Here is a 56,542-nt window from a genome sequence, read left to right on the forward strand (position 1 = left end):
GCTCGTCCGCTCAGGGTTAGTCAGGACCTAAGCCGAGGCCGACAGGCGTAGGCGATGGACAACAGGTTGATATTCCTGTACCACCTCTTTATCGTTTGAGCAATGGAGGGACGCAGAAGGATAGAAGAAGCGTGCGATTGGTTGTGCACGTCCAAGCAGTTAGGCTGATAAGTAGGCAAATCCGCTTATCATAAAGGCTGAGCTGTGATGGGGAAGCTCCTTATGGAGCGAAGTCTTTGATTCCCCGCTGCCAAGAAAAGCTTCTAGCGAGATAAAAGGTGCCTGTACCGCAAACCGACACAGGTAGGCGAGGAGAGAATCCTAAGGTGTGCGAGAGAACTCTGGTTAAGGAACTCGGCAAAATGACCCCGTAACTTCGGGAGAAGGGGTGCTTTCTTAACGGAAAGCCGCAGTGAATAGGCCCAAGCGACTGTTTAGCAAAAACACAGCTCTCTGCGAAGCCGTAAGGCGAAGTATAGGGGGTGACACCTGCCCGGTGCTGGAAGGTTAAGGAGAGGGGTTAGCGTAAGCGAAGCTCTGAACTGAAGCCCCAGTAAACGGCGGCCGTAACTATAACGGTCCTAAGGTAGCGAAATTCCTTGTCGGGTAAGTTCCGACCCGCACGAAAGGTGTAACGATTTGGGCACTGTCTCAACCAGAGACTCGGTGAAATTATAGTACCTGTGAAGATGCAGGTTACCCGCGACAGGACGGAAAGACCCCGTGGAGCTTTACTGTAGCCTGATATTGAATTTTGGTACAGTTTGTACAGGATAGGCGGGAGCCATTGAAACCGGAGCGCTAGCTTCGGTGGAGGCGCTGGTGGGATACCGCCCTGACTGTATTGAAATTCTAACCTACGGGTCTTATCGACCCGGGAGACAGTGTCAGGTGGGCAGTTTGACTGGGGCGGTCGCCTCCTAAAGTGTAACGGAGGCGCCCAAAGGTTCCCTCAGAATGGTTGGAAATCATTCGTAGAGTGCAAAGGCATAAGGGAGCTTGACTGCGAGACCTACAAGTCGAGCAGGGACGAAAGTCGGGCTTAGTGATCCGGTGGTTCCGCATGGAAGGGCCATCGCTCAACGGATAAAAGCTACCCCGGGGATAACAGGCTTATCTCCCCCAAGAGTCCACATCGACGGGGAGGTTTGGCACCTCGATGTCGGCTCATCGCATCCTGGGGCTGTAGTCGGTCCCAAGGGTTGGGCTGTTCGCCCATTAAAGCGGTACGCGAGCTGGGTTCAGAACGTCGTGAGACAGTTCGGTCCCTATCCGTCGTGGGCGTAGGAAATTTGAGAGGAGCTGTCCTTAGTACGAGAGGACCGGGATGGACGCACCGCTGGTGTACCAGTTGTTCTGCCAAGGGCATAGCTGGGTAGCTATGTGCGGAAGGGATAAGTGCTGAAAGCATCTAAGCATGAAGCCCCCCTCAAGATGAGATTTCCCATAGCGTAAGCTAGTAAGATCCCTGAAAGATGATCAGGTTGATAGGTTCGAGGTGGAAGCATGGTGACATGTGGAGCTGACGAATACTAATAGATCGAGGACTTAACCATATAATATGAAGCAATGTTATCTAGTTTTGAAAGAATATAAAAAACTTGTTGACTTTAAAAGTTAAATGAGTTACAATGATTCTTGTCTTAAATGAATACAGTCTGGTAATGATGGCAGAGAGGCCACACCCGTTCCCATACCGAACACGGAAGTTAAGCTCTCTAGCGCCGATGGTAGTTGGGACCTTGTCCCTGTGAGAGTAGGACGTTGCCAGGCAATCCGGAGGATTAGCTCAGCTGGGAGAGCACCTGCCTTACAAGCAGGGGGTCGGCGGTTCGATCCCGTCATCCTCCACCATTTAGCCGACTTAGCTCAATTGGTAGAGCAACTGACTTGTAATCAGTAGGTTGGGGGTTCAAGTCCTCTAGTCGGCACCAGTTTTTATTGTAAGAGCCATTAGCTCAGTTGGTAGAGCATCTGACTTTTAATCAGAGGGTCGAAGGTTCGAGTCCTTCATGGCTCACCATTTTAATTAATATGCGGGTGTGGCGGAATTGGCAGACGCACTAGACTTAGGATCTAGCGCCTTTGGCGTGGGGGTTCGACTCCCTTCACCCGCACTTTTAATAAAATATCTCAAACATGTCTTGCGGAAGTAGTTCAGTGGTAGAATACAACCTTGCCAAGGTTGGGGTCGCGGGTTCGAATCCCGTCTTCCGCTCCAATTTTCAATATGACATGCCGGGGTGGCGGAACAGGCAGACGCACAGGACTTAAAATCCTGCGGTGGGTGACCACCGTGCGGGTTCGACCCCCGCCCTCGGCACCATATGCGCCCGTAGCTCAATTGGATAGAGCGTTTGACTACGGATCAAGAGGTTAGGGGTTCGACTCCTCTCGGGCGCGTTTTCTTTCGGGAAGTGGCTCAGCTTGGTAGAGCACCTGGTTTGGGACCAGGGGGTCGCAGGTTCAAATCCTGTCTTCCCGATACTTGTTTGGGGCCTTAGCTCAGCTGGGAGAGCGCCTGCCTTGCACGCAGGAGGTCAGCGGTTCGATCCCGCTAGGCTCCACCATTAGTTCTTTGAAAACTGAACGAAACAAACAACGTGAAACGTCAATTTTTATTTTAGATGCTAGACAAACTAACTTTATTGGAGAGTTTGATCCTGGCTCAGGATGAACGCTGGCGGCGTGCCTAATACATGCAAGTCGAGCGAATGGATTAAGAGCTTGCTCTTATGAAGTTAGCGGCGGACGGGTGAGTAACACGTGGGTAACCTGCCCATAAGACTGGGATAACTCCGGGAAACCGGGGCTAATACCGGATAACATTTTGAACTGCATGGTTCGAAATTGAAAGGCGGCTTCGGCTGTCACTTATGGATGGACCCGCGTCGCATTAGCTAGTTGGTGAGGTAACGGCTCACCAAGGCGACGATGCGTAGCCGACCTGAGAGGGTGATCGGCCACACTGGGACTGAGACACGGCCCAGACTCCTACGGGAGGCAGCAGTAGGGAATCTTCCGCAATGGACGAAAGTCTGACGGAGCAACGCCGCGTGAGTGATGAAGGCTTTCGGGTCGTAAAACTCTGTTGTTAGGGAAGAACAAGTGCTAGTTGAATAAGCTGGCACCTTGACGGTACCTAACCAGAAAGCCACGGCTAACTACGTGCCAGCAGCCGCGGTAATACGTAGGTGGCAAGCGTTATCCGGAATTATTGGGCGTAAAGCGCGCGCAGGTGGTTTCTTAAGTCTGATGTGAAAGCCCACGGCTCAACCGTGGAGGGTCATTGGAAACTGGGAGACTTGAGTGCAGAAGAGGAAAGTGGAATTCCATGTGTAGCGGTGAAATGCGTAGAGATATGGAGGAACACCAGTGGCGAAGGCGACTTTCTGGTCTGTAACTGACACTGAGGCGCGAAAGCGTGGGGAGCAAACAGGATTAGATACCCTGGTAGTCCACGCCGTAAACGATGAGTGCTAAGTGTTAGAGGGTTTCCGCCCTTTAGTGCTGAAGTTAACGCATTAAGCACTCCGCCTGGGGAGTACGGCCGCAAGGCTGAAACTCAAAGGAATTGACGGGGGCCCGCACAAGCGGTGGAGCATGTGGTTTAATTCGAAGCAACGCGAAGAACCTTACCAGGTCTTGACATCCTCTGAAAACCCTAGAGATAGGGCTTCTCCTTCGGGAGCAGAGTGACAGGTGGTGCATGGTTGTCGTCAGCTCGTGTCGTGAGATGTTGGGTTAAGTCCCGCAACGAGCGCAACCCTTGATCTTAGTTGCCATCATTAAGTTGGGCACTCTAAGGTGACTGCCGGTGACAAACCGGAGGAAGGTGGGGATGACGTCAAATCATCATGCCCCTTATGACCTGGGCTACACACGTGCTACAATGGACGGTACAAAGAGCTGCAAGACCGCGAGGTGGAGCTAATCTCATAAAACCGTTCTCAGTTCGGATTGTAGGCTGCAACTCGCCTACATGAAGCTGGAATCGCTAGTAATCGCGGATCAGCATGCCGCGGTGAATACGTTCCCGGGCCTTGTACACACCGCCCGTCACACCACGAGAGTTTGTAACACCCGAAGTCGGTGGGGTAACCTTTTTGGAGCCAGCCGCCTAAGGTGGGACAGATGATTGGGGTGAAGTCGTAACAAGGTAGCCGTATCGGAAGGTGCGGCTGGATCACCTCCTTTCTATGGAGAATTGATGAACGCTGTTCATCAATATAAGTTTCCGTGTTTCGTTTTGTTCAGTTTTGAGAGAACTATCTCTCATATATAAATGTATGTTCTTTGAAAACTAGATAACAGTGTAGCTCATATTTTTTAATTTTTAGTTTGGTTAAGTTAGAAAGGGCGCACGGTGGATGCCTTGACACTAGGAGTCGATGAAGGACGGGACTAACGCCGATATGCTTCGGGGAGCTGTAAGTAAGCTTTGATCCGAAGATTTCCGAATGGGGAAACCCACCATACGTAATGGTATGGTATCCTTATCTGAATACATAGGGTAAGGAAGACAGACCCAGGGAACTGAAACATCTAAGTACCTGGAGGAAGAGAAAGCAAATGCGATTTCCTGAGTAGCGGCGAGCGAAACGGAACATAGCCCAAACCAAGAGGCTTGCCTCTTGGGGTTGTAGGACATTCTATACGGAGTTACAAAGGAACGAGGTAGACGAAGCGACCTGGAAAGGTCCGTCGTAGAGGGTAACAACCCCGTAGTCGAAACTTCGTTCTCTCTTGAATGTATCCTGAGTACGGCGGAACACGTGAAATTCCGTCGGAATCTGGGAGGACCATCTCCCAAGGCTAAATACTCCCTAGTGATCGATAGTGAACCAGTACCGTGAGGGAAAGGTGAAAAGCACCCCGGAAGGGGAGTGAAAGAGATCCTGAAACCGTGTGCCTACAAATAGTCAGAGCCCGTTAACGGGTGATGGCGTGCCTTTTGTAGAATGAACCGGCGAGTTACGATCCCGTGCGAGGTTAAGCTGAAGAGGCGGAGCCGCAGCGAAAGCGAGTCTGAATAGGGCGTTTAGTACGTGGTCGTAGACCCGAAACCAGGTGATCTACCCATGTCCAGGGTGAAGTTCAGGTAACACTGAATGGAGGCCCGAACCCACGCACGTTGAAAAGTGCGGGGATGAGGTGTGGGTAGCGGAGAAATTCCAATCGAACCTGGAGATAGCTGGTTCTCCCCGAAATAGCTTTAGGGCTAGCCTTAAGTGTAAGAGTCTTGGAGGTAGAGCACTGATTGGACTAGGGGTCCTCATCGGATTACCGAATTCAGTCAAACTCCGAATGCCAATGACTTATCCTTAGGAGTCAGACTGCGAGTGATAAGATCCGTAGTCAAAAGGGAAACAGCCCAGACCGCCAGCTAAGGTCCCAAAGTGTGTATTAAGTGGAAAAGGATGTGGAGTTGCTTAGACAACTAGGATGTTGGCTTAGAAGCAGCCACCATTTAAAGAGTGCGTAATAGCTCACTAGTCGAGTGACTCTGCGCCGAAAATGTACCGGGGCTAAATACACCACCGAAGCTGCGGATTGATACCAATGGTATCAGTGGTAGGGGAGCGTTCTAAGGACAGTGAAGTCAGACCGTAAGGACTGGTGGAGTGCTTAGAAGTGAGAATGCCGGTATGAGTAGCGAAAGACGGGTGAGAATCCCGTCCACCGAATGCCTAAGGTTTCCTGAGGAAGGCTCGTCCGCTCAGGGTTAGTCAGGACCTAAGCCGAGGCCGACAGGCGTAGGCGATGGACAACAGGTTGATATTCCTGTACCACCTCTTTATCGTTTGAGCAATGGAGGGACGCAGAAGGATAGAAGAAGCGTGCGATTGGTTGTGCACGTCCAAGCAGTTAGGCTGATAAGTAGGCAAATCCGCTTATCATAAAGGCTGAGCTGTGATGGGGAAGCTCCTTATGGAGCGAAGTCTTTGATTCCCCGCTGCCAAGAAAAGCTTCTAGCGAGATAAAAGGTGCCTGTACCGCAAACCGACACAGGTAGGCGAGGAGAGAATCCTAAGGTGTGCGAGAGAACTCTGGTTAAGGAACTCGGCAAAATGACCCCGTAACTTCGGGAGAAGGGGTGCTTTCTTAACGGAAAGCCGCAGTGAATAGGCCCAAGCGACTGTTTAGCAAAAACACAGCTCTCTGCGAAGCCGTAAGGCGAAGTATAGGGGGTGACACCTGCCCGGTGCTGGAAGGTTAAGGAGAGGGGTTAGCGTAAGCGAAGCTCTGAACTGAAGCCCCAGTAAACGGCGGCCGTAACTATAACGGTCCTAAGGTAGCGAAATTCCTTGTCGGGTAAGTTCCGACCCGCACGAAAGGTGTAACGATTTGGGCACTGTCTCAACCAGAGACTCGGTGAAATTATAGTACCTGTGAAGATGCAGGTTACCCGCGACAGGACGGAAAGACCCCGTGGAGCTTTACTGTAGCCTGATATTGAATTTTGGTACAGTTTGTACAGGATAGGCGGGAGCCATTGAAACCGGAGCGCTAGCTTCGGTGGAGGCGCTGGTGGGATACCGCCCTGACTGTATTGAAATTCTAACCTACGGGTCTTATCGACCCGGGAGACAGTGTCAGGTGGGCAGTTTGACTGGGGCGGTCGCCTCCTAAAGTGTAACGGAGGCGCCCAAAGGTTCCCTCAGAATGGTTGGAAATCATTCGTAGAGTGCAAAGGCATAAGGGAGCTTGACTGCGAGACCTACAAGTCGAGCAGGGACGAAAGTCGGGCTTAGTGATCCGGTGGTTCCGCATGGAAGGGCCATCGCTCAACGGATAAAAGCTACCCCGGGGATAACAGGCTTATCTCCCCCAAGAGTCCACATCGACGGGGAGGTTTGGCACCTCGATGTCGGCTCATCGCATCCTGGGGCTGTAGTCGGTCCCAAGGGTTGGGCTGTTCGCCCATTAAAGCGGTACGCGAGCTGGGTTCAGAACGTCGTGAGACAGTTCGGTCCCTATCCGTCGTGGGCGTAGGAAATTTGAGAGGAGCTGTCCTTAGTACGAGAGGACCGGGATGGACGCACCGCTGGTGTACCAGTTGTTCTGCCAAGGGCATAGCTGGGTAGCTATGTGCGGAAGGGATAAGTGCTGAAAGCATCTAAGCATGAAGCCCCCCTCAAGATGAGATTTCCCATAGCGTAAGCTAGTAAGATCCCTGAAAGATGATCAGGTTGATAGGTTCGAGGTGGAAGCATGGTGACATGTGGAGCTGACGAATACTAATAGATCGAGGACTTAACCATATAATATGTAGCAAATGTTATCTAGTTTTGAAGGAATATGCCTTCATAGTTTGGTGATGATGGCAGAGAGGTCACACCCGTTCCCATACCGAACACGGAAGTTAAGCTCTCTAGCGCCGATGGTAGTTGGGACCTTGTCCCTGTGAGAGTAGGACGTCGCCAAGCAACTAAACACGAGTCAAATGACTCGTGTTTTTTCGTGTTTTCTTTTATAATCCATAGTAATTAAAAAAATGTCCTTAAATAATTACTATTTTGATTAAATGCAGGGGAATGTGGCTAGGATAGTGAATAAGCAAAAGAGTTGCAAATTTTATTAATACGTATATAATTAAAGTCAAAGATAGTCAAAGTCAATAAAGGTGGCGGATAAATGAGAAATATATCTGATATCATTGAGCAATATCTAAAGCAAGTTATTGACTTAAGTAATAATAATGTGATTGAAATCAAAAGAAATGAGATTGCGGATCGATTCGAGTGCGTACCATCTCAAATCAATTATGTAATCAATACCCGTTTTACATTAGAAAGAGGATTTGTAGTAGAAAGTAAACGTGGTGGAGGAGGTTACATTCGCATTATAAAAGTCAAACTGCATGATGATATAGACATTATTGATCAAATGCTTCATATGATTGATCATAGCGTTGCACAAGGGAATGCAGAGAGTATGATTATACGTTTATTAGAAGAAGGAATCATAACAGGCCGTGAAGCAAAACTAATGTTAAGTGTACTAGATCGTTCTGTATTATCAATGGATATTCCTTCTCGAGATGAACTTAGGGCTCGAATATTATGCGCAATGTTAAGAACACTGAAATATAAATAAATACAGCTTTTGTAAAAGAATGATAATTAAGATAGGGCAGTTAAATATTGTAGAAGTTTTGAAAAAGAGCATGTACTTTTATCTAAATGGATTAAGGAAAGAGGACAATCTAGTAATGTATGAAAAGTATCATGAGGTAGATCGTTCCTGTTGTAAAGGTGGGGATATTGATGACTTGTCAAAACTGTAATATAAGACCAGCAACTTTACATTATACAAAAGTAATCAACGAGAAGAAGGCGGAAGTTCATCTTTGTGAGCAATGTGCGGAGCAAAGTGGCTATACGTCTTTCTTTCAATCATCACAGTCTAACTTTTCATTTCATGATGTATTTGCTGGTTTATTACACGGTGAATCAACAATGTTTGGAGAAGGAAAAAACGGGTTTTCAAATACAAATACAGTAAGATGTCCAGGTTGTAAGATGACATATGAACATTTTACAAAGGTGGGACGCTTTGGTTGTGCTTCTTGTTACGATACATTTAAAGGACACTTAAACCCATTGTTAAAGCGACTTCATGGTGGACATACAGAACATTGTGGAAAAATTCCGGAACGAATGGAAGGAAATATCCACTTAAAGAAAGAATTAGATGAACTAAAACTTATTCTGAAACAATATGTACAGAATGAGGAGTTTGAGAAAGCTGCTGAGGTAAGAGATGAAATTCGAGGGCTTGAAACTCAGCTTAGTGAGCATAGAGAGGGGGAGTAGTTCTATGTCACTGGACAAAATTATGAATGAAGCGATTAGTCCATGGATGAAGGGGGATGGCCCTGATTCTGATATTGTTTTAAGTAGTCGAATTCGTTTGGCTCGTAATTTTAAGCAATATCAATTTTCTACTATGCAAAACGAAGAGGAAGCTCAAAAGGTTCAAGAATTATTTAAAAAGAAATTTATAAATAAAGCGGTAGAGCCCTTTGGGAAGTTTGGACTATTAAAAATGAATGAATTAACTCCTCTTCAAAGGAGAGTTTTAGTCGAAAAGCATTTAATTAGTCCAAATCTAGCAGGGACTGAATATGGAGCATGTCTGTTATCAGAAAGCGAACACATTAGTGTGATGCTTAATGAGGAAGACCACATTAGGATTCAGTGCCTATTTCCAGGACTACAGTTATCAAAGGCGCTTCAAAGCGCCAATCAAATAGATAATTGGATTGAAAAAGAGGTTGAATATGCTTTTGATGAATCACTTGGATATATTACGAGTTGTCCTACTAACGTTGGTACAGGATTAAGAGCTTCTGTAATGATTCATTTACCAGGGCTGGTTTTAACAAAAAGAATTAGCCGTATTATACAAGTAATTCAAAAATTAGGTTTAGTAGTAAGAGGAATATACGGTGAAGGTAGCGAAGCGTTAGGTAATATATTTCAAGTATCAAATCAAATGACGCTAGGGAAATCCGAAGAAGATATTATTGCAGATTTAAAGAGTGTCATGCAGCAAATTATACAACAAGAAAAATTGGCCAGAGAATTAATTGTACAAAATTCGAGTATTGAGCTTGAAGATAAGGTTTATCGTTCTTACGGTATACTAGCAAACAGTCGTTTAATTCAATCTGCAGAAGCGGCAACTTGCTTATCGGATGTACGACTTGGTATTGATCTAGGATATATAAAAGGTATATCGAGAAATATTTTGACTGAGCTAATGGTTCTTACGCAACCAGGTATTTTACAACAATACGCAGGAGGACCTTTAGGACCAGAAGAAAGAGATTATCGAAGAGCAACCTTAATCCGTGAGCGATTACGTATTGAAAAAAACTAAGCGCAAGTAGGAGGCGATTTCTATGATGTTTGGAAGATTTACAGAAAGAGCACAGAAAGTATTAGCTTTATCTCAAGAGGAAGCAATTCGCATTGGGCATAATAACATTGGAACAGAACATATTTTACTTGGGCTTGTACGCGAAGGTGAAGGAATTGCAGCAAAAGCGTTAATTGCTCTTGGATTGAGCCCGGAGAAAGTGCAAAAAGAGGTAGAAGCGTTAATTGGACGTGGAACAGAAGCTTCTCAAACTGTACATTATACACCTCGTGCTAAAAAAGTTATTGAATTGTCTATGGATGAAGCGCGTAAGCTAGGACATTCTTACGTTGGAACAGAACATATTTTACTTGGCTTAATCCGTGAAGGTGAAGGTGTAGCGGCACGTGTTTTAAATAATTTAGGCGTAAGCCTCAACAAAGCAAGACAACAAGTGTTACAACTTCTTGGAAGTAACGAAGCAAGTTCAGGTCACCAAGGTGGTTCATCGACAAATGCAAATACACCGACACTAGACAGTTTAGCGCGCGACTTAACAGTTGTTGCACGTGAGAATCGTTTGGATCCTGTTATTGGACGTAGTAAAGAAATTCAACGTGTAATTGAAGTGTTAAGCCGTAGAACAAAAAACAATCCAGTGTTAATTGGAGAGCCTGGTGTAGGTAAAACAGCAATTGCTGAAGGGTTAGCACAGCAAATCGTAAATAATGAAGTTCCTGAAACGTTAAGAGATAAGCGTGTTATGACACTAGATATGGGAACAGTGGTAGCTGGGACGAAATATCGTGGTGAGTTTGAAGATCGTTTAAAGAAAGTAATGGATGAAATACGTCAAGCAGGGAATATTATTCTATTTATTGATGAACTTCATACACTAATCGGTGCAGGTGGAGCAGAAGGTGCAATCGATGCATCAAATATTTTAAAACCATCTTTAGCACGCGGAGAATTACAATGTATTGGTGCGACAACTTTAGATGAGTATCGTAAATATATTGAAAAGGATGCAGCTTTAGAGAGACGTTTCCAGCCAATTCATGTTGATGAGCCGAGTCTAGAAGAATCAACTCAAATCTTGAAAGGTTTACGCGATCGTTATGAGGCCCATCACCGTGTGTCTATTACAGATGATGCAATTGATGCAGCTGTGAAACTTTCCGATCGTTATATTACGGATCGTTTCTTACCAGATAAAGCAATTGATTTAATTGATGAAGCTGCTTCAAAGGTTCGCTTACGTTCTTATACAACACCACCAAACTTAAAAGAGCTTGAAGTGAATCTGGAGGAAATTCGAAAAGAAAAAGATGCGGCTGTACAAAGTCAAGAGTTTGAAAAGGCTGCTTCCTTACGTGATATGGAACAACGCTTACGTGAGAAATTGGAAGATACAAAGCGTCAGTGGAAAGAACAACAAGGAAAAGAAAATTCAGAGGTTACGGTAGAAGATATTGCAAATGTCGTTTCTACATGGACACGTATCCCTGTTTCTAAACTTGCACAAACAGAGACTGATAAATTATTAAACTTAGAATCCATTCTTCATGATCGTGTCATCGGCCAGGATGAAGCGGTAGTGGCTGTAGCGAAAGCTGTTCGTCGTGCAAGAGCAGGACTGAAAGATCCGAAACGTCCAATTGGTTCATTTATTTTCTTAGGACCAACAGGTGTAGGTAAAACAGAATTAGCAAGAGCGTTGGCAGAATCTATGTTCGGTGATGAGGATGCAATGATTCGCATTGATATGTCTGAGTATATGGAGAAACATTCAACTTCTCGCTTAGTTGGTTCTCCTCCAGGATATGTTGGGTATGAAGAAGGCGGACAATTAACAGAGAAGGTTCGTCGTAAGCCGTATTCAGTTGTCCTATTAGATGAAGTAGAGAAGGCGCATCCTGATGTATTTAATATTTTACTACAGGTATTGGAAGATGGTCGTTTAACTGATTCTAAAGGACGTACAGTTGACTTCCGTAATACGATTGTTATTATGACGTCTAACGTTGGTGCTGAGGCGTTAAAACGTAACAAACATCTTGGATTTAACGTACAAGATGAAAGCCGTGATTATTCGGATATGAAAGGTAAAGTAATGGATGAGCTGAAAAAGGCATTTCGTCCAGAATTCTTAAACCGTATTGATGAAATTATCGTATTCCATATGCTTGAGAAAAAACATATTCAAGAAATTGTGACTCTTATGGTAAATCAGTTAGTGAATCGCTTAAAAGAACAAGAAATTGAATTGCAATTAACAGAAGGGGCGATTGCAGCTATTGCTGATAAAGGGTTTGATCGTGAATATGGTGCTCGTCCACTACGTAGAGCAATTCAGAAGCATGTAGAAGATAGACTATCGGAAGAACTTTTAAAAGGTGCTATTGAGAAAGGACAAAAAGTTATCTTTGATGTAGAAGGGGAAACATTTGTCATTCATAGTGCTGAAAAGGTAAAATAAGTATAGACAAACTAAGAGGGCTACGAGATAGCCCTCTTTCTTGTACGAGAAGGTCAAATGTTTATAGATGAAAGCGAAGTGAAATATAAAAAGATATGGCTAAAAAGAAAACAAAATTCACATGTCAAGAGTGTGGTTATCAATCACCAAAATATATGGGTAAATGTCCAGGGTGTGGTCAATGGAATTCGCTTGTTGAAGAGATGGAACCCGTTGTATCATCCAGACGCCTAAATTATGCAAATGCAATTCAAACAGAAGTAACAAAACCAAGACGTCTTACAGAAGTAGAAACAAAGTCTGAGGCACGTATTGAAACAAAATTTCAGGAGTTTAACCGTGTACTAGGTGGCGGAATTGTAGATGGATCTTTAGTACTTATTGGTGGGGACCCTGGGATTGGAAAATCAACGTTATTATTACAGATTTCCTCGCAATTAGCAGATGCTTCATATGATGTATTGTATATATCAGGTGAGGAGTCAGCAAAGCAGATTAAACTTCGTGCAGATCGTTTACATGTAAATGGTAGTAATCTATTTGTTGTATCAGAGACAGATTTACAGCGTATTGCAGCACATATTGAAGAGATGAATCCTGCTTTTGTTGTTATTGATTCTATTCAAACGATACATTTACCTGAGGTGACATCAGCTCCTGGTAGCGTGGCGCAAGTACGTGAATGTACAGCAGAATTAATGAAACTTGCAAAAACAAAGGGAATCCCAATTTTCATCGTAGGACATGTGACAAAAGAAGGTGCAATTGCGGGGCCGCGTATGTTAGAACATATGGTCGATGCAGTTCTTTACTTTGAAGGAGATCGACACCATACATATCGTATTTTACGAGCTGTAAAGAATCGTTTTGGTTCTACGAATGAAATGGGTATCTTTGAAATGAAAGAACTTGGCCTTGCGGAAGTCTTAAATCCTTCTGAAATTTTCCTTGAGGAAAGACCAGTTGGAGTTGCAGGTTCAACAGTAGTTGCCTCAATGGAAGGAACAAGACCAGTTTTAGTAGAAATACAGGCATTAATTTCCCCTACTAGTTTTGGAAATCCTCGAAGAATGGCGACAGGAATTGATCATAATCGTGTCTCGCTTATTATGGCGGTACTAGAGAAAAGAACAGGTTTACTATTACAAAATCAAGATGCGTATTTAAAAGTAGCTGGTGGTTTGAAATTAGATGAACCGGCAATTGATTTAGCTGTTGCCTTAAGTATAGCTTCAAGTTTTAGAGATAAATCTACGGCACCAACTGATGCGGTAATAGGAGAAGTTGGATTAACTGGAGAAATAAGAAGAGTATCAAGAATCGAACAACGTGTACAAGAAGCAGCTAAATTAGGATTTCAACGTGCTATCATTCCTAGAAAAAATTTAGGGGGGTGGACAATTCCAGAGGGGATTGAGGTTGTAGGTGTTTCTAATTTAGGAGAAGCGCTTCGTTTGACATTAGGAGGCTAGGCTATGGAAGAAAATAAGCAACGTGTCAAAAGTATAATTAATATTTTACAGCTCGTGGCCCCGGGAACACCACTGCGCGAAGGGATAGATAATGTACTTCGTGCACAAACAGGGGGACTAATTGTTCTTGGGTATAATGAGCAGATTAAAAGCATTGTTGATGGTGGTTTTCATATTAATTGCGCATTCTCTCCTGCTAGTTTATATGAATTAGCAAAAATGGATGGAGCACTTATTTTAAATGAAACTGGAAGTAAAATTTTAATTGCAAACGCACAGTTAGTTCCGGATTCATCTATTGATTCTATTGAAACAGGTATGCGTCACCGAACAGCAGAGCGTGTAGCAAAGCAGACGGGCAGCCTTGTTGTGGCCATTTCACAAAGACGTAATGTAATTACGCTATATCAAGGGAACTTACGTTATACATTAAAAGATATAGGTGTCATTTTAACAAAAGCAAATCAAGCAATTCAAACGCTAGAAAAATATAAGGCTGTATGGAATGACGGCATTACGAATTTGGGTATTCTAGAATTTGAAGAGGTCGTTACAATGTCCGAGGTGGTTCACGTTTTACATAGTGTTGAAATGGTGCTGCGTATAAAAAATGAAATATTGAGCTATATTCATGAGCTAGGAACAGAAGGTAGGTTAATTCGTTTACAGCTTACAGAATTACTAGCTGATTTAGAGGCAGAGGCAGCATTGTTAATTAAAGATTATCACCAGGAGAAAACACAAGACCATCATCAAATCTTGAAAAAGTTACAAGATCTTGCAAATACACAACTTTTAGAGGATAGTGATTTAGTTAAATTACTTGGGTATCCAGGACAAACAAGTTTAGAAGAAAGTGTGACACCTAGAGGGTACCGAATCACAAGCAAGATTTCTCGTGTTCCGCCACTTATTATCGAGAATTTAATTAATCGATTTAAAACATTGCAAGGTGTTTGCCGAGCAACTATTAATGAATTGGATGATGTGGAAGGAATTGGAGAAGTGAGAGCGAAGAAAATACGAGAAGGTCTAAAAAGAATTCAAGAGCATCTCTATATGAGTAGACACAATTAAGAATATTACATTGATTCTATAATATAACGACACTAGAACATTTTTGGTATATGATATGATATATTGGTAAATAAAACTATTTACAAAAAAACACGTCCGCTTTTGCATTCGGCGTTTTGATTAGCGAAACAATGGTTAATAATGAGTAGGAGGTGGTTGGATGTTAAAACGGATTGTACAGCTCTTCTTTTTAGTGATCGGGGGAGCGTTAGGGATTTACTTAATCCCAAAAATTATTAATGTATTAGATATCGGTGCAGTTCCTTTGTTGGAAGGATCGTATGTTCGTGCAATTATTGGTGCAATTATTTTATTTTTAACAACATTTTGGCTTGTAGATTATATTGTTCAACTTATTAAGCATATTGAAGAGGCTCTTGTAAAGGCGCCTGTAGCAGATGTTTTATTTGGTACATTAGGATTAATCTCTGGTCTTATTGTTGCATATTTAATTTTGATACCAATTCGTGAATTTACAATTCCAGTTATTAGTACGGTGTTGCAAGTGTTCTTCACCCTTTTACTTGGATATTTAGGATTCCAAGTAGGATTTAAAAAGAGGAATGAATTGCTAGGATTATTTACATTACCCCAACGCGGAGGTAAGAAGAAAAACAATAGTGAGAATGAAGAGGTAGAGGTCGAAGCAGAAAAATCTACGACTCATTGGAAAATTCTTGATACGAGTGTAATTATTGACGGACGTATTGCAGATATTTGCCAAACAAAGTTTTTAGAAGGAACAATTGTCATTCCGCAATTCGTATTAGAAGAGCTTCAGCATATTGCCGATTCTTCAGATGCTTTAAAGCGTAATCGTGGCCGCAGAGGGCTAGACATTTTAAATCGTATTCAAAAGGAGATGCCAATTCCGGTAGAAATTTATGAAGGCGATTTCGATGATATCCAAGAAGTAGATAGCAAGCTTGTAAAGTTGGCAAAAATCACTGGTGGAACTGTAGTAACAAACGATTTCAATTTAAACAAAGTTTCTGAATTACAAGGGGTTACGGTGTTAAACATTAATGATTTAGCTAATGCGATTAAACCAGTCGTACTCCCTGGTGAAGAATTAAGTGTTTATGTTGTGAAAGATGGTAAAGAACAGAATCAAGGTGTTGCATACTTAGATGATGGTACGATGATTGTAGTAGAAGATGGTAGAGAGTATGTGGGTTCACAACTTGATGTACTTGTTACTAGCGTATTACAAACATCGGCTGGTCGTATGATTTTCGCAAAACGTAAATTGCTAGAAAAAGCATTATAAGTAGAGGATTATTAATATGTATACATTAATTATTCCGGCAGCGGGCCAAGGGAAACGAATGGGTGCTGGTAAAAATAAGTTATTTTTACTTATAGATGAAGTACCAATTATTGTGCACACATTGCGTGCTTTTGAAAAAGATAAAGCGTGCAAAAGTATTATTATGGCAATTAACGAAGAAGAACGCCCGTATTTTGAAGAGTTAATGCAGAAGTACCAGATTGAAAAGCAGGTACAATTTATTCAGGGTGGAGCCGAAAGACAAGATAGCGTATATAACGCACTTCAGTATGCGAGTGGTGTCGAATATGTTCTTGTTCATGACGGGGCGCGCCCGTTCGTAACGAATAAAGTGATTCGCGATGTATTAACTGCAGCAGAAAAATATGGAGCTTCCATTTGTGCAGTGCCAGTAAAAGATACTGTTAAGAAAGTAGAGCAGGGTGTTGTTGTAGAAACGGTAGAGCGGTCTCAACTTAACGCTGTACAAACACCACAAGGATTCTCTGTTTCTCTTTTGCTAGAAGCTCATAGAAGCGCAAAGCAAAGTTGTTTTCTTGGCACAGATGATGCAAGTCTCGTAGAACGCGTTGGGAAGCAAGTTGGTGTAGTGGAGGGGAGTTACTATAATATTAAAGTGACGACTCCGGAAGATCTACTAATTGCTGAAAGTTTCCTTCGTGTTCAGAAGAAATAACGTTGATGATGTGTTAATAAAGAAAAGCTCGGCAACAGCCGGGCTTTTCTTTATAAGGATAGCGATATAATATAGAGTCATAAAGCTCAGTAGTTTAGCTTAAGGAGGAAGTAAGGATGTTTCGAATTGGACAAGGTTTTGATGTACATGAATTTGCGGAAGGGCGTCCGTTGATTATCGGTGGAATTACAATTCCACACGAGAAAGGATTAATTGGTCATTCAGATGCAGATGTATTGTTACATACGATTGCTGATGCATGTTTAGGTGCGATTGCAGCAGGAGATATCGGAAAGCATTTTCCTGATACAGACCCAGCTTTTAAAGATGCAGATTCAGCTGTATTGTTACAAAAAGTTTGGGAATTTGTGCGTGAACAAGGTTACGAGTTAGGAAATTTAGATTGTACAATTATTGCTCAAAAACCAAAAATGGCACCACATATTGAGAGCATGCGTAAGCGCATTAGTGAACTGTTAGAAACGTCTATCAATAACATTAATGTAAAGGCAACAACAACAGAAAAATTAGGATTTACAGGTAGAGAAGAAGGGATTGCTTCTCAAGCGGTTGTTTTATTACAGAAAAAATAATGGTTTTTAATTCGTAAGATGGATAATCACATTTTTTTGGTGTACAATTATAGAATGTGTTGACATTAAGAATGGAAGGTGTACCAATTATGGAAAAGCAAGTGAGAGTGCGCTATGCGCCAAGTCCAACAGGACACTTACATATCGGAAATGCGCGTACGGCATTATTTAATTATTTATTTGCTCGTCATTTAGATGGCAAATTTATTATTCGTATTGAAGATACTGATGTAAAACGTAACGTGGCTGGTGGAGAAGAAAGCCAATTAAAATACTTGAAATGGCTCGGTATGGACTGGGATGAAGGTGTTGATGTTGGTGGTGAATTTGGACCATATCGCCAAACAGAGCGTTTAGATATTTATAAAAAATTATATGAAGATTTATTAGAGCGTGGTCTAGCTTATAAATGTTATATGACAGAAGAAGAGCTAGAAGCAGAGCGTGAAGGACAAATCGCTCGCGGTGAAACACCTCGTTACGCAGGTAACCACCGTGAATTAACTGAAGAACAAGTGAAAGAATTTGAAGCTGAGGGACGTATTCCAAGTATTCGTTTCCGTGTACCAGCTGATCGTGACTACACATTCAAAGATATTGTAAAAGATGAAGTTGCGTTCCATTCAAATGATTTCGGTGATTTTGTTATTGTGAAAAAAGATGGAATTCCAACTTATAACTTTGCAGTAGCAGTAGATGATCATCTAATGGAAATTACACATGTACTTCGTGGTGATGATCATATTTCAAATACACCGAAACAAATGATGATTTATGAAGCTTTCGGCTGGGATATTCCACAATTCGGTCATATGACTCTAATTGTTAATGAAAGTCGTAAAAAGTTAAGTAAGCGTGATGAATCTATTATTCAATTTATTGAGCAATATAAAGAGCTTGGGTATCTTCCAGAAGCAATCTTTAACTTTATTGCACTACTAGGTTGGTCTCCGGTAGGAGAAGAAGAAATCTTCTCTAAAGATGAGTTTATCAAAATGTTCGATGCAGCTCGTTTATCAAAATCACCTGCATTATTTGATTCTCAAAAACTAAAATGGATGAACAACCAGTATATGAAAAAGCAAGATTTAGATACGGTTGTAGAGTTAAGCTTACCGCATTTAGTGAAAGCTGGACGTGTGGGAGAAACTTTAAGCGAACAAGACCAAGCTTGGATTCGTGATGTAATTGCTTTATACCATGAACAAATGAGTTTTGGAGCTGAAATTGTAGAGCTTTCTGAAATGTTCTTTAAAGATCATGTTGATTATGAAGAAGAAGGACAAGAAGTATTAAATGGTGAACAAGTACCTGAAGTACTTCGTGCATTTGCTGGTCAAATAGAAGCTCTAGAAGCAATGGAGCCAGCAGCAATTAAGGCAGCGATTAAAGCAGTTCAAAAGGAAACAGGACATAAAGGTAAAAATTTATTTATGCCAATCCGTGTTGCAACTACAGGACAAACGCATGGTCCAGAGCTTCCGAATGCTATTGCACTTCTTGGAAAAGAAAAAGTTTTAAATCGTCTTCAAAAAGTAATTGGTTAACATTTTCTAGGTTTAGAAATATAATAAGTATACCTAAAACCTAATAAGGAAAAGCGACGAGAAGGAGAAGTAGAAAATCAGGCTTTTTACAGAGAGAACCACCTTTAGGCTGGGAGTGGTTTATAAGCGGATTTTTGAAATGCCCCTTCGAGTCTTCTGCTGAACAGCGAATTGCTTCGTGGGATGTCTTAGGCCGCAAAGTAAGCAGAAGCGGTGTACACCGTTATCATGGATGAGTTTGAGGCTTTTTTAAGCCTAAACAGAGTGGAACCGCGCTTAAAAGGCGTCTCTGTCAATATGACAGAGACGCCTTTTTTTTTATACCGTGTAAATAGGTATGAATATAGAATTTATCTCCTTATATAAAGAATTAGGGGAGAAGTGATGAGTTAGGGGAGTTAGTTCGTTCGACAAAAAAGCAGCCCATAAAGGGGAGGGAACACCGATGTTTAAGAGGCTTCGGGAAGATATTGAAGTCGTTTTTGAACAGGATCCAGCGGCAAGAGGTTATTTCGAAGTCATTTTAACTTACTCTGGATTACATGCAGTTTGGGCCCATCGAATTGCACATGCTTTTTATAAAAGAAATTTTTTCTTTCTTGCACGTTTTGTTTCACAAGTGAGCCGCTTTTTTACTGGCATTGAGATCCATCCAGGAGCAACTATTGGTCGACGCTTTTTTATAGATCATGGAATGGGAGTTGTAATTGGAGAAACTTGTGAAATTGGTGATAATGTAACGATTTATCAAGGGGTTACATTAGGTGGTACAGGAAAAGAAAAAGGGAAGAGGCACCCAACAATTCAGGATAATGTATTAATTGCGACGGGTGCTAAAGTTCTTGGGTCTATTACTGTGGGAGAGAATTCTAAAATCGGAGCAGGGTCTGTCGTATTAAAAGAAGTTCCTGCACATTCTACAGTTGTAGGTATACCTGGCCGTGTCGTTATTCAAAATGGAGTAAAGATTGGTCAAGAATTAAATCACTCTGACCTTCCAGATCCGATTTTTGATAAATTAAAGGCTATGGAAGTAGAACTTGATAAATTGAAGAAACAATTGGAATTAAAGGTAGAAAGGAAGGATAAAAATGACTATTCACATTTATAATACGTTAACACGTCAAAAAGAAGAGTTTGTTCCATTAGAAGAAAATAAGGTAAAGATGTATGTATGCGGACCTACAGTTTATAACTACATTCATATTGGGAATGCAAGACCTCCTATGGTATTCGATACAGTGCGTCGTTATTTAGAATACAAAGGATACGATGTGCAATATGTATCTAACTTTACGGACGTAGATGATAAATTAATTAAAGCGGCAAATGAATTAGGTGAAGATGTACCAACGATTGCTGATCGTTTTGTTGAAGCGTACTTTGAAGATGTAACAGCACTAGGTTGCAAACACGCAACAGTTCATCCTCGTGTAACAGAAAATATGGATATCATTATTGAATTTATTCAAGAACTTGTGAATAAAGGGTATGCATATGAATCAGAGGGTGATGTGTACTTTAAGACGAAGGAATTCGAAGGTTACGGTAAATTATCACATCAACCAATCGCAGATTTACGTCACGGTGCTCGTATTGAGGTAGGGGAAAAGAAACAAGACCCTCTTGATTTTGCTTTATGGAAAGCTGCGAAAGAAGGAGAAATCTTCTGGGAAAGCCCTTGGGGGCAAGGACGTCCAGGATGGCATATTGAATGCTCAGCAATGGCGCGTAAGTACTTAGGGGATACAATTGACATTCATGCTGGTGGGCAAGACTTGGCGTTCCCGCATCATGAAAATGAAATTGCGCAGTCAGAGGCATTGACTGGAAAAACGTTTGCACGTTACTGGATGCATAATGGATATATTAATATTAACAATGAGAAGATGTCTAAATCGCTGGGTAACTTTATTTTAGTTCACGATATTATTAAGCAATACGACCCGCAGTTAATTAGATTCTTTATGTTATCAGTACACTATCGTCACCCGATTAACTTTAGTGAAGAGTTATTACAAAGTACGAATAATGGACTGGAAAGAATTAAAACAGCTTATGGAAACTTAAAGCATCGTATGGAGAGTAGTACGGATTTAACGGACCATAATGAGAAATGGTTAGCTGAAATAGAGAAATTCCAGACTGCATTTGAAGAGGCAATGAATGATGACTTTAACACTGCAAATGCAATTACCGAATTATACAACGTAGCAAATCATGCAAATCAATATTTACTTGAAGAGCATACATCTAAAGTTGTGATTGAAGCATACGTAAAACAACTGGAAACGTTATTTGATATTTTAGGATTAGAATTATCAAAAGAAGAATTACTGGATGAAGAAATTGAAGAGCTTATCCAAAAGCGCATTGAAGCTCGTAAAAATCGCGATTTCGCATTGTCTGATCAAATTCGTGACGATTTAAAAGAACGTAATATTATTTTAGAAGATACCGCTCAAGGTACAAGATGGAAAAGAGGATAAGGATGATTGATGCAAAGCAATTAAACAGCTTGGCGTTAGCGTATATGGGTGATGCGGTATATGAACAATATATCCGCTATCACCTCCTTCAAAAAGGAAAAGTTCGCCCTAATCAATTACATCGCTTAGGGACGAGCTTTGTTTCAGCAAAAGCACAGGCGAAAGTTGTTTATCATTTATTAGAGACGGCATTTTTGACAGAGGAAGAAGAGGCGGTATTAAGAAGAGGGCGTAATGCAAATTCAGGTACAGTTCCGAAAAATACGGATGTACAAACATATCGACATAGTACAGCCTTTGAAGCACTAATTGGTTATCATCATTTATTAAATAATCGTGAAAGATTAGACGAAATTGTATATAAGGCAATTGCAGTTTTAGAAGAAAAGGAAGGGGGCACATCATCATGACTAGTGAATATATTATCGGACGTAACCCTGTAATTGAAGCGTTAAGATCAGGGAGAGATATTAATAAAATTTGGATCGCAGAAGGTGCTGCCAAAGGACAAGTACAAATTGTACTAGCGTTAGCGAAAGAAAATAAGATTATTTTACAACATGCACCAAAGAAAAAGTTAGATCAATTAGTTGAGGGTAATCATCAAGGTGTAATTGCTCAAGTAGCTGCATATCAGTATGCAGAGTTAGAAGATTTATTCAAAGTGGCAGAAAAACGTAATGAAGATCCGTTCTTCTTGATTTTAGATGAGATTGAAGATCCGCATAACCTAGGTTCTATTATGCGTACTGCTGATGCAACAGGAGCTCATGGAATTATTATTCCGAAGAGAAGAGCTGTGGGACTTACCGCATCAGTTGCGAAAGCATCAACAGGAGCGATTGAATACATTCCTGTTGCGCGCGTAACAAACTTATCTCGTACAATTGATGAATTAAAAGAGCGTGGACTTTGGATTGCTGGTACAGATGCCAAAGGGAAAACGGATTACCGTAATTTAGATGGTACAATGCCGATTGGATTAGTAATTGGTAGTGAAGGAAAAGGTATGAGTCGTATTATTGGTGAAAAGTGTGATTTCTTAATCACTCTACCGATGGTTGGTAAAGTTACATCCTTAAATGCTTCAGTAGCCGCAAGTTTGTTAATGTATGAGGTATATCGTAAACGTCACGAAATTGGTAAATAAAAAATGAACGATATTTTAATCGTTGACGGCTACAACATTATCGGAGCTTGGGGAGATTTGAAGAAACTGCGGGATGTAGATTTACAATCATCAAGAGATGCGCTTATTGATAAGATGGCGGATTATCAAGGTTATACAGGCACAAAAGTGATGATAGTCTTTGATGCCTATACAGTCCATGGTATTGAAAAAAAGATGAAACAATCTCGTGTAGAAGTAATATTCACACGAAAGAATCAAACTGCAGACGAAAAGATAGAGCAACTTGCGATAGAGCTTAGAAATATAAATACACAAATATATGTTGCGACTTCTGATTATACAGAACAATGGGTTATATTTGCGCAAGGTGCCCTTCGAAAATCTGCGCGTGAATTAGAGTTGGAAGTACAAGCGATGGAACAACAAGTAAGAAGGCGTACAAAAGACGCGAAAGAACAGCAGCCCGCCATGCGAAAGATATTTAGTAAGGATATTACAGAAAAATTAGAAAAATTAAGAAGAGGAGAGCGTTGAAGCATTGACGCTCTTTATCTTTTTACTGTATAATATTGCTAAATAAATAGCGGTCGGAGGGATCAAGGTGGAAGCAGGCTTCGTAAGTATAGGCGACGTTACATTTCGTGATTTAGAGGATGAGGCAATCGTTGAGTTAGTTCGAAAAGGTAATACTGACGCTCTAGAATATTTAATTCACAAGTATAAGAACTTTGTTCGTGCGAAATCAAGATCTTACTTTTTAGTGGGTGCCGATCGAGAAGACATTGTTCAAGAAGGTATGATAGGGTTGTTTAAAGCAATTCGTGATTATAAAGAGGACAAGCTGTCTTCATTCAAAGCATTTGCTGAACTATGTATCACTCGACAAATTATTACCGCTATTAAAACGGCAACAAGACAAAAACATATTCCTTTAAATTCGTATGTGTCTTTAGATAAGCCGATTTACGATGAGGAATCTGATCGAACGTTATTGGATGTTATTTCTGAAGCGAAGGTGACTGATCCTGAAGAGATGATCATTAGCCAGGAAGAATATACAGACATAGAATCAAAAATATCTGAATTATTAAGCGATTTAGAAAGAAAAGTGCTTTCTTTATATTTAGATGGTCGTTCTTATCAAGAGATTTCAGAACAGTTAAACAGGCATGTGAAATCTATTGATAACGCTTTACAAAGAGTAAAGAGGAAATTGGAACGATATATGGAAATGAGAGAAAGTACAACTTTAAATTCATAAGAAGTAACAAGTGCTGCAGGTGTAAAATAAATCACCTGTTTTCTTTTGTAGAGAGTACAAAATGCATGTCATTGACATTGTCTTTTATTGTATGATACATTTTTAGGGACATAATGTTACAAGGTTGGTGTAACTAATGAGGAAAAAAGTTGTACTCTCATGTGAAGAGTGTAAAAATCGAAACTACTCTACTATGAAAGATACGAGCTCAATAGAGCGACTTGAAATAAAAAAGTTTTGTAAAACATGCAATCAGCATACAGTTCACAAGGAAACAAAATAAATAATTGAAATAATACACTGGAGGTCCCGCAGATGCGTTTAACGAACTTTTTCGGCGATGTAGGTCGCGAAATGAAAAAAGTAAGTTGGCCTAAAAAAGATGAATTACTCCGCTCAACAGCGACTGTTGTTGCTACAGTTGTGTTCTTTGCGATTTTCTTCGCAGTAGTTGATATGGGCATTTCTTCTTTAATTCGGTTAATTCTTGGTTAATTCTTGAATAAGAAGCACTTATCCATGATATAATGTTATTTATAAGAACTGTGTAAAAGCCCGGTGAACGGGTTTTTTCATTTGCGCAAAAAAATGTACGTCAGGGAGGGAAGGACGCTCGTCCTAAATGAATGGAAAAAAGTTGGTATGTTGTCCATACTTATTCTGGATATGAAAATAAAGTAAAAGCAAACCTAGAGAAACGTGTAGAATCAATGGGTATGCAAGATAAAATTTTCCGTGTTGTTGTCCCGGAAGAAGTAGAAGTAGAAATGAAAAACGGAAAAGAAAAATTAATGAAAAGAAAAGTGTTCCCAGGTTATGTATTAGTAGAATTAATCATGACTGATGACTCTTGGTATGTTGTACGTAACACGCCGGGTGTAACTGGGTTCGTTGGTTCTTCTGGTTCTGGATCTAAACCATCACCTCTATTAGAAGAGGAAGTTGTTACCATTATGAAACATATGGGAATGGACAACGAAGTGGTTGATTTCGACTTTGAACTTCATGAGACAGTACGTGTAAATGAGGGGCCATTCGCAGATTATACAGGTGCTATTGAAGAAATTGATGTGGAGAAGAAAAAGGTTAGCGTGCTTGTGGATATGTTTGGTCGCGAGACTCCAGTTGAACTTGACTTCCATCAAATTGAAAAATTATAAAATGAAACTTGAAATGAATTGTAAAAAGTGATAATATCTTTTAAGTCAGTACGTCTTCGTTATCGGAGACGTTTTTTGAAAGATTTTATCCTTACAGATAAAATATGACGTGGGAGGGCAAATCACTGTCCAATTGACCACATCACGGACTTAAGGAGGTGTGTCTCGTGGCTAAAAAGGTAATTAAAATGGTAAAGCTTCAAATTCCTGCAGGTAAAGCTAACCCAGCTCCACCAGTTGGTCCAGCATTAGGACAAGCAGGTGTTAACATCATGGGCTTCTGTAAAGAGTTTAACGCTCGTACAGCAGATCAAGCTGGTCTTATCATCCCTGTTGAAATTACGGTATTTGAGGACCGTTCATTCACTTTCATTACTAAAACTCCTCCTGCTGCTGTTCTTCTTAAGAAAGTAGCTGGTATTGAGTCTGGTTCTGGTGAACCAAACCGTAATAAAGTGGCAACTGTTAAGCGTGATAAAGTACGCGAAATCGCTGAAACTAAAATGCCTGACCTAAACGCTGCTAGCGTAGAAGCTGCAATGCGTATGGTTGAAGGTACTGCACGCAGTATGGGCATCGTTATCGAAGACTAATTCGATTTGTTTTTAAAAAAGGTTGCGGGTCTGGAATTCCAATTCGCAACCTTTATTATCGTAAATGATTATCGTTTTTAAATAAATGGATGGCGCTCATCCTCAGGTTATACCTGAAAACAGGCGTAAACGTGGGAGGTTATTCCGCTAAAACCACATTCGAGGAGGAAATAAAAATGGCTAAAAGAGGTAAAAAGTACGTAGAAGCTGCAAAGCTTGTTGATCGTGCAGCTGCTTACTCTGCAACAGAAGCAGTAGAATTAGTAAAGAAAACAAACACAGCTAAATTTGATGCAACTGTAGAAGCTGCATTCCGTTTAGGTGTTGACCCTAAGAAAGCTGACCAACAAATCCGTGGTGCAGTTGTTCTTCCACACGGTACTGGTAAAGTACAACGTGTATTAGTATTTGCTAAAGGTGAAAAGGCTAAAGAAGCTGAAGCTGCTGGAGCTGACTTCGTAGGCGATACTGATTACATCGGTAAAATCCAACAAGGTTGGTTCGATTTCGATGTAGTAGTAGCAACTCCTGACATGATGGGTGAAGTTGGTAAACTTGGTCGCGTATTAGGACCTAAAGGTTTAATGCCAAACCCTAAAACTGGAACAGTTACTTTCGATGTAACTAAAGCTGTTAACGAAATCAAAGCTGGTAAAGTTGAATACCGCGTTGATAAAGCTGGTAACATCCACGTTCCAATCGGTAAAGTATCTTTCGAAGATGCTAAATTAGTAGAAAACTTCAAAACAATTGCTGACACTTTACAAAAAGTTAAGCCAGCTGCTGCAAAAGGTACTTACATGAAGAACGTAACAGTTGCTTCTACAATGGGACCTGGCGTACGTGTAGACGTTTCTACATTAGCGTAAATTTTGGAAGTTGACTTCATAAAGAAGTTTTAATATAATCATTTATGTTGTGAATTTAATTAGTGTACCGTAGACAGTAGGTGTCAATAGACTTAATTTCCTACCTAGGTGTTAATATACGAAGCGGAATCTTTTTTCTGTGACTATATGCCTCCATGTCTACAAGTTGGGCATGGAGGTTTTTAGTGCACTTTCGGTACATCTTCTATATAATCTACAGGAGGTGTAATAACATGAGCAAAGTAATCGAAACTAAACAACAAGTTGTAACTGAAATCGCGGACAAACTTCGCGCTAGTAAATCTACAATCGTTGTTGACTACCGTGGTTTAACAGTTTCTGAAGCAACAGAATTACGTAAGCAATTACGTGAAGCTGGCGTTGAGTTCAAAGTTTACAAAAACTCTCTAACTCGTCGTGCTGCAGAATCTGCTGAAATGGCTGAGTTAAATGAATTCTTAACAGGACCAAACGCAATCGCGTTCAGTAACGAGGATGTAGTTGCTCCTGCGAAAGTATTAAACGACTTCGCTAAAGATCATGAAGCTTTAGAAATTAAAGCGGGCGTAATCGAAGGTAAACTTGTAACACTTGATGAGGTTAAAGCAATCGCTACTCTTCCATCACGTGAAGGCTTACTTTCTATGCTTCTTAGCGTTCTTCAAGCTCCAATCCGTAACCTTGCACTTGCTACTAAAGCAGTTGCAGACCAAAAGGAAGAGCAAGGCGCTTAATTTTTTAAAAGATAATTACGTATTATCGATAAAACAATACAAACCTATTTAAGGGAGGATATTTACAATGACTAAAGAACAAATCATTGAAGCAGTTAAATCTATGACTGTATTAGAACTTAACGACTTAGTAAAAGCTATCGAGGAAGAATTCGGCGTAACTGCTGCTGCTCCTGTAGCTGTTGCTGGTGGCGCTGGAGAAGCTGCTGCTGAGAAAACTGAATTTGATGTGGAACTAACTAGCGCTGGTGCACAAAAAATCAAAGTTATCAAAGTTGTTCGTGAAATCACTGGTCTTGGCTTAAAAGAAGCTAAAGAATTAGTTGACAACACTCCAAAAGTAATCAAAGAAGCTGCTGCTAAAGAAGAAGCTGAAGAAATCAAAGCTAAACTTGAAGAAGTTGGCGCTGCTGTAGAAGTTAAGTAATTAACTTTTGATGCTTTAAAAAAAGCTCGCTCTCATGCGAGCTTTTTTTTTAACTGTAAAGAAAAGAGGTGGCCATATGGCAGACCATTATTTTTCTAACGACCCTTCTAGTAAAAGTGATCGTAAGCGATGGGAGTTTGCCCTTCGTGGATCTCGATTCACTTTCTTATCTGACCATGGGGTGTTCTCGAAAAACGAAGTGGACTTTGGTTCCCGTCTTTTAATTGAAGCGTTTCAAATGCCAGATATTAAAGGTGATATATTAGACGTAGGTTGCGGATACGGTCCTATTGGTTTGTCGTTAGCGAAAGAGTTTCAAGGTCGTGAAGTTCACATGGTGGATGTGAACGAGAGGGCACTTGGGCTTGCGAAAGAAAACGCCGCTAATAACAAAATCGAGAATATACGTATTTTTCAAAGTAGCGTCTATGAAAATGTAGATGGTAAGTATGCTGCTATTCTATCTAACCCTCCAATTCGTGCGGGTAAAGATATCGTACATGAGATTTTAGAAAAAGCTGTGGAGTATTTAGTTCCAGATGGAGAGCTTTGGATTGTTATTCAAAAGAAACAAGGTGCACCGTCTGCGCTAAAAAAACTAGAAGAAGTATTTTCTGAAGTTGAGGTTGTAGAAAAGAAAAAAGGATATTATATCATAAAATCAAAAAAACGTTGACGGTTATTTTTGGCTATGTTAACATTATACAATGCCAATATATGATTTTCTGCGTTGAGAAAGATGTATATTTTTGTTTCTCTTGGAAAAGATAGTAAAATCAGCAGATTATGAAACAGAATGATGGTTTTCTTATAGAAGCCATTTTTCTTTTTTGAGCAGGTAGAAAGACTCAACGTATTTATCTTTAAGAGAAAGAGACTACGCTAATAGCAGTAGTTGTATTTATTTGTGATTTTGCACAAATTTTTTTGTGCATTTATAATACTCATGATTTGAGGGGTGAAGCAGTTGACAGGTCAACTAGTTCAATACGGACGCCACCGCCAACGAAGAAGTTATGCCCGTATTAGTGAAGTATTAGAGTTACCAAATCTTATCGAAATTCAAACCTCTTCTTATCAGTGGTTTCTTGATGAGGGTTTGCGAGAAATGTTCCAAGACATTTCTCCGATTGAAGACTTTACGGGAAATCTATCGCTTGAATTTATCGACTACAGCTTAGGTGAACCTAAATACTCTGTAGACGAATGCAAAGAGCGTGATGTGACGTATGCAGCACCACTTCGTGTAAAAGTGCGTCTAATCAACAAGGAAACTGGTGAAGTAAAAGAACAAGATGTGTTCATGGGAGATTTCCCACTCATGACAGAGACTGGAACATTCGTAATTAACGGTGCAGAACGTGTTATCGTTTCCCAGTTAGTTCGCTCTCCAAGCGTATACTATAGTGGCAAAGTGGATAAAAACGGAAAACGTGGTTTTACTGCTACTGTAATTCCAAACCGCGGAGCTTGGTTAGAGTATGAGACAGATGCTAAGGATGTTGTATATGTGCGTATTGACCGTACGCGTAAACTTCCTGTAACTGTTTTGTTACGCGCATTAGGGTTTGGCTCTGATCAAGAAATCACCGAGCTTTTAGGTGATAACGAATACTTAAGCAACACATTAGAAAAAGACAACACAGATAGCACAGAAAAAGCATTGCTTGAAATTTATGAGCGTCTACGTCCTGGTGAACCACCAACAGTAGAAAATGCTAAGAGCTTACTTGTGTCTCGTTTCTTCGATCCAAAGCGCTACGATTTAGCAAATGTAGGTCGCTATAAGATCAACAAGAAGTTACACATTAAAAACAGATTGTTTAATCAACGTTTAGCTGAAACATTAGTGGATCCAGAAACTGGTGAAATTTTAGCGGCAGAAGGAACAATCTTAGATCGTCGTACACTTGATCGCATTTTACCTTACTTAGAGAAAAACATTGGATTCAAAACAGCGAAACCAATGGGTGGAGTGGTAGAAGGCGATGTTGAGCTGCAATCTATTAAGATTTATGCTCCTGAGTCGGAAGGCGAACGCGTAATTAATGTAATTGGTAATGCAAACATTACTCGTGATGTGAAACACATCACACCAGGTGATATCCTTGCTTCTATCAGTTACTTCTTCAACCTACTATACAAAGTAGGGGATACAGATGATATTGACCATTTAGGAAACCGTCGTCTGCGTTCTGTTGGAGAACTATTACAAAATCAATTCCGTATCGGTCTTTCTCGTATGGAACGTGTTGTTCGTGAGAGAATGTCGATCCAAGATACAAATGCGATTACACCACAGGCACTAATTAATATTCGTCCTGTTATTGCATCTATTAAAGAGTTCTTCGGAAGTTCTCAGTTATCTCAGTTTATGGACCAAACAAACCCATTAGCAGAGTTAACTCACAAACGAAGACTATCTGCATTAGGACCTGGTGGTTTAACGCGTGAGCGCGCAGGCTTTGAAGTGCGTGACGTTCATTACTCTCACTACGGTCGTATGTGTCCGATTGAAACACCAGAGGGACCAAACATCGGTTTGATTAACTCATTATCTTCGTTCGCGAAAGTAAATGAGTTTGGTTTCATTGAAACACCATACCGTCGTGTTGACCCAGAAACTGGTCTTGTAACAGGGCATGTTGATTACTTAACAGCAGATGAAGAAGATAATTATGTTGTAGCCCAAGCGAATATGAAATTATCTGACGAAGGTGAATTCCTAAGTGAAGATATCGTAGCTCGTTTCCGTGGTGAAAACATTGTCACAAATAGAGAACGCATCGACTACATGGATGTATCTCCAAAACAAGTAGTGTCGGCAGCGACAGCTTGTATTCCGTTCTTAGAAAACGATGACTCTAACCGCGCACTTATGGGAGCGAACATGCAACGTCAGGCGGTTCCGTTAATGAATCCGGAATCTCCGATTGTAGGTACAGGTATGGAGTACGTATCAGCAAAAGACTCAGGTGCTGCAGTAATCTGTAAACATCCTGGTGTTGTTGAGCGCGTAGAAGCACGTGAAGTTTGGGTACGTCGCTATGTAGAAGTTGACGGTCAAACAGTAAAAGGCGACTTAGATCGCTACAAAATGCAAAAATTCATTCGTTCTAACCAAGGAACTTGTTACAACCAACGTCCAATCGTAAGTGTTGGAAATGAAGTTGTAAAAGGTGAAATCCTTGCGGATGGTCCTTCTATGGAATTAGGTGAACTAGCACTTGGACGTAACGTGCTTGTTGGCTTCATGACTTGGGACGGTTATAACTACGAGGATGCGATCATCATGAGTGAGCGCCTTGTAAAAGATGATGTGTACACTTCTATTCATATTGAAGAATATGAATCAGAAGCTCGTGATACGAAGCTTGGACCAGAAGAAATTACACGTGACATTCCAAACGTTGGGGAAGACGCATTACGTAACCTTGACGAGCGCGGTATCATTCGCGTTGGTGCTGAAGTAAAAGATGGAGATTTACTTGTTGGTAAAGTAACACCTAAAGGTGTAACAGAATTAACAGCTGAAGAACGTCTATTACATGCTATCTTTGGAGAAAAAGCGCGTGAAGTACGTGATACATCACTACGTGTACCACACGGTGGTGGCGGTATTATCTTAGACGTAAAAGTATTCAACCGTGAAGATGGCGATGAATTGCCACCAGGCGTGAATCAACTTGTACGTGCATATATCGTTCAAAAACGTAAAATTTCTGAAGGTGACAAGATGGCCGGACGTCACGGTAACAAAGGTGTTATTTCTCGTATTTTACCAGAAGAAGATATGCCTTACTTACCAGACGGTACGCCAATCGATATCATGTTAAACCCATTAGGGGTACCATCTCGTATGAATATCGGTCAGGTATTAGAGCTTCATCTTGGTATGGCAGCAAGATACCTTGGCATTCACATTGCAACACCAGTATTCGATGGTGCTCGTGAGGAAGATGTTTGGGGCACAATTGAAGAAGCTGGTATGGCAAATGACGCGAAAACAATCCTGTATGACGGACGTACTGGTGAACCATTCGATAACCGCGTATCTGTTGGTGTCATGTATATGATCAAACTTGCGCACATGGTTGACGATAAACTTCATGCTCGTTCTACTGGACCATACTCACTTGTAACGCAGCAACCTCTTGGAGGTAAAGCTCAGTTCGGTGGACAGCGTTTCGGTGAGATGGAGGTTTGGGCACTTGAAGCTTACGGTGCTGCTTATACTCTTCAAGAAATCTTAACAGTGAAGTCTGATGATGTTGTTGGACGTGTTAAGACTTATGAAGCAATTGTTAAAGGCGAAAATGTTCCAGAACCAGGCGTTCCTGAATCATTCAAAGTATTGATTAAAGAGCTGCAAAGTTTAGGTATGGACGTTAAAATGATGTCTAGCGACGATACAGAAATTGAAATGCGTGATACAGAAGATGACGATGATCATCAATCAGCAGATAAATTGAATGTCGAAGTAGAGACAACTAAGGAATAATTGGGATAACCTGTAGACTAAAAGGGAGGTAGGCCCCTTGATAGATGTAAATAACTTTGAATATATGAAGATTGGACTTGCTTCACCTGACAAGATTCGTTCTTGGTCATACGGTGAAGTTAAGAAACCAGAAACTATTAACTATCGTACGTTAAAGCCTGAAAAAGATGGCTTGTTCTGTGAGCGTATTTTCGGACCACAAAAGGACTGGGAATGTCATTGCGGAAAATACAAACGTGTACGTTATAAAGGTGTAGTTTGTGATCGATGTGGCGTTGAAGTAACGCGTGCAAAAGTACGTCGTGAACGTATGGGTCATATCGAATTAGCTGCTCCTGTATCTCATATTTGGTATTTCAAAGGTATCCCGAGCCGCATGGGACTTGTCTTAGACATGTCCCCTCGCGCGCTTGAAGAAGTAATTTATTTCGCTTCTTATGTTGTAACAGAAAGTGGAGATACACCACTTGATAAGAAGCAATTACTTTCTGAAAAAGAATACCGTGCATATCGTGATCGATATGGTAGCACATTCCAAGCTGCTATGGGTGCAGAAGCAATTAAAAAGCTACTACAAGACATCGATTTAGATAAAGAAGTGGACTTCTTAAAAGAAGAATTAAAAACAGCACAAGGACAACGCCGTACTCGTGCTATTAAACGTCTAGAAGTATTAGAAGCATTCCGTAACTCTGGAAATGAACCGTCTTGGATGATCTTAGATGTTCTACCAGTAATTCCACCAGAACTACGCCCAATGGTACAGTTAGACGGTGGACGTTTTGCTACTTCTGACTTAAACGACTTATACCGTCGTGTAATTAACCGTAACAATCGTTTAAAACGTCTATTGGACTTAGGTGCACCAAGCATCATCGTTCAAAACGAAAAACGTATGTTACAAGAAGCTGTAGACGCATTAATCGATAATGGTCGTCGTGGCCGTCCAGTTACTGGACCAGGTAACCGTCCATTAAAATCACTATCTCACATGCTTAAAGGTAAACAAGGACGTTTCCGTCAAAACTTATTAGGTAAACGTGTTGACTACTCTGGTCGTTCTGTAATCGTTGTAGGACCGAACTTAAAGATGTATCAATGTGGATTACCAAAAGAAATGGCGCTTGAACTGTTCAAACCTTTCGTAATGAAAGAGTTAGTTGAAAAAGGATTAGCACATAACATTAAGAGTGCGAAACGTAAAATCGAGCGTGTACAACCTGAAGTTTGGGACGTTTTAGAGTCTGTGATTAAAGAACATCCAGTACTTCTAAACCGCGCACCAACACTTCACCGTCTTGGTATCCAGGCGTTTGAACCTACATTAGTAGAAGGTCGCGCAATCCGTCTTCACCCACTTGTATGTACTGCATACAACGCGGACTTTGACGGTGACCAAATGGCCGTTCACGTACCTTTATCATCAGAAGCTCAAGCTGAAGCTCGTCTTCTTATGTTAGCGGCACAAAACATCTTGAACCCGAAAGACGGTAAACCAGTTGTTACTCCATCTCAGGATATGGTATTAGGTAACTATTACTTAACACTTGAGCGTGAAGGTGCAATCGGTGAAGGTATGGTCTTCAAAGATGCAAACGAAGCATTGCTTGCATATCAAAATGGATATGTTCATCTTCATACACGTGTTGCAGTAGCTGCAAGTGCAGTAAACAACGCAACATTTACTGAAGAGCAAAAGAGTATGCTTCTATTAACAACAGTTGGTAAATTAATATTTAACGAAATCTTACCAGAGTCGTTCCCTTATATTAATGAACCAACAAATTCAAACCTTGAAAAAGAAACACCAGCGAAATATTTCGTTGAAAAAGGTGCGAACATTAAAGAAATTATTGCTAGTCGCGAAGAAGTGGCGCCATTTAGCAAGAAAATCCTTGGTAACATCATTGCGGAAGTATTCAAACGTTTCCAAATTACAGAAACTTCTCGCATGCTTGACCGTATGAAAAACTTAGGATTCAAGTACTCTACAAAAGCTGGTATTACAGTTGGGGTATCTGACATTCTTGTATTAGGCGAAAAAGATGAAATTCTCCACGAAGCACAAGCAAAAGTAGATAATGTAATTAAACAATTCCGTCGCGGTTTAATCACGGAAGAAGAACGTTACGATCGCGTTATCTCTATTTGGAGTAATGCAAAAGATGTTATCCAAGGAAAACTGATGAAATCCTTGAATAAACGCAACCCAATCTTCATGATGAGTGACTCAGGTGCCCGTGGTAACGCATCTAACTTTACTCAGCTTGCTGGTATGCGTGGTCTTATGGCCAATCCATCTGGTCGTATCATCGAACTTCCAATCAAATCGAGTTTCCGTGAAGGTTTAACAGTACTTGAGTACTTCATCTCTACGCACGGTGCGCGTAAAGGTCTTGCTGATACAGCACTTAAAACTGCCGATTCTGGTTACTTAACACGTCGTCTTGTTGACGTTGCACAAGATGTAATCGTTCGTGAAGATGATTGTGGAACAGATCGCGGTTTATTAATCGGTGCGATTAAAGAGGGTAATGAAGTTATCGAGTCATTATATGATCGTCTTGTTGGACGTTTTGCAAGAAAAACTGTAAAACATCCTGAAACAGGTGAAGTATTAGTTGCTGAAAATCAATTAATTACTGAAGATATCGCTCATATCGTTGAAAATTCGGGTGTTGAAACTGTAAACATTCGTTCAGCGTTTACGTGTAACACTCGCCACGGTGTATGTAAGAAGTGTTACGGTCGTAACTTAGCAACTGGAACAGACGTAGAAGTAGGAGAAGCGGTAGGTATTATCGCAGCTCAATCTATCGGTGAGCCAGGTACACAGTTAACGATGCGTACATTCCATACAGGTGGGGTTGCCGGAGATGATATCACTCAAGGTTTACCTCGTATCCAAGAGATCTTCGAAGCTCGTAATCCGAAAGGTCAGGCAGTTATTAGTGAAATCGACGGTGTTATCGCAGCGATCAACGACGTTAAAGATCGCCAAGAAGTAGTTGTACAGGGTGAAGTTGAAGCTCGTACGTATGCTATTCCTTACGGTGCTCGTCTGAAAGTAACTCCAGGACAGCCAATTAGCCACGGTAAAGAGTTAACAGAAGGTTCTATTGATCCGAAAGAATTACTAAAAGTAACGGACATTACGGCGGTTCAAGAATACTTATTACGTGAAGTTCAAAAAGTATACCGTATGCAAGGGGTAGAAATTGGTGACAAACACGTAGAAGTAATGGTACGTCAAATGTTACGTAAAGTTCGTGTAAGTGATGCAGGTGAAACAGATGTATTACCAGGAACATTACTAGATATCCATCAGTTCACTGATGCGAATGCTAAGGTCTTACTGCAAGGTAAGCAACCAGCAACAGCTAGACCTGTTCTACTTGGTATTACAAAAGCTTCACTTGAAACAGATTCATTCTTATCTGCAGCATCGTTCCAAGAAACAACTCGTGTCTTAACTGATGCAGCAATTAAGGGTAAACGCGATGAACTTCTAGGATTAAAAGAAAATGTTATTATCGGTAAACTTGTTCCTGCTGGAACAGGTATGAATCGTTATCGCAAAGTGGATCTTGTAAAAACAACACAAGATGACATGAATGTAGAAAACGATGAGGTTTATGTGGAACAGTAAAATTTTCCGGCATAAATTTTGTATAAAAACAATTAATCTTAGTTGACATTGTATGAGTCAAAATGTTACTATAATCAAGGTTGCTCCTGAACGATGCTTTGGAGGATATTTATATGTCTTATCAAAAAGTATCAACTGCTGAAAATGTAGTCGTTGGTCATAAACGCACATTGGAGGCAATCAAAAATGGTACAGTTAAAGAAGTTGTCATCGCAGAGGATGCTGACATGCGGTTAACCCATGCTATCATTCGTGTTGCAATGCAATATAACGTGCCCATAACAAAAGTTGAATCAGTTCGTAAGCTTGGTAAAGCTTCGGGGATTCAAGTGGGAGCTTCAGCAATAGGAATAATAAGTTAAAACTGTTTTTGTGAGGAGAGAGCATTTGCTCTTCCTTGCAAAAACTTTGTTTTCAACTAATAATGAACCACCTGGATATGTGGTCATACAAACATGCGAAGGGAGGATAATCAAATGCCTACTATTAACCAATTAGTGAGAAATGGTCGTACTGATAAAGTATGGAAATCTAAATCACCTGCGTTAAACAAAGGTTTTAACTCTTTAAAGAAAAAATCAACTGATATCTCTGCACCTCAAAAACGTGGTGTATGTACTCGTGTTGGTACAATGACTCCAAAGAAACCTAACTCAGCGTTACGTAAATACGCTCGTGTACGTTTAACAAACGGTATCGAGGTTACAGCTTACATCCCAGGTATCGGTCATAACCTACAAGAGCATAGCGTAGTATTAATTCGCGGTGGTCGTGTAAAGGATTTACCGGGGGTACGTTACCACATCGTTCGTGGTGCGCTTGACACAGCTGGTGTTGACAAACGTATGCAAGGACGTTCTAAATATGGTACTAAGAGACCAAAACCTGCTAAAAAATAATAACTTTAAAATGAAAGGAGGAACTCAATATGCCTCGTAAAGGACCTGTTGCGAAACGTGACGTGTTACCAGATCCAATGTACAATTCGAAGCTAGTAACACGCCTTATCAACAAAATGATGGTTGACGGTAAAAAAGGTAAATCTCAAACAATTCTTTATAATGCGTTCGATATCGTAAACGAACGTACTGGTAAAGAGCCAATGGAAGTATTCGAGCAAGCTCTTAAGAACATCATGCCTGTTCTTGAAGTACGCGCTCGTCGTGTTGGTGGTGCTAACTACCAAGTTCCAGTTGAGGTTCGTCCAGAACGCCGTACAACTTTAGGTCTTCGTTGGTTAGTAAACTACGCTCGTCTTCGTGGTGAAAAAACTATGGAAGAGCGTCTTGCTAACGAAATCTTAGATGCAGCTAACAACGCTGGTGCATCTGTTAAGAAACGTGAAGACACTCATAAAATGGCAGAAGCTAACAAAGCATTTGCTCATTACCGTTGGTAGGATTCAACGTAAAATAAATGTAAGCATAAACCGCTTTATTTGTCGCTTATGGAAGTGTGGAGAGGGAGAATGCCTCTCCCTTTCATCGGGCGCTCGTTTTACATAATGAGAGTACTGGACATACTGACATGTGTAACAATATAAAGTGGCTTTTTTGCTACTTAAAATAAAAAAATCCAATCCATATATGGAAGGAGCAAGACACCAAATGGCAAGAGAGTTCTCTTTAGAAAACACTCGTAATATTGGTATCATGGCTCACATCGATGCTGGTAAAACAACAGCAACTGAGCGTATTCTGTACTACACAGGACGTATTCATAAAATCGGTGAAACTCACGAAGGTGCATCTCAGATGGACTGGATGGAGCAAGAGCAAGAGCGTGGTATCACAATTACTTCTGCTGCAACTACAGCACAATGGAAAGGTCATCGTGTAAACATCATTGATACTCCAGGACACGTAGATTTCACAGTAGAAGTAGAACGTTCTTTACGCGTACTTGATGGCGCTGTAGCAGTACTTGATGCGCAATCTGGTGTAGAACCACAAACAGAAACTGTTTGGCGTCAGGCTACTACTTACGGCGTACCTCGTATCGTATTCGTTAACAAAATGGATAAGATCGGTGCAGATTTCTTATACTCTGTAGGAACAATCCACGATCGTTTACAAGCAAACGCACATCCAATTCAGTTACCAATCGGTGCTGAAGATGAGTTCAATGGTATCATTGACCTTGTTGAAGAGTGTGCTTACATGTACGGTAACGATTTAGGAACAGACATTCAACGTGTTGAAATTCCTGAAGAGCACAAAGAATTAGCTGAAGAATACCGTGGAAAACTTATTGAAGCGGTAGCTGAGCTTGATGAAGAAATGATGATGAAGTACCTAGAAGGTGAAGAAATCACTGTAGAAGAGCTTAAAGCTGGTATCCGTAAGGCTACAACTTCTGTAGAATTCTTCCCAGTAATCTGTGGTTCTGCATTCAAAAACAAAGGTGTTCAAATTCTGTTAGACGCAGTTATCGACTACCTTCCATCTCCACTAGATGTACCTGCTATTAAAGGTACTCTACCGGATACAGATGAAGAAGTAGAACGTAAGTCTAGCGATGAAGAACCATTCGCAGCTTTAGCATTCAAAATCATGACTGACCCTTATGTTGGTAAGTTAACGTTCTTCCGTGTGTACTCTGGTGTGTTAAACTCTGGATCATACGTGAAAAACTCAACTAAAGGTAAGCGTGAGCGTGTAGGTCGTATCCTACAAATGCACGCTAACAGCCGTGAAGAGATTTCAACAGTTTACGCTGGTGATATCGCTGCTGCTGTAGGTTTAAAAGATACTACTACTGGTGATACTCTTTGTGACGAGAAGAGCCTTGTTATCCTTGAGTCTATGGAATTCCCAGAGCCAGTTATCTCTGTAGCTATCGAACCAAAATCTAAAGCTGACCAAGATAAAATGGGTACAGCATTATCTAAGCTTTCTGAAGAAGATCCAACATTCCGTGCTCACACTGACCAAGAAACTGGCCAAACTATCATCGCTGGTATGGGTGAACTTCACCTTGATATCATCGTTGACCGTATGCGTCGTGAATTCAAAGTGGAAGCAAACGTTGGTGCTCCTCAGGTAGCATACCGTGAGACTTTCCGCGCTGCTGCGAAAGTTGAAGGTAAGTTCGCTCGTCAATCTGGTGGTCGTGGACAATTCGGTCACGTTTGGATTGAGTTTGAACCTAACGAAGAAGGTAAAGGATTCGAATTCGAAAACAAGATCGTCGGTGGTGTAGTTCCTCGTGAATACATCCCAGCTGTTGGAGCAGGTCTTGAAGATGCACTTAAAAATGGTGTACTAGCTGGTTATCCACTAGTTGACATTAAAGCTGCATTAGTTGACGGATCTTACCATGATGTCGATTCATCTGAGATGGCGTTCAAAATCGCTGCATCTATGGCACTTAAAGCTGCGGTTTCTAAATGTAGCCCAGTAATTCTTGAGCCAATGATGAAAGTTGAAGTTGTAATTCCTGAAGAGTACATGGGTGACATTATGGGTGACGTAACATCTCGTCGTGGACGTGTAGAAGGTATGGAAGCTCGCGGTAACGCACAAGTTGTTCGCGCTATGGTTCCACTTTCTGAAATGTTCGGTTATGCAACGTCATTACGTTCTAACACTCAAGGACGCGGAACATTCTCTATGGTGTTTGACCACTATGAAGAAGTACCAAAGTCTGTTTCTGAAGAAATTATCAAAAAAAATAAAGGTGAATAATTGATTTTTATCGATTGTTCAAGTATAACTACTTATGTAAGCTTAGAAAGTGGGACGTAAGTTTCACTTTCTAGTCTAAATATAAAATAACCTATATAAACTAAGGAGGAATTTAGAATGGCTAAAGCTAAATTCGAACGTTCTAAACCCCATGTTAACATCGGTACAATCGGCCACGTTGACCATGGTAAAACTACATTAACTGCTGCGATCACTACAGTTCTTGCAAAAGCTGGTGGTGCTGAAGCACGCGGATACGATCAAATCGATGCTGCTCCAGAAGAAAGAGAGCGCGGTATCACAATCTCAACTGCACACGTTGAGTACGAAACTGAAACTCGTCACTATGCACACGTTGACTGCCCAGGTCACGCTGACTATGTTAAAAACATGATCACTGGTGCTGCTCAAATGGACGGCGGTATCTTAGTAGTATCTGCTGCTGATGGCCCAATGCCTCAAACACGTGAGCACATCCTTCTTTCTCGTCAAGTAGGTGTTCCTTACATCGTTGTATTCTTAAACAAATGCGACATGGTAGATGACGAAGAATTATTAGAATTAGTAGAAATGGAAGTTCGCGACCTATTATCTGAATACGGATTCCCAGGCGACGACATTCCTGTAATCAAAGGTTCTGCTCTTAAAGCTCTTCAAGGAGAAGCTGATTGGGAAGCAAAAATCATTGAATTAATGGCTGAAGTTGATGCTTACATCCCAACTCCAGAACGTGAAACTGACAAACCATTCTTAATGCCTGTAGAGGACGTATTCTCTATCACAGGTCGTGGTACAGTTGCTACTGGTCGTGTTGAGCGCGGTATCGTTAAAGTTGGTGACGTAGTAGAAATCATCGGTCTTGCTGAAGAAAATGCTTCTACAACTGTAACTGGTGTAGAGATGTTCCGTAAACTTCTTGACCAAGCTCAAGCTGGAGACAACATCGGTGCTTTACTTCGTGGGGTTGCTCGTGAAGACATCCAACGTGGACAAGTACTTGCAAAAAGCGGTTCTGTAAAAGCTCACGCTAAATTCAAAGCTGAAGTTTTCGTATTATCTAAAGAAGAAGGTGGACGTCACACTCCATTCTTCGCTAACTACCGTCCTCAGTTCTACTTCCGTACAACTGACGTAACTGGTATCATCCAATTACCAGAAGGTACTGAAATGGTAATGCCTGGTGACAACATCGAAATGACTATCGAACTTATCGCTCCAATCGCTATCGAAGAGGGAACTAAATTCTCTATTCGTGAAGGTGGACGTACAGTAGGTTACGGTGTAGTTGCTACTATCGTTGAGTAATCTTAACTGATATAAAAAAACCTAAGGGATTTTCCCTTAGGTTTTTTGTTTGCGTTTATATAAGGGGGAAGAGAGTGTTTTTTGTTTTGACGAGTTTCTTCTATAGTAATATAAAAACAACAAAAGATAATCCAGAAACTGTAAAATGAATTCTGTTAGATGAAAACTTGAAATTCTTTAAAGTGCCATGTATAATAGCAAAAGTAGAGAAAAGCAGATGCAAACAAAAAGATGCTTGCATCTAGACGAATAACATTGTATAATAGACAATGTTGGTCTTTGACTGCGATGAAGTGGAAGGTTGCTGACACACCCGGCCGCTTTGCCATGGCATGGTGTGGGGAAATTTCCATGGAGAAGGTCTATTTTAGAAATAGGCGAACGAAGGAGGGAAAATAATGGCAAAAGAAAAAATTCGTATCCGTTTAAAAGCTTACGATCACCGTATTCTTGATCAGTCAGCTGAGAAAATTGTAGAAACAGCTAAGCGTTCTGGGGCAACAGTTTCTGGTCCGATCCCATTACCAACTGAAAAAACTGTTTACACAATTCTTCGTGCTGTTCATAAGTACAAAGATTCTCGTGAGCAATTCGAAATGCGCACGCACAAACGTCTAATCGACATCGTGAGTCCTACTCCACAAACAGTAGATTCATTAATGCGTTTAGACTTACCATCTGGTGTAGATATCGAAATCAAACTATAATTTATATAACTTAAAAATGTAGGAGGTGTAACTCATGACCAAAGGAATCTTAGGAAGAAAGATCGGTATGACTCAAGTATTTGCTGAGAACGGTGAGTTAATCCCAGTAACAGTTATCGCTGCTAATCCAAACGTTGTTCTTCAAAAGAAAACAACTGAAACTGATGGCTACAATGCAATCCAGTTAGGATTTGAAGATAAACGTGAAAAGTTAACTAACAAACCTGAACAAGGCCACACTGCTAAAGCATCTACAACTCCTAAGCGCTTCATTCGCGAAATCCGCGATGCAGACGTGGACGGATTAGAGGTTGGTCAAGAGGTAAAAGTTGACGTATTCGCTACAGGTGAAATCGTTGATGTAACAGGAATTTCTAAAGGTAAAGGTTTCCAAGGTGTTATCAAACGCCACGGACAATCTCGCGGACCTATGTCTCATGGTTCTCGCTATCACCGTCGTCCAGGTTCAATGGGCCCAGTTGCTCCGAACCGTGTATTCAAAGGCAAAAAACTTGCTGGACGTATGGGTGGAGACCAAGTTACTATCCAAAACTTAGAAATCGTTCAAGTTGACACTGAGCGCAACTTATTACTAGTAAAAGGTAACGTTCCAGGTGCTAAGAAATCTCTTGTAGTTGTTCAAGGCGCTGTGAAGGTTAGCAAATAATTCACAATAGGAAGGAGGAATTCCAATGCCAAAAGTTACTGTATATAACCAAACTGGTTCACAGGTTGGTGAAATCGAATTAGCTGAAGCTATTTTCGGTATCGAACCAAATGAAGCTGTACTTTTCGAAGCTGTAATGATGCAACGTGCATCTTTACGTCAAGGTACACACAAAGTAAAAACTCGCTCTGAAGTTCGCGGTGGTGGTCGTAAACCATGGCGTCAAAAAGGAACTGGACGTGCTCGTCAAGGGTCTATCCGCTCTCCTCAATGGCGTGGTGGTGGTACGGTATTCGGACCTACACCAAGAAGCTATGCGTACAAACTTCCTAAGAAAGTTCGTCGTTTAGCAATCAAATCTGCATTAGCTACTAAAGTAGTTGAGAACAACATTGTAGTTCTTGAAGACCTAGTGTTAAATGCACCAAAAACAAAAGATATGCTAGCAGTACTTAAAGGATTAACTGTTGAGAAGAAAGCTCTTATCGTAACTGCTGATGCAAACGAATCTGTAGAGTTATCTGCTCGCAATATCCCTGGAGTAACAGTAATCACTGCTGATGGCGTAAACGTTTTAGACGTGCTTCATCATGATAAGCTAATCATGACAAAAGCGGCAGTGGAAAAAGTAGAGGAGGTGCTTGCATAATGAGAGATCCTCGTGATATCATTAAGCGCCCAGTTATCACTGAACGTTCTATGGAAATGATGGCTGAAAAAAAATACACGTTCGATGTGGACGTTAAATCTAATAAAACAGAAGTTAAAGATGCTCTTGAAGCGATCTTTGGTGTTAAAGTAGAAAAAGTGAACATCATGAACTACAAGCCGAAAGCAAAACGCGTTGGTCGTCACGCTGGTTTTACTAGCCGTCGTCGTAAAGCAATCGTTAAGCTAACTGCTGACAGCAAAGAAATCGAAATCTTCCAAGGCGTTTAATTCTTACTAAAGAAGGAGGGAAATTGAGATGGGAATCAAAAAGTATAATCCAACTACTAACGGTCGTCGTAATATGACTACGAATGATTTCGCTGAAATCACGACTGATAGACCCGAAAAGTCATTACTTGCTCCTTTAAGCAAGAAGGCTGGTCGTAATAACCAAGGTAAAATCACTGTACGTCATCAAGGTGGCGGACATAAGCGTCAATACCGTATCATCGACTTTAAGCGTAACAAAGATGGAATTCCAGGACGCGTTGCTACGATCGAATACGATCCAAACCGCTCTGCGAATATCGCATTAATTAACTACGTTGACGGTGAAAAACGTTACATTCTTGCTCCTAAATCTTTAGAAGTAGGTATGGAAGTTATGTCTGGCCCAGAAGCTGACATTAAAATCGGTAACGCATTACCATTAATCAACATTCCAGTAGGTACTGTTGTTCATAACATCGAGCTTAAGCCTGGTCGTGGCGGACAATTAGTTCGTTCTGCTGGTACATCTGCTCAAGTACTTGGTAAAGAAGGTAAATACGTACTTGTACGTTTAACTTCTGGTGAAGTACGTCTTGTATTATCTGCTTGTCGCGCTTCAATCGGTCAAGTAGGTAACGAACAACACGAACTTATCAAAATCGGTAAAGCAGGTCGCTCTCGCTGGTTAGGTAAACGCCCAACAGTTCGTGGTTCTGTAATGAACCCGGTTGATCACCCACACGGTGGTGGTGAAGGACGTTCTCCAATCGGACGTAAGTCTCCAATGTCTCCATGGGGTAAACCAACTCTTGGATTCAAGACTCGTAAGAAAAACAAAGCGTCTGACAAATTCATCGTTCGTCGTCGTAAAAAATAATGGGATTGTAGTACGGTTCATTTCTAGAACCGTACGCCAATCACGAAGGGAGGCACCAAAATGGCTCGTAGCTTAAAAAAAGGACCATTTGTCGATGATCACTTAATGAGCAAAATGGAAAAATTAGTTGCATCTGAGCAAAAACAAGTTGTTAAAACTTGGTCTCGCCGTTCAACAATCTTCCCTCAGTTCATCGGACACACAATCGCTGTATATGATGGTCGTAAACACGTACCTGTGTACATCACTGAGGATATGGTTGGCCATAAGTTAGGTGAATTCGCACCAACTCGTACGTACAAAGGTCACCTTGCTGACGATAAGAAAACTAGAAGATAATGAGAGGAGGCACTTCAATGCAAGCTAAAGCAGTAGCGAGAACAGTTCGTATTGCTCCTCGTAAAGTTCGTTTAGTAGTAGACTTAATCCGAGGTAAGCAAGTGGGTGAAGCGATTGCTATCCTTAACCACACACCAAAAACTGCTTCTCCAGTTGTAGAAAAAGTTTTAAAATCTGCAATCGCAAATGCAGAGCACAATTATGAGATGGACATTAACAACCTAGTTGTTGAAAAAGTTTTCGTTGACGAAGGTCCAACGTTAAAACGTTTCCGTCCACGTGCAATGGGTCGTGCAAGCCAAATTAACAAACGCACAAGCCACATCACAGTTGTGGTATCAGAAAAGAAGGAGGGATAATCGATGGGTCAAAAGGTTAATCCAATTGGTCTTCGTGTCGGCGTTATCCGTGACTGGGAATCTCGTTGGTTCGCTGAGAAAGATTACGCTACATTATTACATGAAGACATCAAAATCCGTGAGTACATTAATGTACGCTTAAAAGATTCTGCTGTTGCTAAAGTAGAAATCGAACGTGCAGCAAATCGTGTAAATGTTACAATTCACACTGCAAAACCTGGTATGGTAATTGGTAAAGGTGGTACTGAAGTTGAAGCACTTCGTAAAGCTCTTAACCAATTAACAGGCAAGCGTGTACACATCAACATTTTAGAAGTTAAGAGAGCTGATCTTAACGCTAAATTAGTAGGCGAAAACATCGCTCGTCAATTAGAAAACCGTGTATCATTCCGTCGTGCACAAAAGCAAGTTATTCAACGTGCTATGCGTGCAGGTGCTAAAGGTATTAAAACACAGGTTTCTGGTCGTCTTGGCGGAGCTGATATCGCTCGTGCAGAATCTTACAGTGAAGGAACTGTTCCACTTCATACACTTCGCGCTGATATTGACTATGCAGCAGTTGAAGCTGATACAACATACGGTAAATTAGGCGTAAAAGTATGGATCTACCGTGGAGAAGTCCTTCCTACAAAAAAGAAAGCTTCTGAGGAAGGAGGAAAATAATATGTTAATGCCAAAACGCGTAAAATATCGTAGAGAGCATCGTGGTAAAATGCGTGGTCGTGCTAAAGGTGGAACTGAAATTGCTTTCGGTGAATTCGGTTTACAAGCACAAGCTGCTTCATGGATTACAAACCGTCAAATCGAAGCTGCTCGTCGTGCAATGACTCGTTACATGAAACGTGGCGGTAAAGTATGGATTAAAATTTTCCCTTCTAAACCTTACACTGCAAAACCTCTAGAAGTACGTATGGGTTCCGGTAAAGGGGCACCAGAAGGCTGGGTAGCAGTAGTAAAACCTGGGAAAATTATGTTCGAAATCGCGGGTGTATCTGAAGAGGTAGCACGCGAAGCATTACGTCTTGCAGCTCACAAGTTACCTGTGAAATGTAAATTCGTAAAACGTGAAGAAAATGGTGGTGAATCTAATGAAAACTAATGATATTCGTGAATTAACCACTGCCGAAATCGAAACAAAAGTTAAAGCTTTAAAGGAAGAGTTGTTTAATCTTCGCTTCCAACTTGCTACAGGACAATTAGAGAATCCAACTCGCATTCGTGAAGTGCGTAAAGCAATTGCTCGTATGAAAACTGTAGTTCGTGAAAGAGAGATCGGAATTAATCGATAAATTGAGGGGAGGTTTGCATAGTGAGCGAACGTAACCAACGCAAAGTTTATACTGGTCGTGTAGTGTCTGACAAAATGGACAAAACGATTACAGTTTTAGTTGAAACTTACAAAACTCATTCCTTGTACGGAAAACGTGTTAAGTATTCTAAGAAGTACAAAGCCCATGATGAGCAAAACCAAGCGAAACTTGGCGATATCGTTAAAATCATGGAAACTCGCCCGCTTTCTGCTACTAAGCGTTTCCGTTTAGTTGAAATCGTTGAAGAAGCGGTTATTATCTAAATAGACGAATCGGAATTTTTAGTCCGAAGGGAGGTTTCATAACATGATCCAACAAGAATCTCGTTTGAAAGTTGCTGACAACTCTGGTGCACGTGAACTTTTAACAATTAAAGTATTAGGCGGCTCTGGTCGTAAATATGCTAACATTGGTGACATTATCGTTGCTACGGTAAAACAAGCAACACCAGGTGGCGTTGTTAAAAAAGGTGACGTTGTTAAAGCAGTAGTGGTACGTACGAAGAGCGGAGCTCGTCGTCCGGACGGTTCTTACATCAAATTTGATGAAAACGCAGCGGTTATCATTAAAGACGATAAGAGCCCACGTGGTACTCGTATCTTCGGACCAGTAGCTCGTGAATTACGTGATAGCAACTTCATGAAGATCGTTTCTTTAGCTCCAGAAGTTCTATAATTTAAGGTATTGCCTTGCTAAGGAGGTGCAGAATTAAGATGCATGTAAAAAAAGGTGATAAAGTACAGGTAATCACTGGTAAAGACAAAGGAAAACAAGGCGTTATCCTTGTGGCTTTCCCAAAGCAAAACCGTGTTATCGTTGAGGGTGTCAATATCGTTAAGAAGCACTCTAAGCCATCTCAATTAAATCCACAAGGTGGAATTATTACTAAAGAAGCACCTATTCACGTTTCTAACGTTATGATTTTAGATCCGAAAACAGGTGAACCTACTCGTGTAGGCTTCAAAGTAGAAGATGGTAAAAAAGTTCGTATTGCAAAAAAATCTGGTGAATTATTAGATAAATAATTTTCTTAAGAAAGGAGGTCACTTCATTGAATCGCCTTAAAGAGAAGTTCCAAAAGGAAATTACTCCTGCTCTAGTGAGCAAGTTTAACTATAAATCTGTAATGCAGGTACCAAAAATCGAAAAGATCGTAATCAACACTGGTGTTGGTGACGCGGTATCTAACTCAAAAGCGTTAGACAACGCAGTAGAAGAATTAACACAAATCACAGGTCAAAAACCTGTTGTAACTCGTGCTAAAAAATCAATCGCTGGTTTCCGTCTTCGTGAAGGTATGCCAATCGGTGCGAAAGTAACTTTACGCGGCGAGCAAATGTATGAGTTCTTCGACAAATTAGTATCAGTTTCTTTACCACGTGTACGTGATTTCCGTGGTGTTTCTAAGAAATCATTCGATGGTCGTGGAAACTATACATTAGGTGTTAAAGAGCAACTTATTTTCCCTGAGATTGATTATGATAAAGTAAGCAAAGTCCGCGGTATGGACATCGTAATCGTTACTACAGCGAAAACTGATGAAGAAGCTCGTGAACTTTTAACACAATTCGGTATGCCATTCCAAAAATAATGGAAGCCAACGCTAAGTAGAGGAGGCGAAAACGTGGCTAAAAAATCTATGATAGCGAAACAAAAGCGTACTCCTAAGTTTAAAGTACAAGAGTATACACGTTGCGAACGCTGCGGTCGTCCGCATTCTGTATACCGCAAATTTAAACTTTGCCGTATTTGTTTCCGTGAACTTGCATATAAAGGTCAAATTCCTGGTGTTAAAAAAGCTAGTTGGTAAAACCCACAAATGGGAAGGAGGTAAAACACATGGTGATGACAGATCCAATTGCAGACATGCTTACTCGCATCCGTAATGCGAACATGGTACGTCATGAGAAATTAGAGGTTCCTGCTTCTAAAATCAAAAAAGAGATCGCTGAACTTTTAAAACGTGAAGGTTTCATTCGTGATGTAGAATACATCGAGGATAACAAACAAGGTATCCTTCGTATTTTCCTGAAATATGGTGCAAACAATGAACGTGTAATCACTGGATTAAAACGTATCAGTAAACCTGGCTTACGCGTTTACGCTAAAGCTGACGAAGTACCACGTGTACTTAACGGATTAGGTATCGCTCTTGTTTCTACATCTAAGGGAGTAATGACAGACAAAGACGCTCGTCAATTACAAACTGGTGGAGAAGTAGTAGCATACGTTTGGTAATATATATTTAAAACGAACGGAGGTGTGACCACATGTCTCGTATTGGTAAAAAGATTCTTGAAATCCCTGCAGGTGTTACTATTACAGTTGCAGAAGACAATACTGTAACAGTAAAAGGCCCTAAAGGTGAATTAACTCGTACTTTCAATGCTGATATGCTTATCAAAATTGAAGAGAATACATTAACAGTTGAGCGTCCATCTGAACAGAAGGAACACCGTGCATTACACGGTACAACTCGTGCTTTAATCGGAAACATGGTTGAAGGTGTAACTGAAGGTTTCGCACGCGGACTTGAATTAGTCGGTGTTGGTTACCGTGCTCAAAAACAAGGTGATAAACTTGTATTAAGCGTAGGTTATTCTCATCCAGTAGAAATGACTCCGGAAGCAGGTCTTGAAGTTGAAGTACCTGCACCAACTAAGATCGTAATTAAAGGTATCGACAAGCAACGTGTTGGCGAATTCGCTGCTAACATCCGTGCTGTACGTGCTCCTGAGCCTTACAAAGGTAAAGGTATTCGTTACGAAGGCGAAGTTGTTCGTCGTAAAGAAGGTAAAACTGCTAAGTAAACCCGTTAGGTGAGAGAAAGGAGTGACAAGAATGATCACTAAAGCTGATAAAAATGCGACTCGTAAGAAAAGACATGCACGTGTACGTGCTAAACTTACTGGTACTGCAGAGCGTCCACGTTTAAACGTGTTCCGTTCTAACCAACATATTTACGCTCAAGTTATTGATGATGTGAATGGTGTAACGTTAGTAAGTGCATCTACTCTTGATAAAGACCTTGCTCTTAACGGTACTAGCAATATTGAAGCTGCTACGAAAGTTGGAGAATCAGTTGCTAAGCGTGCTGTAGAGAAAGGCGTTAAAGAAGTAGTATTTGATCGCGGTGGTTACTTATACCATGGCCGTGTTAAAGCTCTAGCTGAAGCTGCTCGTGAGGCTGGATTACAATTTTAATGGTCAAAGGAGGGAAAATTGATGCATCGCATTGACCCAAGTAAATTAGAACTTGAAGAACGTGTAGTTACGATAAATCGTGTCGCGAAAGTTGTTAAGGGTGGTCGTCGTTTCCGCTTTGCTGCACTAGTTGTAGTTGGCGATAAAAACGGTCATGTTGGATTCGGTACTGGTAAAGCACAAGAGGTACCAGACGCAATCCGTAAAGCTATCGAAGACGCTAAGAAAAACTTAATCGCTGTACCATTAGTTGGTACAACAATTCCACACACAATCAACGGTCATTTTGGCGCTGGTGAAGTATTCTTAAAACCTGCTGCTGAGGGTACTGGTGTTATTGCTGGTGGACCTGTTCGTGCGGTCCTTGAATTAGCTGGTGTACAAGATATTCTTTCGAAATCTCTTGGTTCTAACACACCAATCAACATGATTCGCGCTACTGTGAACGGATTAAGCGAACTTAAGCGCGCTGAAGATGTTGCAAAATTACGCGGTAAATCTGTAGAAGAGCTACTAGGTTAAGGAGGGAAAACAAATGGCGAAAAAGTTAGAAATTACCCTCACTCGTAGTGTAATTGGTCGTCCACAAGATCAACGTGCGACGGTAGAAGCTTTAGGTCTTAAAAAGTTGAATTCAACTGTAGTTAAGGAAGAAACTCCTGCTATTCTTGGTATGATCAACAAAGTTTCTCACCTTGTAACTGTAAAAGAAGCTTAAGGATAACTCATTAATATAAGGAGGTGCCTGGGAATGAAACTTCATGAATTAAAACCTGCAGAAGGTTCTCGTAAAGTACGTAACCGTGTCGGTCGTGGTATCGGTTCTGGTAACGGTAAAACTGCTGGTAAAGGTCATAAAGGACAAAACGCACGTTCTGGCGGCGGTGTTCGTCTTGGCTTCGAAGGTGGTCAAACTCCATTATTCCGTCGTTTACCAAAACGCGGCTTCACAAACATTAACCGTAAAGAGTTTGCTATTGTAAACTTATCAACGTTAAATCGTTTTGAAGATGGTACAGAAGTAACACCTGAATTATTGCTGGAAACTGGCGTTATCAGCAAGTTAAACGACGGTGTTAAAGTTCTTGCAAGCGGAGCAGTAGAGAAAAAACTAACTGTTAAAGCGCACAAGTTCTCTTCAAGTGCTAAAGAAGCAATTGAAGCAGCTGGCGGATCAGTTGAGGTGATCTAATGTTTCGTACAATCTCCAACTTTATGCGCGTTGCTGAGATAAGACGTAAAATATTATTCACTTTAGCGATGTTAATCGTATTCAGGATTGGCACGTTTATCCCCGTGCCATTTACAAATGGAGACGTACTGAAGGCACAAGATCAATTAAATGCTTTAGGTATTCTAAATACATTTGGCGGTGGAGCCTTGAAAAACTTCTCCATCTTTGCGATGGGAATCATGCCGTATATTACAGCATCCATCATCGTGCAATTATTGCAGATGGATGTTGTTCCTAAATTTTCGGAATGGTCGAAGCAAGGTGAAATGGGCCGTCGTAAATTAACGCAATTCACGCGTTACTTTACAATTGTTCTTGCGTTTATTCAGGGGTTTGGTATGTCAATCGGTTTTAACGGTATGGTAGGTGGACAATTAATTTTGAATCCAGGTTGGAGCACTTATTTATACATTGCTACGGTACTGACTGCTGGTACTGCATTTTTAATGTGGTTAGGTGAACAGATTACAGCTAAAGGTGTAGGTAATGGTATTTCCATCCTTATCTTTGGCGGTATTGCCGCAGCGATCCCAAGTGTTATATCTCAAGTGTATCAGCAACAGTTTCAAAATATCGGAGATCAATTGTTCATGAGTATCGTTAAAGTTGCATTGATTTTACTAGCTGTGCTAGCAGTTATTGTGGGTGTTATTTTCATTCAACAGGCTGTTAGAAAGATCCCAATTCAATATGCGAAGCGTGTAACAGGAGGAAATGGTGGTTATGCTGGAGCACAAAACACACATTTACCGCTTAAGGTAAATAGTGCTGGTGTTATTCCAGTAATTTTTGCTGTTTCATTCTTAATTACGCCTCCGACTATTGCACAGTTCTTCCCGAAACATGATGTATCGCAGTGGATTATTGCAAACTTTAACTATTCTCACCCAGTGGGAATGATCATATATGTTGCGCTCATTGTAGCCTTCACATATTTCTATGCATTTGTTCAGGTTAATCCAGAGCAAATGTCAGAGAATCTAAACAAGCAAGGTGGATATGTTCCAGGTATTCGTCCGGGTAAGAATACGGAACAATATCTAACAAAAATCTTGTATCGTTTGACCTTTGTAGGATCAATTTTCCTAGCAGCGATTGCAATCTTACCAGTTATCTTTACGAAATTGGGAAATCTTCCTCCATCTGCACAGATCGGTGGAACGAGTATGTTAATCGTTGTCGGCGTTGCTTTAGAAACAATGAAGCAGCTAGAAAGCCAACTGGTAAAACGCCATTACAAAGGGTTTATCAAGCAGTGAGTAAGTGGGAAGAATTGTCTTCCCTACATGCTCATGTACTCTGAGGGGGAACAAGGATGAACTTAATTTTAATGGGGCTTCCTGGTGCTGGTAAAGGTACACAAGCCGAACAGATTGTTGCCAAGTATAACATCCCTCACATTTCAACAGGAGACATGTTCCGTGCAGCTATGAAGGCTGAAACTGAAATGGGTCTACAAGCAAAATCTTTTATTGATAAAGGTGCACTTGTTCCAGATGAAGTTACAATCGGAATCGTTCGTGAACGTTTAAGTCAAGACGACTGCGTAAGAGGTTTCTTACTAGACGGTTTCCCACGAACTGTTGCACAAGCATCAGCTCTTGAAGAAATTATGAAAGATCTTGGCAAAAAAATCGACTATGTTTTAAACATTAATGTGGATTCAGGGTTGTTATTAAAACGCCTTACAGGCCGTCGCATTTGTAAAGAGTGCGGTGCGACTTACCACTTAGAATTCAATCCACCAGCAAAAGCTGATGTGTGCGATAAATGTGGTGGCGAATTATATCAACGCTCTGATGACAATGAAGAAACTGTAGCAAATCGTTTAGATGTAAATATTAAGCAAACAAAACCTTTGCTTGATTTCTACGAAGAGCTTGGTTACTTACAAAGCATTAATGGTGAGCAAGATATCAATAAAGTATTTGCTGATATCGATGTTCTCATCGGAGGCTTAGCGTAATGATAATCTGCAAAACTCCTCGCGAGATAGAAATCATGCGAGAAGCTGGCAGGATCGTTGCTTTGACTCATCAAGAGTTGAAACAGCACATTACTCCAGGAATTACAACGAAAGAGCTCGATCAAATAGCGGAAAAGACGATTCAAAAATATGGTGCTACGCCATCTTTTAAAGGATACAACGGATTTCCGGGGAGCATATGTGCTTCTGTAAATGAAGAGCTTGTACACGGAATTCCAGGGAAGCGCAAGCTCAAAGAGGGCGATATCATCAGTATCGATATTGGTGCGAAATACAATGGGTACCATGGAGATTCTGCATGGACGTATCCAGTTGGAAACATTTCTGAATCTGTTCAAAAGCTACTTGATGTCACAGAAAAATCGTTGTATCTTGGTCTAGAACAAGTAAAACCAGGCGAGAGATTATCAAATATCTCACATGCGGTTCAAACCCATGCTGAAGAGAATGGATTCTCGATCGTTAGGGAGTATGTTGGTCACGGAATCGGGCAAGACTTACATGAGGACCCTCAAATCCCGCACTATGGTCCACCCAATAGAGGCCCTAGATTAAAGCCGGGAATGGTCATCTGTGTTGAGCCGATGGTGAATCAAGGAAGACGATATGTAAAAACACTATCTGATGACTGGACAGTGGTAACGGTAGATGGTAAATGGTGTGCCCATTTTGAGCACACGATTGCTCTTACAGAAGCAGGATACGAAATCCTTACCACTTTATAAGTAGCTGGCTCTCCGGGATTTCAGAGCAGTGTAAAATGTTACTGATTTGAAGAAGGGAGAACTATTGAATGGCTAAAGATGATGTAATTGAAGTCGAAGGTACCGTTCTTGAAACGTTGCCAAATGCTATGTTCAAAGTAGAATTAGAGAATGGGCATGTCGTATTGGCTCACGTTTCTGGTAAAATCCGTATGAACTTCATTCGTATTTTACCAGGAGACAAAGTTACGGTAGAATTATCTCCGTACGATTTAAATCGTGGTCGTATTACGTACCGTTTTAAATAATATAGCACTCCGTAATCTTTAAGGAGGTTCGAGACATGAAAGTAAGACCGTCAGTTAAACCAATCTGCGAAAAATGTAAAGTTATTCGTAGACGTGGAAAAGTAATGGTTATTTGTGAAAACCCTAAACATAAACAAAAACAAGGTTAATCAGAAGGAGGTGCATTCGTAATGGCACGTATCGCAGGTGTAGATATTCCTCGAGACAAACGCGTTGTTATTTCTTTAACTTACGTATTCGGCATTGGTCGCACAACTGCTGAAAAAATTCTTGCAGAAGCAGGTATTTCTGAAGAAACACGAGTTCGTGATTTAACGGAAGACGAATTAGGACGTATCCGTGATATCATCGATCGTATTAAAGTTGAGGGAGACCTTCGTCGTGAAGTATCTCTTAACATCAAACGTCTAATGGAGATCGGTTCTTACCGTGGTCTTCGTCACCGTCGTGGTTTACCAGTTCGTGGTCAAAACTCTAAAAACAATGCTCGTACACGTAAAGGTCCACGTCGTACAGTAGCAAATAAAAAGAAATAATAAGTAAAGGAGGTTGAACTAACAATGGCACGTAAAACAAACACTCGTAAAAAACGTGTGAAAAAGAATATTGAAGCTGGTATAGCTCATATTCGTTCTACTTTCAACAACACAATCGTAACACTTACAGATACTCACGGTAACGCACTTTCTTGGTCTAGTGCTGGTGCACTTGGTTTCCGTGGATCTCGTAAATCTACTCCATTCGCTGCGCAAATGGCTGCTGAAACTGCTGCTAAAGCTGCAATGGAACACGGTTTAAAAACTTTAGAGGTTACTGTTAAAGGTCCTGGTGCTGGTCGTGAAGCTGCAATTCGTGCTCTTCAAGCTGCAGGTCTAGAAGTAACAGCAATTAGAGATGTTACTCCAGTTCCTCATAATGGATGTCGTCCACCAAAACGTCGTCGTGTGTAATTTTTCTGTATAGAATTTTCCCTTTTGTCTATAATGGATATGATGCATTATCGAGAAATTTCGTACAGAAACATCGCTTGTTGTGCACAATCGGGAACTGCCTAAGGGGGACTTTCGGTTAGACAGGGGTTATACCTTTGTTTAACCGGGGTTTCGACGTTTTGAAGGAGGGTTTAGTTAATGATTGAAATCGAAAAGCCGAAAATCGAAACGGTTGAACTTAACGAAGATGCTAAATATGGTAAATTCGTAATTGAACCGCTTGAGCGTGGATATGGTACTACTTTGGGTAACTCCTTACGTCGTATTCTTTTATCCTCACTCCCTGGTGCCGCTGTTACTGCTATCCAAATCGATGGCGTATTACATGAATTTTCAACAGTTGAGGGCGTAGTAGAAGACGTTACGACGATCATCTTAAACTTGAAAAAGTTAGCTCTTAAAATCTACTCTGAAGAAGAGAAGACGTTGGAAATTGATGTACAGGGCGAAGGTATTGTCACAGCTGCTGATATTACTCACGATAGTGATGTAGAAATCTTAAATCCAGATTTACACATTGCAACGTTAGCAAAAGATGCGCATTTCCGCGTGCGTTTAACTGCAAAGCGTGGCCGTGGGTATACGCCAGCTGATGCAAATAAAAGCGAAGATCAACCAATAGGAGTAATTCCTATTGATTCTATTTATACTCCAGTATCACGTGTGACTTACCAAGTGGAAAAGACACGTGTCGGACAAGTGGCTAATTATGATAAGCTTACGCTTGATGTATGGACGGATGGAAGCATCGGGCCAAAAGAAGCTATCTCTTTAGGTGCCAAAATCTTAACTGAGCATTTAAATATCTTTGTTGGTTTAACTGATGAAGCACAAAATGCTGAGATTATGGTCGAGAAGGAAGAAGATCAAAAAGAGAAAGTTCTTGAGATGACTATCGAAGAATTAGACCTTTCTGTTCGTTCTTATAATTGCCTAAAACGTGCAGGAATTAATACTGTACAAGAGCTTGCGAACAAAACAGAAGAAGATATGATGAAAGTTCGTAACTTAGGACGTAAATCCTTAGAAGAAGTTAAACATAAACTTGAGGAATTAGGTTTAGGTTTACGTAAAGACGACTGAGGATTTAAACCCATCAACAAAGGAGGGAACTACGAATGGCATACAGAAAATTAGGCCGTACAAGTGCGCAACGTAAAGCTATGTTACGTGATTTAGCTACTGATTTAATTATCAACGAGCGCATCCAAACGACAGAAACTCGTGCAAAAGAACTTCGTTCTGTAGTGGAAAAAATGATCACTTTAGGTAAACGCGGAGATCTTCATGCTCGTCGTCAAGCAGCAGCTTTCATTCGCAATGAAGTAGCTAACGCTGAGACTGGTCAAGATGCACTTCAAAAACTATTCGCTGATGTAGCTCCACGCTATGCTGAGCGCCAAGGCGGATACACTCGTATTGCAAAAATTGGTCCACGTCGCGGAGACGCAGCACCAATGGTAATTATCGAGTTAGTATAATGATAATTAAAAGGGCAGGACAGTTCTTTTCAAGAAACTGGTCATGGCCCTTTTTTTTAAATATAAAAATAGGCTAACTGTGCGAAGGAAAGGGTGCCTTCTATTGAAAAAAGAGAAACTTCGGATAGAAAATATATCATTTCAATATCCTGGGGCAGCCACTTATGCATTAAAAGATGTTTCATTTTCCTTATATGAGGGAGAATGGGTATCTATTATTGGACAAAACGGTTCAGGAAAGTCTACACTTGCAAAATTATTGAATGGTTTGTTTTTGCCAGAAGCAGGGACTATTACAGTAAATGATACAATGGTTTTATCAGAGGAAACGGTATGGGATGTTCGAAAACAAATTGGAATGGTATTTCAAAATCCAGATAATCAATTTGTTGGAACAACAGTGCAAGATGATGTTGTATTTGGCTTAGAGAATATCGGAATGCCAAGAGAACAAATGATTGAAAGATTAGAACAGGCCTTGCGACTTGTCCGTATGGAAGATTTTCTTAATGATGAGCCTCATTCCTTATCTGGTGGGCAAAAGCAGCGAGTGGCAATAGCAGGCGTTTTAGCACTTCAACCATCTATTTTAATATTAGATGAAGCAACGTCAATGTTAGACCCTCAAGGGAGACGTGAAGTAG

Annotated in this window: 62 protein-coding genes, 9 tRNA genes, 5 rRNA genes and 2 other annotated features (2 of these 78 cut by a window edge); all 76 genes read left to right on the plus strand. The window is 40.9% G+C overall.

Going from position 1 to position 56,542, the window contains the following annotated elements:
- A 23S ribosomal RNA gene (locus tag BHV55_RS00440) occupies positions 1 to 1,556 on the plus strand (it extends 1,366 nt beyond the left edge of the window).
- Positions 1,557 to 1,657: 101 nt separating this feature from the next.
- A 5S ribosomal RNA gene (gene rrf / locus BHV55_RS00445) occupies positions 1,658 to 1,773 on the plus strand.
- 5 nt (positions 1,774 to 1,778) lie between these two features.
- Positions 1,779 to 1,854 (plus strand) — tRNA-Val (locus BHV55_RS00450).
- A 4-nt stretch (positions 1,855 to 1,858) separates the two neighbouring features.
- A tRNA-Thr gene (locus tag BHV55_RS00455) sits at positions 1,859 to 1,934 on the plus strand.
- Between the two features lie 13 nt (positions 1,935 to 1,947).
- Positions 1,948 to 2,023 (plus strand) — tRNA-Lys (locus tag BHV55_RS00460).
- 13 nt (positions 2,024 to 2,036) lie between these two features.
- Positions 2,037 to 2,117 (plus strand) — tRNA-Leu (locus BHV55_RS00465).
- Positions 2,118 to 2,146: 29 nt separating this feature from the next.
- Positions 2,147 to 2,221: transfer RNA gene (locus BHV55_RS00470), tRNA-Gly, on the plus strand.
- A 16-nt stretch (positions 2,222 to 2,237) separates the two neighbouring features.
- Positions 2,238 to 2,326, plus strand: a tRNA-Leu gene (locus BHV55_RS00475).
- Between the two features lie 3 nt (positions 2,327 to 2,329).
- Positions 2,330 to 2,403 (plus strand) — tRNA-Arg (locus BHV55_RS00480).
- A gap of 8 nt (positions 2,404 to 2,411) precedes the next feature.
- Positions 2,412 to 2,485, plus strand: a tRNA-Pro gene (locus BHV55_RS00485).
- Positions 2,486 to 2,494: 9 nt separating this feature from the next.
- A tRNA-Ala gene (locus BHV55_RS00490) sits at positions 2,495 to 2,570 on the plus strand.
- A 75-nt stretch (positions 2,571 to 2,645) separates the two neighbouring features.
- A 16S ribosomal RNA gene (locus BHV55_RS00495) occupies positions 2,646 to 4,197 on the plus strand.
- 146 nt (positions 4,198 to 4,343) lie between these two features.
- Positions 4,344 to 7,265 (plus strand): 23S ribosomal RNA (locus tag BHV55_RS00500).
- Between the two features lie 49 nt (positions 7,266 to 7,314).
- A 5S ribosomal RNA gene (rrf, locus tag BHV55_RS00505) occupies positions 7,315 to 7,430 on the plus strand.
- The 16S, 23S and 5S rRNA genes sit together here with 9 tRNA genes alongside, the layout of an rRNA operon.
- 208 nt (positions 7,431 to 7,638) lie before the next feature.
- Positions 7,639 to 8,100 (plus strand): transcriptional regulator CtsR, encoded by a 462-nt coding sequence (gene ctsR / locus BHV55_RS00510; protein WP_001244565.1) that lies wholly within the window; start codon positions 7,639 to 7,641, stop codon positions 8,098 to 8,100.
- Between the two features lie 170 nt (positions 8,101 to 8,270).
- Positions 8,271 to 8,819, plus strand: coding sequence for a protein-arginine kinase activator protein McsA (mcsA, locus tag BHV55_RS00515; RefSeq protein WP_000128402.1), 549 nt, complete (start codon positions 8,271 to 8,273; stop codon positions 8,817 to 8,819).
- Between the two features lie 4 nt (positions 8,820 to 8,823).
- Positions 8,824 to 9,888, plus strand: a complete 1,065-nt coding sequence (mcsB, locus tag BHV55_RS00520; RefSeq protein ID WP_000050842.1) for a protein-arginine kinase McsB — start codon at positions 8,824 to 8,826, stop codon at positions 9,886 to 9,888.
- 22 nt (positions 9,889 to 9,910) lie between these two features.
- Entirely contained in the window at positions 9,911 to 12,346 is a 2,436-nt protein-coding gene (clpC, locus tag BHV55_RS00525) for an ATP-dependent protease ATP-binding subunit ClpC (protein WP_000971187.1), read from the plus strand.
- Between the two features lie 95 nt (positions 12,347 to 12,441).
- Positions 12,442 to 13,818 carry a DNA repair protein RadA gene (radA, locus tag BHV55_RS00530; RefSeq protein ID WP_001085202.1) on the plus strand — a complete coding sequence of 459 codons (1,377 nt, stop codon included), beginning with the start codon at positions 12,442 to 12,444 and terminating at the stop codon, positions 13,816 to 13,818.
- A 3-nt stretch (positions 13,819 to 13,821) separates the two neighbouring features.
- Complete coding sequence (disA, locus tag BHV55_RS00535) at positions 13,822 to 14,895, plus strand: DNA integrity scanning diadenylate cyclase DisA (RefSeq protein WP_000392158.1); 1,074 nt, start codon at positions 13,822 to 13,824, stop codon at positions 14,893 to 14,895.
- A gap of 160 nt (positions 14,896 to 15,055) precedes the next feature.
- Positions 15,056 to 16,165 carry a PIN/TRAM domain-containing protein gene (locus BHV55_RS00540; protein ID WP_000919677.1) on the plus strand — a complete coding sequence of 370 codons (1,110 nt, stop codon included), beginning with the start codon at positions 15,056 to 15,058 and terminating at the stop codon, positions 16,163 to 16,165.
- A 16-nt stretch (positions 16,166 to 16,181) separates the two neighbouring features.
- Positions 16,182 to 16,862: a 2-C-methyl-D-erythritol 4-phosphate cytidylyltransferase gene (ispD, locus tag BHV55_RS00545; protein ID WP_000288286.1), complete on the plus strand. Its 681-nt coding sequence runs from the start codon at positions 16,182 to 16,184 to the stop codon at positions 16,860 to 16,862.
- Positions 16,863 to 16,978: 116 nt separating this feature from the next.
- Positions 16,979 to 17,455 carry a 2-C-methyl-D-erythritol 2,4-cyclodiphosphate synthase gene (gene ispF / locus BHV55_RS00550; RefSeq protein ID WP_000488388.1) on the plus strand — a complete coding sequence of 159 codons (477 nt, stop codon included), beginning with the start codon at positions 16,979 to 16,981 and terminating at the stop codon, positions 17,453 to 17,455.
- 89 nt (positions 17,456 to 17,544) lie between these two features.
- Positions 17,545 to 19,002, plus strand: coding sequence for a glutamate--tRNA ligase (gene gltX, locus BHV55_RS00555; protein ID WP_000415143.1), 1,458 nt, complete (start codon positions 17,545 to 17,547; stop codon positions 19,000 to 19,002).
- Between the two features lie 47 nt (positions 19,003 to 19,049).
- Positions 19,050 to 19,296, plus strand: a binding site (T-box leader).
- A gap of 151 nt (positions 19,297 to 19,447) precedes the next feature.
- Positions 19,448 to 20,113 carry a serine O-acetyltransferase gene (gene cysE, locus BHV55_RS00560; protein ID WP_000476497.1) on the plus strand — a complete coding sequence of 222 codons (666 nt, stop codon included), beginning with the start codon at positions 19,448 to 19,450 and terminating at the stop codon, positions 20,111 to 20,113.
- On the plus strand, positions 20,094 to 21,491 hold the full coding sequence (gene cysS / locus BHV55_RS00565; RefSeq protein WP_000152276.1) for a cysteine--tRNA ligase: 1,398 nt from the start codon (positions 20,094 to 20,096) through the stop codon (positions 21,489 to 21,491). The genes cysE and cysS overlap by 20 nt, the downstream gene beginning before the upstream one ends.
- A 2-nt stretch (positions 21,492 to 21,493) precedes the next feature.
- Positions 21,494 to 21,901 carry a Mini-ribonuclease 3 gene (locus tag BHV55_RS00570; protein ID WP_000564261.1) on the plus strand — a complete coding sequence of 136 codons (408 nt, stop codon included), beginning with the start codon at positions 21,494 to 21,496 and terminating at the stop codon, positions 21,899 to 21,901.
- A complete protein-coding gene (gene rlmB / locus BHV55_RS00575; protein WP_000200237.1) occupies positions 21,898 to 22,641 on the plus strand; it encodes a 23S rRNA (guanosine(2251)-2'-O)-methyltransferase RlmB in 744 nt (247 codons plus the stop codon). Before BHV55_RS00570 ends, rlmB begins: the two co-directional genes overlap by 4 nt.
- A 3-nt stretch (positions 22,642 to 22,644) precedes the next feature.
- Entirely contained in the window at positions 22,645 to 23,157 is a 513-nt protein-coding gene (locus BHV55_RS00580; protein ID WP_000997880.1) for an NYN domain-containing protein, read from the plus strand.
- 67 nt (positions 23,158 to 23,224) lie between these two features.
- Complete coding sequence (locus BHV55_RS00585; protein WP_000387193.1) at positions 23,225 to 23,884, plus strand: RNA polymerase factor sigma-70; 660 nt, start codon at positions 23,225 to 23,227, stop codon at positions 23,882 to 23,884.
- 136 nt (positions 23,885 to 24,020) lie between these two features.
- Positions 24,021 to 24,167: a 50S ribosomal protein L33 gene (rpmG, locus tag BHV55_RS00590; RefSeq protein WP_014481927.1), complete on the plus strand. Its 147-nt coding sequence runs from the start codon at positions 24,021 to 24,023 to the stop codon at positions 24,165 to 24,167.
- A gap of 32 nt (positions 24,168 to 24,199) precedes the next feature.
- Complete coding sequence (gene secE, locus BHV55_RS00595) at positions 24,200 to 24,379, plus strand: preprotein translocase subunit SecE (protein WP_001241323.1); 180 nt, start codon at positions 24,200 to 24,202, stop codon at positions 24,377 to 24,379.
- Between the two features lie 131 nt (positions 24,380 to 24,510).
- Positions 24,511 to 25,044, plus strand: a complete 534-nt coding sequence (gene nusG, locus BHV55_RS00600; RefSeq protein WP_000415794.1) for a transcription termination/antitermination protein NusG — start codon at positions 24,511 to 24,513, stop codon at positions 25,042 to 25,044.
- A 167-nt stretch (positions 25,045 to 25,211) separates the two neighbouring features.
- Positions 25,212 to 25,637 (plus strand): 50S ribosomal protein L11, encoded by a 426-nt coding sequence (gene rplK / locus BHV55_RS00605; protein ID WP_001085872.1) that lies wholly within the window; start codon positions 25,212 to 25,214, stop codon positions 25,635 to 25,637.
- Positions 25,638 to 25,813: 176 nt separating this feature from the next.
- The gene (gene rplA / locus BHV55_RS00610; RefSeq protein WP_001987630.1) at positions 25,814 to 26,506 is read left to right on the plus strand and encodes a 50S ribosomal protein L1; all 693 of its coding nucleotides are present in this window, start codon (positions 25,814 to 25,816) and stop codon (positions 26,504 to 26,506) included.
- Positions 26,507 to 26,555: 49 nt separating this feature from the next.
- Positions 26,556 to 26,700 (plus strand) — a sequence feature (ribosomal protein L10 leader region).
- Positions 26,701 to 26,739: 39 nt separating this feature from the next.
- Positions 26,740 to 27,240: a 50S ribosomal protein L10 gene (gene rplJ, locus BHV55_RS00615; protein ID WP_000048716.1), complete on the plus strand. Its 501-nt coding sequence runs from the start codon at positions 26,740 to 26,742 to the stop codon at positions 27,238 to 27,240.
- Positions 27,241 to 27,307: 67 nt separating this feature from the next.
- Positions 27,308 to 27,667 (plus strand): 50S ribosomal protein L7/L12, encoded by a 360-nt coding sequence (rplL, locus tag BHV55_RS00620; RefSeq protein WP_000159736.1) that lies wholly within the window; start codon positions 27,308 to 27,310, stop codon positions 27,665 to 27,667.
- Between the two features lie 76 nt (positions 27,668 to 27,743).
- Complete coding sequence (locus BHV55_RS00625) at positions 27,744 to 28,343, plus strand: class I SAM-dependent methyltransferase (RefSeq protein ID WP_000763262.1); 600 nt, start codon at positions 27,744 to 27,746, stop codon at positions 28,341 to 28,343.
- Positions 28,344 to 28,634: 291 nt separating this feature from the next.
- Complete coding sequence (rpoB, locus tag BHV55_RS00630) at positions 28,635 to 32,168, plus strand: DNA-directed RNA polymerase subunit beta (RefSeq protein WP_000147553.1); 3,534 nt, start codon at positions 28,635 to 28,637, stop codon at positions 32,166 to 32,168.
- Positions 32,169 to 32,205: 37 nt separating this feature from the next.
- Positions 32,206 to 35,817, plus strand: a complete 3,612-nt coding sequence (gene rpoC / locus BHV55_RS00635) for a DNA-directed RNA polymerase subunit beta' (protein ID WP_000567939.1) — start codon at positions 32,206 to 32,208, stop codon at positions 35,815 to 35,817.
- 113 nt (positions 35,818 to 35,930) lie between these two features.
- Entirely contained in the window at positions 35,931 to 36,179 is a 249-nt protein-coding gene (locus BHV55_RS00640) for a 50S ribosomal protein L7ae-like protein (RefSeq protein WP_000121837.1), read from the plus strand.
- A gap of 114 nt (positions 36,180 to 36,293) precedes the next feature.
- Entirely contained in the window at positions 36,294 to 36,716 is a 423-nt protein-coding gene (rpsL, locus tag BHV55_RS00645) for a 30S ribosomal protein S12 (protein WP_001142341.1), read from the plus strand.
- Positions 36,717 to 36,745: 29 nt separating this feature from the next.
- On the plus strand, positions 36,746 to 37,216 hold the full coding sequence (rpsG, locus tag BHV55_RS00650; RefSeq protein WP_001137491.1) for a 30S ribosomal protein S7: 471 nt from the start codon (positions 36,746 to 36,748) through the stop codon (positions 37,214 to 37,216).
- Between the two features lie 208 nt (positions 37,217 to 37,424).
- Entirely contained in the window at positions 37,425 to 39,503 is a 2,079-nt protein-coding gene (fusA, locus tag BHV55_RS00655) for an elongation factor G (RefSeq protein ID WP_000090370.1), read from the plus strand.
- Positions 39,504 to 39,620: 117 nt separating this feature from the next.
- Entirely contained in the window at positions 39,621 to 40,808 is a 1,188-nt protein-coding gene (gene tuf, locus BHV55_RS00660; RefSeq protein WP_001029614.1) for an elongation factor Tu, read from the plus strand.
- Between the two features lie 398 nt (positions 40,809 to 41,206).
- Positions 41,207 to 41,515, plus strand: coding sequence for a 30S ribosomal protein S10 (gene rpsJ / locus BHV55_RS00665; protein ID WP_001040596.1), 309 nt, complete (start codon positions 41,207 to 41,209; stop codon positions 41,513 to 41,515).
- Positions 41,516 to 41,549: 34 nt separating this feature from the next.
- Entirely contained in the window at positions 41,550 to 42,182 is a 633-nt protein-coding gene (gene rplC / locus BHV55_RS00670) for a 50S ribosomal protein L3 (protein ID WP_000160207.1), read from the plus strand.
- Positions 42,183 to 42,207: 25 nt separating this feature from the next.
- Entirely contained in the window at positions 42,208 to 42,831 is a 624-nt protein-coding gene (rplD, locus tag BHV55_RS00675; protein ID WP_001127258.1) for a 50S ribosomal protein L4, read from the plus strand.
- Positions 42,831 to 43,121, plus strand: coding sequence for a 50S ribosomal protein L23 (gene rplW, locus BHV55_RS00680; RefSeq protein WP_001205558.1), 291 nt, complete (start codon positions 42,831 to 42,833; stop codon positions 43,119 to 43,121). Before rplD ends, rplW begins: the two co-directional genes overlap by 1 nt.
- A gap of 28 nt (positions 43,122 to 43,149) precedes the next feature.
- Positions 43,150 to 43,980 (plus strand): 50S ribosomal protein L2, encoded by an 831-nt coding sequence (gene rplB, locus BHV55_RS00685; protein ID WP_000511583.1) that lies wholly within the window; start codon positions 43,150 to 43,152, stop codon positions 43,978 to 43,980.
- Positions 43,981 to 44,040: 60 nt separating this feature from the next.
- Complete coding sequence (gene rpsS, locus BHV55_RS00690; protein WP_000124454.1) at positions 44,041 to 44,319, plus strand: 30S ribosomal protein S19; 279 nt, start codon at positions 44,041 to 44,043, stop codon at positions 44,317 to 44,319.
- Positions 44,320 to 44,336: 17 nt separating this feature from the next.
- Positions 44,337 to 44,678, plus strand: coding sequence for a 50S ribosomal protein L22 (gene rplV / locus BHV55_RS00695; protein WP_001148024.1), 342 nt, complete (start codon positions 44,337 to 44,339; stop codon positions 44,676 to 44,678).
- 3 nt (positions 44,679 to 44,681) lie between these two features.
- Positions 44,682 to 45,341 (plus strand): 30S ribosomal protein S3, encoded by a 660-nt coding sequence (gene rpsC / locus BHV55_RS00700; RefSeq protein ID WP_000529956.1) that lies wholly within the window; start codon positions 44,682 to 44,684, stop codon positions 45,339 to 45,341.
- A gap of 1 nt (position 45,342) precedes the next feature.
- Complete coding sequence (rplP, locus tag BHV55_RS00705) at positions 45,343 to 45,777, plus strand: 50S ribosomal protein L16 (protein WP_000928969.1); 435 nt, start codon at positions 45,343 to 45,345, stop codon at positions 45,775 to 45,777.
- On the plus strand, positions 45,767 to 45,967 hold the full coding sequence (rpmC, locus tag BHV55_RS00710) for a 50S ribosomal protein L29 (RefSeq protein WP_000855718.1): 201 nt from the start codon (positions 45,767 to 45,769) through the stop codon (positions 45,965 to 45,967). The genes rplP and rpmC overlap by 11 nt, the downstream gene beginning before the upstream one ends.
- Before the next feature lie 20 nt (positions 45,968 to 45,987).
- Entirely contained in the window at positions 45,988 to 46,251 is a 264-nt protein-coding gene (gene rpsQ / locus BHV55_RS00715) for a 30S ribosomal protein S17 (protein WP_000004106.1), read from the plus strand.
- A gap of 43 nt (positions 46,252 to 46,294) precedes the next feature.
- Positions 46,295 to 46,663 carry a 50S ribosomal protein L14 gene (gene rplN, locus BHV55_RS00720; RefSeq protein WP_000615912.1) on the plus strand — a complete coding sequence of 123 codons (369 nt, stop codon included), beginning with the start codon at positions 46,295 to 46,297 and terminating at the stop codon, positions 46,661 to 46,663.
- A gap of 38 nt (positions 46,664 to 46,701) precedes the next feature.
- Positions 46,702 to 47,013, plus strand: coding sequence for a 50S ribosomal protein L24 (rplX, locus tag BHV55_RS00725; protein WP_000558200.1), 312 nt, complete (start codon positions 46,702 to 46,704; stop codon positions 47,011 to 47,013).
- A 26-nt stretch (positions 47,014 to 47,039) separates the two neighbouring features.
- Complete coding sequence (rplE, locus tag BHV55_RS00730) at positions 47,040 to 47,579, plus strand: 50S ribosomal protein L5 (protein ID WP_001080831.1); 540 nt, start codon at positions 47,040 to 47,042, stop codon at positions 47,577 to 47,579.
- Between the two features lie 33 nt (positions 47,580 to 47,612).
- The gene (gene rpsN, locus BHV55_RS00735) at positions 47,613 to 47,798 is read left to right on the plus strand and encodes a 30S ribosomal protein S14 (RefSeq protein ID WP_001085700.1); all 186 of its coding nucleotides are present in this window, start codon (positions 47,613 to 47,615) and stop codon (positions 47,796 to 47,798) included.
- A 29-nt stretch (positions 47,799 to 47,827) separates the two neighbouring features.
- A complete protein-coding gene (rpsH, locus tag BHV55_RS00740; protein WP_000245511.1) occupies positions 47,828 to 48,226 on the plus strand; it encodes a 30S ribosomal protein S8 in 399 nt (132 codons plus the stop codon).
- A 32-nt stretch (positions 48,227 to 48,258) separates the two neighbouring features.
- Entirely contained in the window at positions 48,259 to 48,798 is a 540-nt protein-coding gene (gene rplF, locus BHV55_RS00745) for a 50S ribosomal protein L6 (RefSeq protein WP_000086558.1), read from the plus strand.
- Between the two features lie 31 nt (positions 48,799 to 48,829).
- A complete protein-coding gene (gene rplR, locus BHV55_RS00750; protein ID WP_000628816.1) occupies positions 48,830 to 49,192 on the plus strand; it encodes a 50S ribosomal protein L18 in 363 nt (120 codons plus the stop codon).
- Positions 49,193 to 49,213: 21 nt separating this feature from the next.
- On the plus strand, positions 49,214 to 49,714 hold the full coding sequence (rpsE, locus tag BHV55_RS00755; RefSeq protein ID WP_000554646.1) for a 30S ribosomal protein S5: 501 nt from the start codon (positions 49,214 to 49,216) through the stop codon (positions 49,712 to 49,714).
- A 13-nt stretch (positions 49,715 to 49,727) separates the two neighbouring features.
- A complete protein-coding gene (gene rpmD / locus BHV55_RS00760) occupies positions 49,728 to 49,910 on the plus strand; it encodes a 50S ribosomal protein L30 (RefSeq protein ID WP_001085234.1) in 183 nt (60 codons plus the stop codon).
- A gap of 33 nt (positions 49,911 to 49,943) precedes the next feature.
- Positions 49,944 to 50,384 carry a 50S ribosomal protein L15 gene (gene rplO / locus BHV55_RS00765; RefSeq protein WP_000766081.1) on the plus strand — a complete coding sequence of 147 codons (441 nt, stop codon included), beginning with the start codon at positions 49,944 to 49,946 and terminating at the stop codon, positions 50,382 to 50,384.
- Positions 50,384 to 51,685, plus strand: coding sequence for a preprotein translocase subunit SecY (gene secY, locus BHV55_RS00770; RefSeq protein WP_000490117.1), 1,302 nt, complete (start codon positions 50,384 to 50,386; stop codon positions 51,683 to 51,685). The genes rplO and secY overlap by 1 nt, the downstream gene beginning before the upstream one ends.
- 56 nt (positions 51,686 to 51,741) lie before the next feature.
- Positions 51,742 to 52,392 carry an adenylate kinase gene (locus BHV55_RS00775; protein WP_001048989.1) on the plus strand — a complete coding sequence of 217 codons (651 nt, stop codon included), beginning with the start codon at positions 51,742 to 51,744 and terminating at the stop codon, positions 52,390 to 52,392.
- Positions 52,392 to 53,138: a type I methionyl aminopeptidase gene (gene map / locus BHV55_RS00780; protein WP_000582539.1), complete on the plus strand. Its 747-nt coding sequence runs from the start codon at positions 52,392 to 52,394 to the stop codon at positions 53,136 to 53,138. Before BHV55_RS00775 ends, map begins: the two co-directional genes overlap by 1 nt.
- Before the next feature lie 68 nt (positions 53,139 to 53,206).
- Entirely contained in the window at positions 53,207 to 53,425 is a 219-nt protein-coding gene (gene infA / locus BHV55_RS00785; RefSeq protein WP_001029884.1) for a translation initiation factor IF-1, read from the plus strand.
- 35 nt (positions 53,426 to 53,460) lie between these two features.
- Positions 53,461 to 53,574 (plus strand): 50S ribosomal protein L36, encoded by a 114-nt coding sequence (gene rpmJ, locus BHV55_RS00790; RefSeq protein ID WP_000868344.1) that lies wholly within the window; start codon positions 53,461 to 53,463, stop codon positions 53,572 to 53,574.
- A gap of 21 nt (positions 53,575 to 53,595) precedes the next feature.
- Positions 53,596 to 53,961 (plus strand): 30S ribosomal protein S13, encoded by a 366-nt coding sequence (gene rpsM, locus BHV55_RS00795; protein WP_000090788.1) that lies wholly within the window; start codon positions 53,596 to 53,598, stop codon positions 53,959 to 53,961.
- Positions 53,962 to 53,985: 24 nt separating this feature from the next.
- The gene (gene rpsK, locus BHV55_RS00800) at positions 53,986 to 54,375 is read left to right on the plus strand and encodes a 30S ribosomal protein S11 (RefSeq protein WP_000101798.1); all 390 of its coding nucleotides are present in this window, start codon (positions 53,986 to 53,988) and stop codon (positions 54,373 to 54,375) included.
- Positions 54,376 to 54,555: 180 nt separating this feature from the next.
- Positions 54,556 to 55,500 carry a DNA-directed RNA polymerase subunit alpha gene (locus BHV55_RS00805; RefSeq protein WP_000569643.1) on the plus strand — a complete coding sequence of 315 codons (945 nt, stop codon included), beginning with the start codon at positions 54,556 to 54,558 and terminating at the stop codon, positions 55,498 to 55,500.
- Between the two features lie 35 nt (positions 55,501 to 55,535).
- Positions 55,536 to 55,898, plus strand: coding sequence for a 50S ribosomal protein L17 (gene rplQ / locus BHV55_RS00810; RefSeq protein ID WP_000331490.1), 363 nt, complete (start codon positions 55,536 to 55,538; stop codon positions 55,896 to 55,898).
- A gap of 103 nt (positions 55,899 to 56,001) precedes the next feature.
- A protein-coding gene (locus tag BHV55_RS00815; protein WP_000711759.1) for an energy-coupling factor ABC transporter ATP-binding protein crosses the window boundary here: on the plus strand, positions 56,002 to 56,542 show its 5' portion. 302 nt of this gene lie beyond the right edge of the window; the window shows 541 of its 843 coding nt (coding positions 1–541); the start codon lies at positions 56,002 to 56,004; its stop codon lies beyond the right edge, outside the window.

Source organism: Bacillus sp. RZ2MS9 (genome assembly GCF_001816185.2).
GTDB classification, from domain to species: Bacteria; Bacillota; Bacilli; order Bacillales; family Bacillaceae_G; genus Bacillus_A; species Bacillus_A cereus.

What these genes read in the sequence shown, in the direction of transcription:
- BHV55_RS00625 (WP_000763262.1), top strand. Translation starts at nt 27,744, where the DNA reads ATGGCAGACCATTATTTTTCTAACGACCCTTCTAGTAAAAGTGATCGT.
- rplL (WP_000159736.1), top strand. Translation starts at nt 27,308, where the DNA reads ATGACTAAAGAACAAATCATTGAAGCAGTTAAATCTATGACTGTATTA.
- rpmG (WP_014481927.1), top strand. Translation starts at nt 24,021, where the DNA reads ATGAGGAAAAAAGTTGTACTCTCATGTGAAGAGTGTAAAAATCGAAAC.
- rpsJ (WP_001040596.1), top strand. Translation starts at nt 41,207, where the DNA reads ATGGCAAAAGAAAAAATTCGTATCCGTTTAAAAGCTTACGATCACCGT.
- rplB (WP_000511583.1), top strand. Translation starts at nt 43,150, where the DNA reads ATGGGAATCAAAAAGTATAATCCAACTACTAACGGTCGTCGTAATATG.
- radA (WP_001085202.1), top strand. Translation starts at nt 12,442, where the DNA reads ATGGCTAAAAAGAAAACAAAATTCACATGTCAAGAGTGTGGTTATCAA.
- rplO (WP_000766081.1), top strand. Translation starts at nt 49,944, where the DNA reads ATGAAACTTCATGAATTAAAACCTGCAGAAGGTTCTCGTAAAGTACGT.
- map (WP_000582539.1), top strand. Translation starts at nt 52,392, where the DNA reads ATGATAATCTGCAAAACTCCTCGCGAGATAGAAATCATGCGAGAAGCT.
- disA (WP_000392158.1), top strand. Translation starts at nt 13,822, where the DNA reads ATGGAAGAAAATAAGCAACGTGTCAAAAGTATAATTAATATTTTACAG.
- rpsH (WP_000245511.1), top strand. Translation starts at nt 47,828, where the DNA reads ATGGTGATGACAGATCCAATTGCAGACATGCTTACTCGCATCCGTAAT.
- BHV55_RS00570 (WP_000564261.1), top strand. Translation starts at nt 21,494, where the DNA reads ATGATTGATGCAAAGCAATTAAACAGCTTGGCGTTAGCGTATATGGGT.
- rplP (WP_000928969.1), top strand. Translation starts at nt 45,343, where the DNA reads ATGTTAATGCCAAAACGCGTAAAATATCGTAGAGAGCATCGTGGTAAA.
- fusA (WP_000090370.1), top strand. Translation starts at nt 37,425, where the DNA reads ATGGCAAGAGAGTTCTCTTTAGAAAACACTCGTAATATTGGTATCATG.
- rpsL (WP_001142341.1), top strand. Translation starts at nt 36,294, where the DNA reads ATGCCTACTATTAACCAATTAGTGAGAAATGGTCGTACTGATAAAGTA.
- ispF (WP_000488388.1), top strand. Translation starts at nt 16,979, where the DNA reads ATGTTTCGAATTGGACAAGGTTTTGATGTACATGAATTTGCGGAAGGG.
- BHV55_RS00540 (WP_000919677.1), top strand. Translation starts at nt 15,056, where the DNA reads ATGTTAAAACGGATTGTACAGCTCTTCTTTTTAGTGATCGGGGGAGCG.
- BHV55_RS00805 (WP_000569643.1), top strand. Translation starts at nt 54,556, where the DNA reads ATGATTGAAATCGAAAAGCCGAAAATCGAAACGGTTGAACTTAACGAA.
- rpsS (WP_000124454.1), top strand. Translation starts at nt 44,041, where the DNA reads ATGGCTCGTAGCTTAAAAAAAGGACCATTTGTCGATGATCACTTAATG.
- BHV55_RS00580 (WP_000997880.1), top strand. Translation starts at nt 22,645, where the DNA reads ATGAACGATATTTTAATCGTTGACGGCTACAACATTATCGGAGCTTGG.
- rplF (WP_000086558.1), top strand. Translation starts at nt 48,259, where the DNA reads ATGTCTCGTATTGGTAAAAAGATTCTTGAAATCCCTGCAGGTGTTACT.
- secY (WP_000490117.1), top strand. Translation starts at nt 50,384, where the DNA reads ATGTTTCGTACAATCTCCAACTTTATGCGCGTTGCTGAGATAAGACGT.
- infA (WP_001029884.1), top strand. Translation starts at nt 53,207, where the DNA reads ATGGCTAAAGATGATGTAATTGAAGTCGAAGGTACCGTTCTTGAAACG.
- mcsA (WP_000128402.1), top strand. Translation starts at nt 8,271, where the DNA reads ATGACTTGTCAAAACTGTAATATAAGACCAGCAACTTTACATTATACA.
- nusG (WP_000415794.1), top strand. Translation starts at nt 24,511, where the DNA reads ATGGAAAAAAGTTGGTATGTTGTCCATACTTATTCTGGATATGAAAAT.
- rpsK (WP_000101798.1), top strand. Translation starts at nt 53,986, where the DNA reads ATGGCACGTAAAACAAACACTCGTAAAAAACGTGTGAAAAAGAATATT.
- cysS (WP_000152276.1), top strand. Translation starts at nt 20,094, where the DNA reads ATGACTATTCACATTTATAATACGTTAACACGTCAAAAAGAAGAGTTT.
- mcsB (WP_000050842.1), top strand. Translation starts at nt 8,824, where the DNA reads ATGTCACTGGACAAAATTATGAATGAAGCGATTAGTCCATGGATGAAG.
- rplX (WP_000558200.1), top strand. Translation starts at nt 46,702, where the DNA reads ATGCATGTAAAAAAAGGTGATAAAGTACAGGTAATCACTGGTAAAGAC.
- rplC (WP_000160207.1), top strand. Translation starts at nt 41,550, where the DNA reads ATGACCAAAGGAATCTTAGGAAGAAAGATCGGTATGACTCAAGTATTT.
- ctsR (WP_001244565.1), top strand. Translation starts at nt 7,639, where the DNA reads ATGAGAAATATATCTGATATCATTGAGCAATATCTAAAGCAAGTTATT.
- rplR (WP_000628816.1), top strand. Translation starts at nt 48,830, where the DNA reads ATGATCACTAAAGCTGATAAAAATGCGACTCGTAAGAAAAGACATGCA.
- rpsM (WP_000090788.1), top strand. Translation starts at nt 53,596, where the DNA reads ATGGCACGTATCGCAGGTGTAGATATTCCTCGAGACAAACGCGTTGTT.
- rpsE (WP_000554646.1), top strand. Translation starts at nt 49,214, where the DNA reads ATGCATCGCATTGACCCAAGTAAATTAGAACTTGAAGAACGTGTAGTT.
- rplN (WP_000615912.1), top strand. Translation starts at nt 46,295, where the DNA reads ATGATCCAACAAGAATCTCGTTTGAAAGTTGCTGACAACTCTGGTGCA.
- rplA (WP_001987630.1), top strand. Translation starts at nt 25,814, where the DNA reads ATGGCTAAAAGAGGTAAAAAGTACGTAGAAGCTGCAAAGCTTGTTGAT.
- rpmC (WP_000855718.1), top strand. Translation starts at nt 45,767, where the DNA reads ATGAAAACTAATGATATTCGTGAATTAACCACTGCCGAAATCGAAACA.
- rpmJ (WP_000868344.1), top strand. Translation starts at nt 53,461, where the DNA reads ATGAAAGTAAGACCGTCAGTTAAACCAATCTGCGAAAAATGTAAAGTT.
- rpsC (WP_000529956.1), top strand. Translation starts at nt 44,682, where the DNA reads ATGGGTCAAAAGGTTAATCCAATTGGTCTTCGTGTCGGCGTTATCCGT.
- rpmD (WP_001085234.1), top strand. Translation starts at nt 49,728, where the DNA reads ATGGCGAAAAAGTTAGAAATTACCCTCACTCGTAGTGTAATTGGTCGT.
- cysE (WP_000476497.1), top strand. Translation starts at nt 19,448, where the DNA reads ATGTTTAAGAGGCTTCGGGAAGATATTGAAGTCGTTTTTGAACAGGAT.
- rpsG (WP_001137491.1), top strand. Translation starts at nt 36,746, where the DNA reads ATGCCTCGTAAAGGACCTGTTGCGAAACGTGACGTGTTACCAGATCCA.
- tuf (WP_001029614.1), top strand. Translation starts at nt 39,621, where the DNA reads ATGGCTAAAGCTAAATTCGAACGTTCTAAACCCCATGTTAACATCGGT.
- rplQ (WP_000331490.1), top strand. Translation starts at nt 55,536, where the DNA reads ATGGCATACAGAAAATTAGGCCGTACAAGTGCGCAACGTAAAGCTATG.
- clpC (WP_000971187.1), top strand. Translation starts at nt 9,911, where the DNA reads ATGATGTTTGGAAGATTTACAGAAAGAGCACAGAAAGTATTAGCTTTA.
- BHV55_RS00775 (WP_001048989.1), top strand. Translation starts at nt 51,742, where the DNA reads ATGAACTTAATTTTAATGGGGCTTCCTGGTGCTGGTAAAGGTACACAA.
- rplW (WP_001205558.1), top strand. Translation starts at nt 42,831, where the DNA reads ATGAGAGATCCTCGTGATATCATTAAGCGCCCAGTTATCACTGAACGT.
- ispD (WP_000288286.1), top strand. Translation starts at nt 16,182, where the DNA reads ATGTATACATTAATTATTCCGGCAGCGGGCCAAGGGAAACGAATGGGT.
- BHV55_RS00640 (WP_000121837.1), top strand. Translation starts at nt 35,931, where the DNA reads ATGTCTTATCAAAAAGTATCAACTGCTGAAAATGTAGTCGTTGGTCAT.
- rplJ (WP_000048716.1), top strand. Translation starts at nt 26,740, where the DNA reads ATGAGCAAAGTAATCGAAACTAAACAACAAGTTGTAACTGAAATCGCG.
- gltX (WP_000415143.1), top strand. Translation starts at nt 17,545, where the DNA reads ATGGAAAAGCAAGTGAGAGTGCGCTATGCGCCAAGTCCAACAGGACAC.
- secE (WP_001241323.1), top strand. Translation starts at nt 24,200, where the DNA reads ATGCGTTTAACGAACTTTTTCGGCGATGTAGGTCGCGAAATGAAAAAA.
- rlmB (WP_000200237.1), top strand. Translation starts at nt 21,898, where the DNA reads ATGACTAGTGAATATATTATCGGACGTAACCCTGTAATTGAAGCGTTA.
- rplV (WP_001148024.1), top strand. Translation starts at nt 44,337, where the DNA reads ATGCAAGCTAAAGCAGTAGCGAGAACAGTTCGTATTGCTCCTCGTAAA.
- rplD (WP_001127258.1), top strand. Translation starts at nt 42,208, where the DNA reads ATGCCAAAAGTTACTGTATATAACCAAACTGGTTCACAGGTTGGTGAA.